Origin of the sequence: Dakarella massiliensis (assembly GCF_001182045.1) — a bacterium.
Classification (GTDB): Bacteria; Pseudomonadota; Gammaproteobacteria; order Burkholderiales; family Burkholderiaceae_F; genus Mesosutterella; species Mesosutterella massiliensis.
On record NZ_CVTY01000004.1, the window covers coordinates 1 to 57,553 of the forward strand.

Genomic DNA, 57,553 nt, shown 5'->3' on the forward strand with positions numbered 1-57,553 from the left:
CGTGCCGGGTAAAAGGCGGCAGGGTTATAGGATCAAGCGACTAAGTGCATGTGGTGGATGCCTTGGCGATCACAGGCGATGAAGGACGCGGCAGTCTGCGAAAAGCCCCGGGGAGCTGACAACGAGCTTTGATCCGGGGGTCTCCGAATGAGGGAACTCCAAGCTTTAGCTTGATCCATGCGTGAATACATAGCGTATGGAGGCGAACGCGGCGAACTGAAACATCTCAGTAGCTGCAGGAAAAGAAATCAACCGAGATTCCGGAAGTAGCGGCGAGCGAAACCGGAACAGCCTGAATTCGATATTGAGAAAAACACTGGAAGAGTCTGGAAAGGCTCGCCATAGTGGGTGATAGCCCCGTACGGGACGTTTATCTCAAGGTACTGAGGATTCGAAAAGTAGGTCGGGGCACGTGAAACCCTGGCTGAACATGGGGGGACCATCCTCCAAGGCTAAATACTCGTGATCGACCGATAGCGTACTAGTACTGTGAAGGAAAGGTTAAAAGAACCCCGGGAGGGGAGTGAAATAGATTCTGAAACCGCATGCATACAAACAGTAGGAGCCCTTCGGGGTGACTGCGTACCTTTTGCATAATGGGTCAGCGACTTATGTTATGTGGCAAGCCTAACCGACTAGGGGAGGCGCAGCGAAAGCGAGTCCGAACAGGGCGATTCAGTCGCATGGCATAGACCCGAAACCAGATGAGCTAACCATGGCCAGGCTGAAGGTGTGGTAACACACACTGGAGGGCCGAACCTACTGGTGTTGCAAAACCAGAGGATGAGCTGTGGTTAGGGGTGAAAGGCTTAACAAATCTGGAGATAGCTGGTTCTCCCCGAAAACTATTGAGGTAGTGCCTTGTATATGAGCTTCTGGGGGTAGAGCACTGTTATAGCTAGGGGGACATGGCGTCTTACCAAACTATGGCAAACTCCGAATACCAGAAAGCTTCGTACAGGAGACAGAGCACCGGGTGCTAACGTCCGGACTCAAAAGGGAATCAACCCAGACCGCCAGCTAAGGTCCCTAATATCAGCTAAGTGGAAAACGAAGTGGAAAGGCTAAAACAGTCAGGAAGTTGGCTTAGAAGCAGCCATCCTTCAAAGAAAGCGTAATAGCTCACTGATCGAGTCCTTCCGCGCGGAAGATGTAACGGGGCTAAGTTGATAACCGAAGCTGCGGATTCATACTTTTAGTGTGAGTGGTAGGGGAGCGTTCTGTAAGCCTGCGAAGGTGGATCGTAAGGTCTGCTGGAGGTATCAGAAGTGCGAATGCTGACATGAGTAACGATAAAGCGGGTGAAAAGCCCGCTCGCCGCAAACCCAAGGTTTCCTGCTCTACGTTAATCGGAGCAGGGTGAGTCGGTTCCTAAGGCCAGGCTGAGAAGCGTAGCTGATGGAAATCAGGTTAATATTCCTGAACCGGCGTTGAATGCGATGGGGTGACGGAGCAGCCAGAGTGGACCGGGTGTTGGATGTCCCGGCTTCCGAGCGATGGGTGCCTGCAGGCAAATCCGCAGGCGTATACCCAGGACGAAGGATCGGGTCTTCTTTTGAAGACGAAGCCACTGGAAGCGCTTCCAGGAAAAACCTCTAAGCTTCAGTTCAACGGCGACCGTACCGTAAACCGACACAGGTGGGTGAGCTGAATATGCTCAGGCGCTTGAGAGAACTCGGGAGAAGGAACTCGGCAAATTGACACCGTAACTTCGGAAGAAGGTGTGCCTTTGTAGCTTGATGGGAGAGAAACCCAAAGGGCGAAGAGGTCTCAGAGAATCGGTGGCTGTAACTGTTTACTAAAAACACAGCGCTCTGCAAAGATGAAAGTCGACGTATAGGGCGTGATGCCTGCCCGGTGCTGGAAGATTAATTGATGGGGTGCAAGCTCCTGATCGAAGTCCCAGTAAACGGCGGCCGTAACTATAACGGTCCTAAGGTAGCGAAATTCCTTGTCGGGCAAGTTCCGACCTGCACGAATGGCATAATAATGGCCACACTGTCTCCTCCCGAGACTCAGTGAAATTGAAATGTTTGTGATGATGCAATCTCCCCGCGGCTAGACGGAAAGACCCCATGAACCTTAACTGTAGCTTTGCATTGGACTTTGAACCGATCTGTGTAGGATAGGCGGGAGGCTTTGAAGAATGGACGCCAGTTCATTCGGAGCCGTCGTTGAAATACCGCCCTGATTTGTTTGAGGTTCTAACCTGGGCCAGTAATCCTGGCTGGGGACCGTGCATGGTGGGCAGTTTGACTGGGGCGGTCTCCTCCTAAAGGGTAACGGAGGAGTGCGAAGGTACGCTAATCACGGTCGGAAATCGTGAGGATACTGCAATGGGAAAAGCGTGCCTGACTGCGAGACAGACAAGTCGAGCAGATGCGAAAGCAGGTCATAGTGATCCGGTGGCTTCTGCATGGAAGGGCCATCGCTCAACGGATAAAAGGTACTCTGGGGATAACAGGCTGATACCGCCCAAGAGTTCATATCGACGGCGGTGTTTGGCACCTCGATGTCGGCTCATCTCATCCTGGGGCTGTAGCCGGTCCCAAGGGTATGGCTGTTCGCCATTTAAAGAGGTACGTGAGCTGGGTTTAAAACGTCGTGAGACAGTTTGGTCCCTATCTACCGCGGGCGCTGGAAGATTGACAGGGGCTGCTCCTAGTACGAGAGGACCGGAGTGGACGCACCTCTGGTGTATCGGTTGTGACGCCAGTCGCATTGCCGAGTAGCTATGTGCGGAAGAGATAACCGCTGAAAGCATCTAAGCGGGAAACTTGCCTGAAGATTAGTCTTCCCGGAGGCTTGACCTCCCTGAAGGGTCGTCCGAGACCAGGACGTTGATAGGCCAGGTGTGGAAGCGCTGTGAGGCGTGAAGCTAACTGGTACTAATTGCCCGTGCGGCTTGATCCTATAACCGTGCTGCTTAGTTAAATGACAGCAAAGGTTTTGAAAGGAAGCTTGCAAAAAGAAAGAAGTGTGTGAATGTGGAAAAGCAAGCCATGTGATTTCATTCCTTCCCAAAGAATTCGCTTCAGAAGTCCTAAAAAACTTTGAAAGCAAAGCCTTTGCCTGACGGCCATAGCAGAGTGGCCCCACCCCTTCCCATTCCGAACAGGACGGTGAAACGCTCTCGCGCCAATGATAGTCGGTTGTATTTCCGGTGAAAGTAGGTCACTGTCAGGCTCCCCTTTCAAGACCCTCGAAAGTTTTTCTTTCGAGGGTTTTGTTTTATGCGCGCCTGGAAAACCAGATAAAAAGAGGCAGGAGCTGACGCTCCCGCCTCTTTTTTATTTGTTTCTTGTTAGATATTTATATATTTTCTGAACCTAACCTATTTTCCGGGATGTTGATGAGATCTTTTTTCTAAGCAAAGTTACCTACGTTTTAGCTTTTAAATCAGAATAATCACACTAAAAATAGCGCATAAAGGCTATCAGAACGGCATTTTCTGGATAGAAATATAAAATATATATATTCCAACATTGATTCCGTTGGAGAGGATTTTGGTTACCAGCAGACAGCCTGTCTTCCCTGAGAACTGGCAGAGGAAGAAATAAAACAGGATCTGCCGGATTTCCTTCTTATATTGGAACCACCATCATGCAGCTGTTAGCAAAATTAAGTCTTTTCTTCAATAAGACATTTGCGCTTTGGGTCATTGTTGTTGGCGCACTTGCCTATGCCTTCCCGTCCACCTTTAAGCCGTTGGGTGCTTATATTGCCCCGCTGCTTGGTGTTGTCATGTTCGGTATGGGTCTGACTCTTACGGCCTCTGACTTCCGCGAAGTTGTTCGCCAGCCCCGTGATGTGCTTATCGGCATTCTGTCCCAGTTCCTCATTATGCCGATCGTTGCCTACCTGCTCTGCCTTGTGATGCATCTGCCGCCTGAGATTGCGGTCGGCGTCATTCTGGTTGGCTGCTGCCCCGGCGGTACCGCTTCCAACGTGATGACGTTCCTCGCCCGTGGTGATCTTACGCTCTCTGTGACGATCACTTCCTGCACTACGCTTCTCGCCCCGGTTGTGACACCGTTCCTGATCTGGGTGTTCGCTAAGCAGTGGGTTGATATTTCCCCGGTTGCTATGTTTATCAGCATTGTCAAAATCGTGCTTCTCCCGATTGCTCTCGGTGTTGTGGTTCACACGGTATTTGGCAAGAAGGTGGAGGGCTTCGCCGCCGCTATGCCGCTTATCTCAGTTGTTGCCATCGCTCTGATTGTGGCTGCCGTCGTTGCCGCGACCGCGAATAAGCTTCTTGCTGTCGGCCCGCTCGTTTTTCTGGTTGTCGTGCTTCATAACGGTTTTGGCTATCTCTTCGGTTACTGGACCGCGAAGCTTCTTGGTCTCAACCTCGCCAAACGGAAGTGCCTCGCTATTGAAGTGGGTATGCAGAATTCAGGCCTTGGTGTCGCTCTTGCTACCACCCACTTCGCTGCTATGCCGATGGCTGCCGTGCCGTCCGCGGTGTTCTCCTTCTGGCACAACGTTTCCGGACCGATTCTTGCCACGGTCTTCCATCGTTGGCACGAAGAGGGTGAAAAGGAAACCTTCCTCGATAAAATTGAGAAGCAGAGAGCCGGCTGATCCCGCCTATAAACTATGAAAAAAGCTGACCCGATTAAGGGTCAGCTTTTTTTCTGCTCAAAGTTAGCTTTTTCAGTGGTATCTGTACGCTGTGTGGTCTATTATTAGCAATCCAATTCAAGCAAATGAAACGCGGTTTTCATTGCCATAAAAATTTCTAAATAAACTTTTGGATCTTCCCAATGGATTTTGACTTCTCACTCGTGATGTCATCTCTGCCGCTACTCCTGCAGGGCGCGCTAGTGACATTGAAGATTACGGCCCTTTCCGTCGGCCTGGGGTTGATTTTCGGCTTGCTCGCCGGCGTCGCGTCACTCACGCCGTACTGGTGGGTGAGGATCCCCGCTCGCTGCTACGTGGATTTCATCCGCGGCACTCCGCTTCTGATTCAGATCTTCCTGATTTATTTTGCGCTGCCGGTCATTCTCAATACCCGAGTTGACCCGTTTGTTGCGGCGGTGGCTGCCTGCTCTATCAATTCCGGTGCCTATGTGGCGGAAATCTTCCGTGCCGGTATTCAGTCCGTGGACCGCGGTCAGACTGAAGCTGGTCGCTCGCTCGGTCTCACCTGGTTCCAGACCATGCGCGAGATCGTTATTCCGCAGGCTTTCAAGCGGATCATTCCCCCGCTTGGCAACGAATTCATTGCCATGCTGAAGGACAGCTCCCTGGTGTCCGTGATCGGTTTCGAAGAACTGACCCGTTCCGGTCAGCTGATTATTGCTCAGACCTACGGCTCGTTTGAAATCTGGACCAGCGTCGCCATTATTTATCTTGCGATGACGCTTACGATTTCTCAGTTTGTTGCCTTCCTTGAACGGAAATTCAGAACAGATGAACGATAAGAAAACCATGATTGAGATTAAGGACCTTCACAAGCGGTACGGTGATATCGAGGTCCTCCACGGCATCAACCTGACCGTGGCTCCGAAAGAAGTGGTCGTTGTGATTGGCCCGTCGGGTTCCGGCAAATCGACCATGCTGCGCTGCATCAACTACCTGGAGGAAGCTTCCTCAGGCGAAATCTGGGTGGATGGCGAGAAGATTGAGCCGAAGACGAATCTCAACCGGATCCGCGCTGAAGTCGGCATGGTGTTCCAGCACTTCAACCTGTTTGAGAATAAGACTGTTCTTCAGAACATCATGCTCGCTCCGATGCGGGTCCGCGGCGAAAGCCGTGAAGTGGCTGAAAAGAAGGCGCTTGAACTTCTTGATATGGTGGGTCTGAAGGATAAGGCGAACGTTTATCCGAAGAACCTTTCCGGCGGTCAGCAGCAGCGTGTCGCTATCGCCCGTTCTCTCGCGATGAACCCCAAAGTCATGCTGTTTGACGAGCCCACGTCTGCCCTTGACCCGGAAATGGTGAAGGAAGTGCTTGACGTCATGAAGAAGCTCGCAAATGACGGCATGACGATGATCGTCGTGACGCATGAGATGGGTTTTGCCCGTGAAGTCGGCGACCGCCTGATCTTTATGGCCGACGGTCAGATTGTTGAACAGGGAGTTCCGGAGGAAGTCTTCGCGAACCCGCAGCATAACCGTACGAAGCAGTTCTTCTCGAAGATTCTGTAAGGCGGTCGGGTCTCAGCTCTTCTGAGTCCCATCAGCCGGAGCCAGATCCGGAGCGATGCAGAGTCTGTGATACAGTGTCACGGCTCTTCCTACCAGCTCCGGGACGGCTTCGGCTTTTTCTTTCTTTTCCAGGTACTCTATGGACCGCATCAGGCGCTTCTGTCCGTTCTCACGGATCAGAAGATAGCCTTCTGAAGGTCCAGGCTCCGAAATGGCTCGGATGACCGCCAGGTCCCCTTTTGAAATGCCATCGGATTCAAGCTCGCTGTCCGTCACCTCGAAGACTTCCTGAACATCAGAAGAACCCACGTGGAGCCGGTTGTCCTGGAGCTCAAGAGAAACAGTTTTTGGACCGAGTTTTTTTTCCGCCTTGGGAAGGGAGGATTTTGGAGCCGACGCAACCTCCAGACGGATGCCGCGCGCCTGGTGCGGCACGGTAGAAATCAGTCCTTTCCGTTCAAGTGCCCTGAGATGGCTTTCCGCCGCGTTCGGGGATGAAAAACCGAAATGGTCCGCGATTTCCTTCCGTGACGGGGGGACTCCGGATGTGGAAATCTGATCGCGGATGAATTTGAAGACGGCAAACTGTTTCGGTGTGAGTCGCTTCTTTCTTCCGTTGGTTGCAGGCATCCGCGTCTCCATCGCCTTCAGGCGCATTTTCAGCCCGGCCGGCGGCCGGGGGGTCGTGTTAAACTCAGTGCCGGTCTGATGTCTCAGGGCCGGGGAAATGCCTCCGGCTTCTGCCCTTTGCGTTGGGAAAGACACCGGATCCGAAAATATTAATCGATTAATCGCTTTTTAATAGACGTTTTAGAGAAGATGCCGCTAGAAAATCCTCTGGTGATCTTGGAGGGTGCGCTTTTAACCGCCGGCCGTCCGCTGACTGTCCGCGAGATGCGGCTCCTTTTTTCGAATGCCTACAGCCGGAGCGACATTCTGAAGTGGCTGGAGGAGATTCAGCAGAAATGGTCCGGCCTCGCGGTGCACCTCACCGAGGTGGCCGGTGGATGGCGTTTTTCCGGCAGCTCAGAGCTTGAACCTTACCTGAGACGCCTCACAACGGAAAAGCCGCCCCGCTACTCGCGCAGCTTTCTAGAGACACTCGCGATTATTGCCTATAAACAGCCAGTGACACGAGGTGATATTGAAGATATCCGCGGAGTCACGGTGAACTCCAACATCATGAAGCAGCTCCAGGACCGGGACTGGATCGAATGCGTGGGGCACCGCGATACTCCTGGCCGGCCGGCACTTTGGGCGACGACCGCGAAATTTCTGGAAGACTTCACACTGGAGTCCCTCAGAGCGCTTCCGGTTGTTCCGGAAAGCACCGAAGTGCAGCCCCGCCTGCCCGGTTTCGAAGATCTCTCAAAGAACGGCGCGGGGGCTGATTCCGCGGCCGAAGCGAATCCCGAACCGGTCCGGGAGTCTGAGCCGGAAGCATCTGATGAACCTTTAGAAACGGAAGAGCAGAAAAATGACGAATCCTGAAGAAAAGCCCGGCATGCCGGAAGTGACCTCCGGGTCGGAGCTCGAGGCTGAACGCACGCTTTCCGCGATGAAGGCCAAGGCAAGCGGTAAGTCTGAAAAGCTTCAGAAGGTGCTCGCCGATCTGGGACTCGGATCGCGGCGCGCCATGGAGACCGTTATTGATGACGGCCGTGTGGAGGTGAATGGGAAAACTGCCTATCTCGGACTGCGCGTGTTTCCAGAGGATGAGATCCGCGTGGATGGGAAAAAGGTCTCGCGGGATGACGCGGAGGAAGATCTGCCGCGCGTGCTCCTTTATAACAAGCCTGAGGGTGAAATTGTTTCAATGAAGGATCCCGAAGGCCGTCCGAGCGTCTTTGATCATCTGCCCCCGATCGATAAAGGGCGCTGGATTGTGGTCGGACGCCTCGACTTCAATACGGAGGGACTGCTGATCTTTACATCGAGCGGTCAGCTCGCGAACCTTCTCATGCATCCCAGAAACGCGATCGAGCGTGAATATATGGTGCGTGTGACAGGCGAACTCACAGACGAGATGGGAGAGCGCCTGGTAACCGGTGTGATGCTGGACGATGGTCCGGCCCGTTTTGCTCATATTTCCGATCAGGGCGGCACGGGACTCAATCACTGGTATCTCGTGCGTCTTTCCGAAGGCCGGAACCGTGAAGTGCGCCGCATGTTTGAAGCGGTCGGTCTTGTGGTGAGCCGGCTGATCCGGGTGCGGTTCGGTGACCTCGAGCTGCCGCGCGGTCTGAGGCGCGGTGAAAAGTCTGAAATGAGCCGGGAATCCGTGCAGGAGTGGCTCCTTCACCTGAAGCTTGCGCAGCAGAAGGCGGCTGAGAAAGGAGAATTTTCCCGCGGTCACGGCAGAAAGTCCGCGCAGCGAAGAGACCGCCGGTCACAGGCCCCGAAGAGAGAAAACCGCGAGGGTGCATCAGGCCGTACAGGAGCCCGCCGCCCAAGGGCCCATGGAAGCGGTACCCGCCTTTAATTTTGCGGGATTTTCCTAGCAATGAGAGAAAAAAATAGGTTATAATTCAAAAATTAAATCGCAGGACTGCTGTTTGGTCCTGCGTCTCGGTTTCATATATCCGGTTTCGTTTTTTCAGATTCCGGAATGCCCGACATGAATTCGGGCGGATGAAAATGGGCGCTGAGCCCATTTTTTTTTGAACATTTTTAATTGTCAGTTAGTTATCTAACGAAGAACATATAAAGAGTACATGACTGCCAGAACAATGGATTTGAGCGAGGCAATTGCCCATACCGTCGAAGGAATGGGATATGAATTTGTTGAACTGGAACGCCTTCCTGGCTCTATGCTCCGCGTCACGATTGACACGGAACAGGAGGGGGGCATTTCGGTCAACGACTGCGAGGCCGTCAGCAATCAGCTGACCGCTCTTTTCGCCGCGGAAGATGTGGATTACAAGCGGCTCGAAGTCACGAGCCCGGGTGTTGAAAGACCTCTGAAGAAAGCAAAGGACTGGATCCGTTTCGCGGGTTCTCTGGCTCACGTGGAACTCTTCGCCCCGATGTTTGCCGAAGGTTTTCCTGAAGCGGGGCGCCGCAAGCTTGACGGCCGGATTCTTTCGGTTTCAGGCGAGCCGGGCAGCGAACAGATTCAATTTGAATTCACGGGCGAGAAGCCTTTCCGCACGCCGTCTCAGGCGTTCCGCGGCCGGCTGGAGGCCCGCAAGGGCGGACGTTCTCATGAGCAGGCAGCCCCCATTACGGTGGAATTCCCCCTCTCCGAAGTAGAACACGCGCACTTGATTGCAGAACTTGATTTTAAAGGTGGACGTAAATGAATAAAGCGATGAGCGGCAAAGATCTTCTTGATATGGTCGAGGTTCTTGCCCACGAGAAGAGCGTTGACATCGATGTCGTGTTTGGCGTTGTGGAAGTGGCTCTCGCCACGGCAATCAAGCGCTCGACTTTCCCGGGCGAGGATGCGGATGTGGTGGCGCATATCGACCGCGAAACGGGTGACTATTCCGCTGAGCGCCGCTGGCTGATTGTTCCTGACGAACAGGGCCTGCAGGAGCCTGACCGTGAGGAAATGTTCAGCGATATTCATGACGACTATCCTGATCTCGCCGAGGGCGATTACATCGTCCGTCCGGTGACCCCGGCTCACTCTGATGCCCGCCGTTTTGCTCAGGACGCGAAGCAGGTTATCCTGCAGCGTCTCCGCGATGCCGAGCGTGCTCAGATCGTGAAGGAATTCCTTGACCGCGGCGAGTCGATCGTGAGCGGGCAGGTGAAGCGTATGGACAAGGGCGACGCGATCGTTGAGCTCGGCCGCCTTGATGCCCGTCTCCCGCGTGACCAGATGATCTCGCGCGAAAATATTCATCCTGGGGACCGTGTGAAGGCTTACGTGCTGCGCGTTGAAGACAGCCAGCGCGGCAAGCAGGTCATTCTTTCCCGCACGAGCCCGGACTTCCTGAAGAAGCTGTTCGAGCTTGAAGTTCCCGAAATCGAAGAGGGTCTCCTCGAGATCAAGAGCGTTGCCCGCGACCCCGGCCTTCGTGCCAAGGTGGCTGTGCTCGCTCACGACTCCCGCATTGACCCGATCGGAACCTGCGTTGGTATCCATGGCAGCCGCGTGAACGCGGTGACGGCCGAACTCTCCAACGAGCACATCGATATCGTGCTCTGGAATGAGGATCCGGCTCTCTACGTGCTTGAGGCTCTGAAGCCGGCTGAAGTTCAGTCCATTGTTCTGAACGAGGACGACAAGAGCGCTGATGTGGTGGTTCCGGAAGAGAAGCTCGCCGTGGCGATCGGTAGCCGCGGTCAGAATGTGCGTCTCGCCTCTGAGCTGACTGGCTGGCAGATCAATATCATGACGGCTGATCAGGCTGACGAGAAGCACAAGACCGAAACCGACGCCAGCCGCCGCGAGTTCATGGAACAGCTTGATCTTGATGAAGATGCCGCTGATGCTCTGATCGATGCAGGCCTTGCCTCCATCGAAGACGTTGCCTACATCCCCGAGAAGGAGCTGCTCGAAATCGGCGCGTTTGATGAGGACACCGTCAAGGAGCTTCGTTCCCGCGCCCGTTCAGTGCTGACGCGCCGCGCCATCAAGCGTGAAGAGAATCTCCGCCTCGCCGATAAGAGCCTGCTGGAGCTTCCGGGGCTTGACGGCGATAAGGTGAGCGCTCTTGTGACCGCTGGCGTCAGAAACGTTAATGATTTGGCTGATTTGGCCACTGACGAATTGGTTGAAAAGACTGGCTTTGATGAGAAAACGGCCGCCGATCTGATTATTGCAGCTCGCGCAGTGGTTTATCCGTAGGCTGAAAGAGATTAGGGGAAAAAATATTTATGGCAAATAAAACAGTTTTCGAATTCGCCCAGGAATTGAAGGTAGCAGCCAAGACCCTGCTCGCTCAGCTGAAGGCAGCCGGTGTGAGCAAGAACTCTGAAACCGACGAGCTTTCCGAAGGCGATAAGACGAAGCTGCTTGAATCGCTCCGCCTAGAGCGCGCGAATGAGGAAAGCAGCGAGGCGCCGAAAAAGCCCCGCAGAATTACGGTTACCCGCAAGGAAAAGTCCGTAATCAAGAAGGCTGACTCCACGGGCCGCACCCGCACCGTTCAGGTGGAAGTGCGCCGCCGCCGTGTGTTTGTGAAGAATCCGGCAGCGGAAGCTGCCCGGGACGCTGAGATCCAGAAGGAACTTGCGGCCCGCAATGCTGAGGACAAAGCCCGCGCCGACCGTGAGGCCGCTGAGCAGGCTTCCCGCCAGGCTGAAGAGGCCGCCCGCGCCGCTGAAGAAAGCGCGAAGAAGGCAGCTGAAGAAGCCGCCCGCAAGGAAGCCGAGGCCCGTGAGGCGGCTGAGGCTGAAAAGCGCCGTGCCGCTGAAGAGGCTGAACGCCGCGCCGCTGAGGAAAAGGCCCGCGCAGCAGCTGAGCATGAAAAGTCCCAGCGTGAGCAGAAGAACGCCTCGCGTGCCCGCCGTCAGGCTGAGGAACGCGCCCGCGCCGAGCGTGACGCGGCTGCAATCCGCGCCTCTCGCGCCATGCAGGCCAAGGCTGCTGCTGAAAAGGCCGCCAAGGTGGATCCGGCTGAAGCTGCCCGCCGTGAGGCTGCCGCTCTGAATGCTGCCCGCGCAAAGCAGCGTGAAGAGGAAGAAAAGCGCCGCGCCGCTGCCCGTGCGAAGGCTGAGGCTGAGGCCGCTGCTATCCGCGAAATGCTGAACCGTCCGAGGAACGCCCCGAAGCCGAAGCCCGCAGAGGAAGCGAAGCCTGAGACGAAGGCTGAAGAATCGAAGCCCGCGAAGACCGCTGCCAAGAAGACCGAACAGAAGCGCCCGGCCCATATGCGTCCGGCTGCCGCTCCGAAGGCTTCCGGTGACGGCGCTTCCGCCCGCCCCGCGAAGAAGACCCGCAAGGCCGGCGAACACCGCGATGACGAAGGCCGTCATCGTCAGATCAAGACCCGCGGCATGGATGATGATGGTTCCTCCTGGCGCAGCGGCCGCGGCCGCCGTCAGGACCGTCATCATGGCGGCAACTCCTCGCAGAATCAGTCGAATGAACCGATCGTGCGCGAAGTGGAAGTTCCTGAGACCATTTCGGTCGCAGATCTCGCCCGCAAGATGGCCGTGAAGGCGACGGAAGTGATCAAGCAGCTGATGAAGGATGGCCAGATGGTCACCATCAACCAGATGCTCGATCAGGACACCGCGATGATCGTTGTTGAGGAAATGGGCCACAAGCCGGTCGTCGCCAAGGCTGACGATCCTGAAGCCTTCCTCGGCGAAATCGGTGACAAGAATGAATACCCCGCGGTTCCGCGTCCCCCGGTCGTTACGATCATGGGCCACGTCGACCACGGCAAGACCTCCCTCCTCGACTACATCCGCCGCACCCGTGTGGCGGCCGGCGAAGCGGGCGGCATTACGCAGCACATCGGCGCTTACCACGTGAAGACGCCGCGCGGCATCATCACCTTCCTCGATACCCCGGGCCATGAGGCGTTTACCGCCATGCGTGCCCGCGGTGCCCAGGTGACGGATATCGTGATTCTGGTGGTTGCCGCCGATGACGGCGTCATGCCCCAGACGAAGGAAGCTATCGCCCACGCCCGTTCTGCCGGCGTGCCGATCGTTGTCGCCATCAATAAGTGCGATAAGCCCGGCGCCCATCCGGAAGTGGTGAAGCAGGAGCTCGTGCAGAATGAGGTGATTCCGGAAGAGTACGGCGGTGACGCTCCGTTCGTGAATGTGTCCGCGAAGACCGGCCTCGGTATTGATGAGCTGCTGGAAAACGTGCTGCTTCAGGCTGAAATGCTGGAACTCAAGGCTCCGGATCAGGGTCTGGCCCGCGGTGTCGTGCTGGAATCCCGACTCGACCGCGGCCGCGGCCCGGTGGCCTCTGTCCTCGTGCAGTCCGGCCGTCTTAACCGCGGCGACGTGGTGCTCGCCGGTGCTCAGTTCGGTCGTGTCCGAGCGATGGTTGGCGAGAACGGCAAGCCCGTGAAAGATGCCGGTCCGTCGATCCCGGTGGAAATTCAGGGTCTCTCCGGTATTCCGCAGGCCGGTGACGAATTCTTCGTCCTGCCGGATGAACGCAAGGCCCGTGAAATCGCTCTCTTCCGCCAGGGCAAGTACCGTGACGTGAAGCTCGCGAAGGCTCAGGCCGCCAGCCTGCAGAACATCTTCAAGGATAATGACGGCAAGCAGAAGACTCTGCCCCTCATTGTCAAGGCTGACCTTCAGGGTTCCCAGGAAGCTATCGTCCAGGCCTTCCAGAAGCTGTCGACCGACGAAGTCCGCGTTCAGATCGTTCACTCCGCGGTGGGCGGTATTTCTGAAACCGACGTCAACCTCGCCATTGCTGCCGGCGCCATCATCGTCGGGTTCAATGTCCGAGCCGATGCCGGTGCGAGAAAGCTTGCCGAGCATGAAGGCGTTGAGATCCGTTACTACGACATCATTTACGATGCCGTGAACGAGATCAAGGCTGCCATGGGCGGTATGCTTGCCCCGGTGAAGAAGGAAACGAACCTTGGCCTCGCCGAAGTCCGTCAGGTTATTCACGTGCCGAAGGTTGGCAACATCGCCGGCTGCCGTGTGGTGGAAGGTGTTATCCGCCGCAACGCGAATATCCGCCTGCTGCGCGACAACGTGGTGATCTGGACCGGCGAACTCGCCTCTCTGAAGCACTTCAAGGATGACGTCCGCGAGATGAATGCCGGTCAGGAATGCGGTATCTCGCTGAAGGGCTACGAGGACATCAAGGAAGGCGATCAGCTGGAAGTGTTCGAGGTGACGGAAGTCGCCCGTACGCTCTAAGCAGCGGAACGCATGCCGCCTCTCCCCGGATCAGTCCGGGGGCAGGTGGCATTCTGATTTTTTGAATTTTGAATTGAGGTAGAGATAACGTGAGAAAGGCTAAGCCCGGGCGCTCGACCAGAATTGCCGATCAGATTGCGCGTGATATCGCCGAACTGATCCCGAAAGAGGTGCGTGATCCTCGGGTTGGTTTTGTCACTGTGACCGGCTGCGAAATCACGCCGGACTATGCGCACGCGAATATTTATTTCACGGTGATCGGTTCTGAACCGGAAGCCTGCCGCGAAGGACTTAACGCCGCGGCCGGCATGCTCCGCAGCCTGATTTTCAGGCAGCTGCGCATCCACACGGTTCCGACGCTTCATTTCGTGTATGACACGAGTGTGGACCGCGGCTTCGCGATGGATAAGCTGATCGCAGAAGCGCAGGATCAGAATCCGGGGAAGTAACGTGCCAAGAGGTCATCATGGCGACCGCGTGAACGGCGTACTCCTCCTGAATAAGGGGGAAGGCGCAAGCTCTAACCGTGAACTGCAGACGGCCCGCCGCCTGCTGAACGCGGCGAAGGCCGGGCACTGCGGAACGCTCGATCCGATGGCGACCGGACTCCTGCCGCTCGCTTTCGGTGAGGCAACGAAGTTCTCCGCCGATCTGCTGCACGCTGACAAGGCTTACAGAGCCGTGGCAACGCTTGGTGTGGAAACGGATACCGGAGACCGTACGGGGACTGTGCTGAAAACGCACGAAGTCTCTGTAACGCTTGATGAGGTGAAGGCCGCTGCAGCGAAGCTTACCGGTCCGATCAAACAGATCCCGCCGATGTATTCGGCTCTGAAGCGTGACGGGGTTGCGCTATACCGACTCGCCCGGCAGGGTGAAACGGTGGAAAGAGAGCCGAGACTGGTTACAATCTACCGTTTCGACATTCTGTCGCTTGATGGAAATACGGTGGAAATGGAGTGCGTGGTTTCCAAAGGAACCTACATCCGCACTCTGATTGAAGATCTTGGACACCTCCTCGGATGCGGCGCGACGATGTCGGCGCTCTGCCGGACCCGCGTTGGAGATCTGGATCTGAAGGATGCAATTACTCTGGAGACACTGGAGCGGGAACCCGATGCGATAAAACGCCGGGCGATGCTCCGTCCGCCAGATGAGCTGATCCAGAGCCTCGCGCCCGTCGAACTGGCGGCTGCTGAGACTGAGAGGTTTAAGAACGGACAGAGGCTTGCGCTTCACCTCGCGGAACGCGGGAGAGTGCGGGTTTATGGACCGGGAAAGGAATTGCTGGGGACCGCTACGGTGAATGAACGCGGCGTGCTTGCTCCGGAAAGATTAATAGCTACTGATTAAAGAGACTAAGAGAAATGACAAGAGCCATTCGCAATATTGCGATTATTGCCCACGTTGACCACGGTAAGACGACCCTGGTGGACGGCCTTCTGAAGTGTGCCGGCACCTTCCGTGAAAACCAGGAAGTTGAACAGCGCGTGATGGACAGCAACGCGATCGAAAAGGAACGCGGCATCACGATTCTCGCGAAGAACTGCGCCGTTGAATGGAAGGGCGTTCACATCAACATCATCGATACCCCCGGGCACGCCGACTTCGGCGGTGAAGTGGAGCGTGTGCTCTCCATGGTGGACGGTGTGCTGCTGCTCGTTGACGCGGTCGACGGCCCGATGCCTCAGACCCGCTTCGTGACTCGCAAGGCACTCGCCCAGGGCCTGAAGCCGATCGTGATCGTGAACAAGGTTGACCGTCCGGGTGCCCGCCCTGAGTGGGTTGTGAACCAGACGTTTGATCTGTTCGATAAGCTCGGCGCGACCGAGGAACAGCTCGACTTCCCGGTAATCTACGCCTCCGCTCTTAACGGCTACGCCGGCCTCACTGACGACGTTGAAGAGCTGAAGAAGATCGGCAACCTCGACGCCATTCTCGACACCGTGCTTGAAAAGGTTCCGGTCCGTGAAGACGATCCGAACGGCAACCTGATTCTTCAGATCTGCTCGCTCGACTACTCGAGCTACGTCGGCAAGATCGGTATCGGCCGCGTGCACCGCGGCACCCTGACCGCCGGTCAGAATGTCTGCTTCATGGACGGTCCGGAAGATACGCCGAAGCGCGGCAAGATCAATCAGATTCTTCAGTTCGAAGGTCTTGAACGCAAGGAAACGCCCTCCGCTCAGGCCGGCGACATCGTTCTCGTCACGGGTATCGAAGATCTGAACATCGGCACGACCATCACGAGCACGGATCACCCGGAAGCGCTCCCGATGCTGCACGTCGATGAGCCGACCCTCAAGATGGAATTCATGGTGAACACGTCGCCTCTCGCCGGCAAGGAAGGCAAGTTCGTGACGAGCCGTCAGATCCGTGAGCGTCTCGCCCGCGAGCTGAAGTCGAACGTCGCCATGCGCGTTGAGAACACGAAGGATGAGAAGGTGTTCCTCGTGTCCGGCCGCGGTGAACTGCATCTCACGGTTCTTCTTGAGAATATGCGCCGCGAGGGATTCGAAATTGCCGTGTCCCGTCCGCGCGTGATTATCAAGGAAGAGAACGGCGTCAAGATGGAACCGTATGAGCTCCTGACGGTTGACGTTGAAGAAGAACATCAGGGTTCCGTGATGGAAGAGCTCGGCCGCCGCAAGGGCGAACTCACCGACATGGAGCCGGACGGCAAGGGCCGTGTGCGCCTTGAGTACCGTATCCCGGCCCGCGGCCTGATCGGTTTCCAGAGCCTCTTCATGACGATGTGCCGCGGCACCGGCATCATGAGCCACGTGTTTGACGACTACGCCCCGATCAAGCAGGGCAGCGTCGGCGAACGCCGCTCCGGCGCCATCATCTCCGGTGAAGACGGCAATGCCGTGGCCTACGCTCTCTGGTACATCCAGGAACGCGGCCGTCTCTTCGTGAGCCCGGGCGACGCTGTGTACGAAGGCATGATCATCGGCGAGCATTCGCGTGAAAACGACATTGTCGTGAACGCGATCCGTACGAAGCACCTCACGAACGTGCGTGCTTCCGGCTCTGATGAAGCGATCCGCCTTGTGCCTCCGACCCAGCTCACGCTGGAAAGCGCTGTGGAATTCATCAATGACGACGAACTCGTGGAAATCACCCCGAAGTCGATCCGTCTTCGCAAGCGCTATCTGAAGGAATTCGAACGCAAGCGCGCTGCCCGTGCGGCCCAGGCTGAGTTCGGTGATCCGGACGTTTCCGAGGAATAATTCCTTCGGAATCGCTTCAGAAAGTGAAGAAATCGAAGCATACCGCCTCTTCCCTCTGCCCCTGCGGCAGCGGGAAGACGTATGAGGACTGCTGCGGCAGGTATCACGCCGGGACTCCGGCGCCGGATGCCCGGAGCTTGATGGCAAGCCGCTACAGCGCCTATGCGCTGGGACTGGAAAAGTATGTTCGGGATACGTGGTGCGAGGAAAAGTGCCCTGCGGACCTGGATCTGAAAACCAATCCCATTACCTGGCTCGGGCTTGAAATCCGCTCGTTCCGGGAAACGGGACCTGACACCGCGGAGGTTGAATACGTGGCGCGCGGCCGCTCGGGAGGCGCCGGAGCTTTCAGGCTTCACGAGCTGTCGAGGTTCGTAAAGCGGGAAGGCCGATGGCTTTATCTCGACGGCGACTGCTTCGAGAAGTAGGTTTGGGGAAGGGCGGCAGATTAAAAAATGCCGCCCTTTTTTTCAATCGGCGGGAGCTCTCCCGCCGGTGTTATCAGGACGGAAAAAGATAATGGCACTTCAGACAGAGCTGAAGCCTGAGGACTGGCGTTTCTGCGTTGCGCCGATGATTGACTGGACAGATGAGTGGTGCCGGCACTTTCACAGGCTCCTCTCTAGGCGCGCGAGACTCTATACCGAGATGATCGCGTCGCCTGCGCTGGTGCATGGGAACCGAACGCGCCTCCTCGGGTATGAGAAAGGCGTAAATCCTGTCGCACTGCAGCTTGGCGGATCCAATCCGGCTGAGCTCGCCCAGTGCGCGAAATGGGGGGAAGAGGCCGGGTTTGATGAGATCAACCTGAACTGCGGCTGCCCCTCTCCCCGCGTGCAGTCCGGAGACTTCGGCGTGGTCCTGATGCTTTCCCCGCAGAAGGTTGCGGACTGTCTCAAAGCTATGCAGGACAGCGTGTCGGTTCCGGTGACTGTGAAGCACCGGATCGGCGTGGATGATCAGACATCCTACGGCTTTGTCCGTGACTTTGTCGGCACGGTTCATGAGGCCGGCACCCGGGTCTTCATCGTGCACGCGAGAGCCGCGTGGCTGAAGGGGCTGTCCCCGAAAGAGAACCGCGATATTCCGCCGCTTGACCGTGAGCTTGCGGCGCGGCTGAAGGCGGATTTCCCGGACAGTATCTTTGTCGTGAACGGCGGGATCAAGACGCTCAGCGAATGTCAGACTGAACTTAACCGGTTTGATGGCGTGATGCTCGGGCGTGAGGCGTACAACAACCCCTGGCTTCTCACGGAGGTTGATCATGCGCTGTATGGCGATCCGGAGAGCACACTCTCGCGCGATGAGGTGGTGGAGCAGATGGCGGACTATGTGGATCTCGTGCAGGAGCGTGAACCGCTTGCCGCGAGAACTGCGGTGAATCATCTCATGGGGCTCGCGCTGGGACTTCCGGGGGGCGCCCGTCACTGGAGACGGCTCCTCACGGATCCGGCGCTCTGGAAAACGAAGAAAGCGGGTGAGATTGTGCGTCTGGCGTGGAAGGAAGTGAAGCCGGAGGCCGGTCTGGAAGATTAGCCTCGCATATCTCTTTCCCGGTGACAGAAAACATGAAGCCCTCAGGTTCCATTGCGGAGCCTGAGGGCTTTTTTACGAGGAGTGCTGCCAGGAGGAGGAAGTTACTTCTGAGCCTGCTGACGGACAGAGGCGAGCGCTTCACGCACAGCCTTGGCCGCGACACCGTTGAAGCGGTACTGGAAGTCCGTGATCGGCTTATCGGCCTTCACGAAGTATCCCGGAACGACAGTGGTCGACTTGCCGCGGTGGATTTCCACAAGGGCGAGTGACACGGCGTCGCGTGACAGCTCAAAGATGCCCGTATCAGGCGCCTTCACCGTGGACGGGAAGGAGAAGGCGATACCCTTCGTGCCGTCAACCGTCTTGATGCTGTAGGAGCCGCGGGTTTCCGGAGTCTTAGAGGTGCTCTGGCAGAAGACCGTGCCGGTCTTCACAGAGTAAAGGCTCACTTCGCCGTTAGTCGGAATGGCGGATGCGCCCTCTGCCGGGATCGCGACCTTTTCCTGATAACGCTGCTTCACGCGCTTGCCGCGCTTATTCTTCACGTAGCGGGTCTTCGTCACGACCTTGAACTGGGTCGGAGCTGCGGCACCGGCAGTCGGGTCAAAGACGACGCCGTAGGCCTTGAACCCTACGCGCGGGAGGTAGCTGAGGCAGTAAGGAATATCGCGGCTGAACGTGCGGACGAACCCTTCGACGTTCCCGGCACCCGTAAAGGCATCAGGCTTCAGCACGACGTACTGATCCTGCGTCATGGCGATCTGAGGCATATAGACCACGGAGCCCTTCGGAAAACGGGCGGAGATCACGCCGGCAGCCGGAGTCGGATAGTTTGTGCGGGACCGGAGATAGTGATAGATGTACTGACCGGACACATCAAACGCGTAGAGCTTCAGACGCATCGCGACCGGGTTCTTTGAGTTATCCGAGTAAAGCTTCACCGAACCGTCGGGTTCTGAGGTGAGATAGCTCGGGAATTCAGCGGAAACGGAGTTCCCGGAGCGGACGATCGAATTCACGTTCGTGCCCCAGGCAAACCCGTGAGCTTTCTGTCCCTTCGGATAAGTCTCTTTCACGGTGTAGGTGGTGTCATTCTTCTTCTGATCGATGCGGAAGTTCGACTCCTCGCGGTCATTGAAGTAGTACACTCCTTCACCCTCGAACGCCTGCAGTGTGGTGAGACCGAGCGGCTTCGCCCCCTTAATGGAAGGAACCTGTGTGAGCATGAAACCATATGTGCCGTCGTCAAAGCGGTTGACGCTTTCGGCCACGACCGAAGAAGATTCCTGAGCGGAAGGGGCGGATGCCGTCTTCTGACCGGTTGTCTGGCAGCCGGCAAGGGTCAGCGCGCAGACCGCGGCAGCAGAGGCCGCGAGACTGAAGCGTTTGGTGAAATGACGGATATTTTCCATGATCAGTGCGACAAACTTTCCTAAGAGAGGATCTCCCGGGCAGGGGATGCCAGAGAGTGTTCCGCGTACAGCGCGGGATATTTTTCTATGATACCGAACCGGGGGTGAAAGGGCCGTTACATTCTGTTAAGGTCAGGGGAGTTCCTTAGACGGCAGTTTGCCTGAGTCCGTCCCGAAAACAATGCGGCCTGCCAGGCATACTGCCGGCAGGCCGCATAGCGGAACTCCGCGTCCGGTGTCTGAATTACTTCAGAGCGTCGAACACACGGGCCGTGATCTCATCAATCGTGCCGAGACCGGAAATCGCGCGGTACTGCGGAGCCGTCTTGTCGCCGGACTTCGCGAGGTCGCCGTAGAACTTAACGAGCGCTTCGGTCTGATTGTGATAAACCTCGAGACGGTGACGGACAACGTCTTCTTTGTCGTCATCACGCTGGATCAGCGGATCGCCCGTCACGTCGTCCTTGCCCTCAACCTTCGGGGGGTTGTAGACGATGTGGTAGGTGCGGCCGGAGACCGGGTCAACACGGCGGCCGCTGATGCGGCGCACGATCTCATCATCAGGCACGGAGATTTCGAGCACGAAGTCGATCGGAATACCGGTCTTCTTCAGGGCTTCAGCCTGCGGAATCGTACGGGGGAAGCCGTCGAGCAGGAAACCGTTCTTGCAGTCAGGCTGCGCGAGACGTTCTTCCATGAGCCCGAGGATAATGTCGTCGCTCACCAGAGCGCCCGATTCCATGACGGACTTTGCCTTGAGGCCGAGCGGGGTTCCCGCCGTCACAGCCGCGCGAAGCATGTCGCCGGTGGAAATCTGGGGGATCGCGAAGCGTTCCTTGATGAAGGCAGCCTGGGTGCCCTTTCCGGCGCCGGGAGGTCCGATCAGAATAAGACGCATATTTTTATCTCCAAAACAAGTTCTGCGGACGGATCGGGTACCGTCCGCTTGGGCTTTTAAGTCCGTTATTTTAAGCGCCGGTGAGTCTCCGAGCAATCCTGCATAGCCCTGAGAAACAGGGGGCGGAAATCAGAGCGGGAGATTGCCCCGGGCATACACCTCGCGGACCCGTTCGAGGTCAGACTCGGTATCCACGCCGGCCGGTAGTTCCTGCTCAAGCACGAGGACCGCGATCCGCTCGCCGTTCCAGAGTGCTCGCAGCTGCTCAAGACTTTCCGTCTGCTCAATCGGAGCGGGCGGGAGCTCGGAAAACGCCCGGAGGAATCGCGCGCGGTAAGCGTATAGCCCGATGTGGTGAAGCGCCCGGAAACGTTCGGGGAGTTCATACGGAGGACCGGCGCGGAACGCGTCACGGGGCCAGGGGGTCGGGGCCCGTGTGAAGGTCATTGCCTCGCCGAGAGCGTTCAGCTCAACCTTCACAACGTTCGGATTCAGAAAATCCTCGACTGTGGCAATCGGGTGAGCTGCGGTCGCGATGGCGCAGCCAGGTTTCTGCGCGAGGAGACTCGCCACGTGGTCAACGACAGACGGCGGGATGAGTGGTTCGTCACCCTGAATGTTCACGACGATCTCATCCTCTTCAAAGTGCAGCTTCTGGCAGACTTCCGCAATCCGGTCCGTTCCGGTCGGATGGGATTCCTGCGTGAGGACGGCTTCAACGCCTTCGCGCTCACACGCGTCAACGATCTTCGGGTGATCAGTCGCCACGACAATCCGGGAGGCTCCGGTGAGCTTCGCCCGTTCCGCGACGCGCACGATCATGGGTTTCCCCGCGATATCCATCAGAGGCTTGCCGGGAAGCCGGGTCGACTTCATCCGGGCGGGGATCACAATGTTGTAAGTCATATCTCTTTCAGCTTTTTCAGAGCCGGGCGGCGGAGGCCTCGGCCTTTTTCTCTTTCAGCCGGAGCTCCTCAAGCTCTTCCTCTGTCATTTCACGCGCGTCATGCGCGATCATGTCAGGAATGCCGTCCCGGACGGCAAAAGCGAGGCCGCAGGCTGTGCAGAGGAATTCCTCTGACTCTGCGTTCCAGCCGAGCCTGCCCTTGCAGACCGGGCAGACGAGATTCTCAGTGACGTTAGGATTCATGAGTGGCTCCATTGGCGGATGGATTCGGATGACGGGCTTCCCGCGCCTTCTGATCAATGAAGTCGAGCAGGTAGTCTTCGAGGGCGATATCGTACCCCACAGTCCAGATCCGGGAGTCGGAAGCGATTCCGGGCACCTGGCGGCACTTCACGGCATCCTTTTCCGTAATGAGGATACAGTCAGCCGCGATGTCAGCAAAGGGGTTCGCGCGGAAATCATAATGATCTCCCAGCTCAACGCACGGATTGCAGGCAATGCCGCGGCCGCGGAGCATGGCAAAGAACCTTCCCGGGACAGCGATGCCGGCGGCGGCCGCGAAGGATTTTCCTTCGAACCTCTCCGCGAGATCATCAATCGGGAGCGTTTCACCGGTCGCGAGATTGCGGCATTCACCAAGATACGGGCTGGAGGCAAAACGCGGGGTTCTCGTGTCGAGAATCTCATCCGTCGTATTCAGAATAATCGCGTCCACCCGGTCAAGCCTTGACGGCGGCTCGCGGAGGGGACCGGCGGGGAGCACCCAGCCGTTTCCGATACCGTGGGCTCCTACCACGCAGAGTTCAACATCGCGGTGCAGCGAGTAGTGCTGCAGACCGTCATCGGAAATGATGATGTCAGTGTCCGGGAAAGACTTGAGAAGCAGACGCCCGGCAGCGACCCGGTCGCGGCCGACAGCCACGGGAGCCGCGGTCTTGCGGGCGATAAGCAGCGGTTCGTCGCCGGACGAGGCTGCGCGCGAGTCAGGCGTCACGAGCTGCACAGCGTCGGATTTTCTTCCATATCCCCGGCTGATGATGCCGGGTTTCCAGCCGCGTTTCATGAGACCGCGGGCGATGGCAATCGTAACCGGGGTTTTCCCCGTGCCGCCGACATAGATGTTCCCGACGATCACGACAGGAACCGGCAGACGCTCAGGCGTCGCGTGCTTCTCACGGTAGCGTGAGACAGCGAGAAATGCGAGAGAAAGCGGGGAGAAAACCAGAGAAAAAAGACCTTTTTTCGACCACTGGCTGTGAAGCCAGTTTTCCAGCGTTGCGCGGGCGCGCGAAGCCGGTTTCATTTCAGGTTTGGGAGACTGCTGTGAGTTACCTGATCGGGGACGATCTGAATCCATTGCCGTTCTGGAAGAAAGAATATGCGGCGCCTCGAGCGGAGATGCCGGGGGAGGTTCGCAGGTGTGATTAGTCATGCATGCAATGATAATGGATCGGGGATTGACGTGCGAAGGGGGCATCACGGGTTCCGGTGAAATCTGTGGATAACTCCGGGGAAAAATGACTAACTTTCTGAATGTTTGTATAAAAAACGGCCTGTGGATAATCTGAATTTTTTAAAAATATAAGTAAAATCAAATAGATCAGTATTTATTACCTGAGTCATATCAGACAAACCGAAGAATACTTCCGGTCAAAGACCGCGTTCAGCGAAGACCGCGCGGATCTGGCAGAGCAGGCGCTGCGGCCCTATCTCTATGAAAAATAGCTTTTTTTGGTGATATCTCCCGAAAACACGGTTTTAAAATGTGTGTATATCCATAAAAATACAAAATAATCAATTGGTTGATTTCTTTATCACGGTTCTGGTGAACAGCGATGTTGACTGCTCCGGGAAAACTCATGCAAGATGATGAAAAATAAGAATAAAAAAATATTGATTAAAATTTAATCAGCCTGAAGATCCCCAGAAACAGGGGATCTGTAAAAACCGCAGATTCTCTTTCCCGGGCCTATAAGAGAATTTATCCCCCCTATTCGAAATCCACAGGGGGAATCGATATTCCCTGAGCCATGATGAATGCCGTTATCAGAATTAAAAATAAATAAAAAACAAAAAAATAAGCAGCCTTTTATCAGTAAAGTATCAAATGATGATCTTCAGCTTCATAAAAGGGAACTGGAAAATCCTGTGGATAAGTGTGTGAACAATTGTGGAGAAATCCCCTAAGTAGCTGAAGATACGTCACTTTTCAAAATCACGGAATTTCGGCAAAATAAAAATTTAATTGTTTAAAATCATGTTGTTATAGGTTATATACGGTGTTTCCGGAAAGCCCGCGGGGTGAACGGGGGTTGACAAAAAGGGAAAAACGTAAAACTGTGCAGAAACCGGGGAGGGTGGAATCCGGAATCGGAAGATCCGCTTCGGCCTTTTTTAAAACCGGCTTATCATCACTCTCACAGTGGACTGAAGAGAACAGAAAGAGGACGGATATCCAATGAAGGATGATTTCGACACGTATTCGCTTTTCGGCGGTGACGCCGCGGGCGGGGCAGCTCCCCGGGAACCCGCGAAGCGTTCCAGCCTGAGAGCCGTGCGGCCCGCATCCACCCGTTCCCGCTACCGCTCGGATGTGCTCTCAGGTGACGCGTACGGATTCCGGGCTCCGGAACCTGTACGGGAAACCCGTGCCGCGGTGATTTCGGTCTCCGATATCTGCCGCGGTATCCAGAATTCGCTCCGGGCAGCCTTTCCTCCCGCCTGGGTTGAAGGGGAGATCGCAAGCCTCATGGTGGCTTCAAGCGGTCACTGCTACTTTGATCTGAAGGACCGCGAGGCTCAGATTTCCTGCGTCATGTACCGGTCCCAGTATCAGTCTGTGGGTTTTGAGCCGAAGGTCGGTGACAAGATTGAGGTCTATGCGGAACCCTCTCTATATATGAAGAGAGGACGGCTGCAGCTGACGGTGAACCGGATCCGGAAGTCCGGTCTTGGGGCGCTGTACGAAGAGTTTCTGCGCCTGAAGGCGAAGCTTGAGAGAGAGGGGCTTTTCAGCCCGGAACTGAAGCGCGCGGTGCCCTCTGTCCCTCGGACAGCGGCTATCGTGACAAGCCTTAAGGCAGCCGGTCTCAGGGATGTCATCCAGACCTTCGAAAAGCGTGCTCCTTATGTTGCGCTTGAAATCTATCCCGCATCAGTCCAGGGCCCCGGCGCCGCGGCAGAGATCGCGGAAGCGCTCCGGAGGGCTGGGGAATCCGAAAAGGCAGAAGTGATTCTGCTTGTCCGCGGCGGCGGCTCTTTTGAAGATCTCGCCTGCTTTAATGATGAGCGGGTGGCGAGAGCCATCAGAATGTCCCCGATTCCCGTGATCACCGGGATCGGGCACGAGTCCGATACGACAATCGCGGATCTCGCATCTGACCTTAGAGCCGCGACACCGACCGCGGCCGCGGAGCATGCGGCAGCTGCGGAGTCAGACCTGATGCAGCGGCTCGGGAGTCTCGTTAACCGTCTGAAGCGGGCAGAAGAGGGCGTGTTGCGGGAAGCCTCGCAGCGGCTCGATATGGCGGAAACGCGGCTGGGGACACCGGAAGAGCTTCTTCGGGGCGGCCGGGCCGCGCTGCAGCTTGCGGAAGAAAAAATCAGGCAATCGCCTCTCCTTCTGATTCAGGGCGGCCGTTCGAAGCTTTTCGAAGCGGCCCCTAAGCTTCGCCGTCGGCTCGAGACGGTTCTCGGCCGGGCAGAGCTTCAGACAATAGTCATGCGTAACTTCCTTGAAGATCGGCTGAAGAAGCTGCTTCAGGATGAAACAAAGCGTCTACGGAATTCAGAATCGGTGATTGTCTCTCACAGACCGAAGCTTGACGCCGAGGGGAGAAGGCTGGATGCTGCCGCGTCAGGCCTGAGAGGAGGGCTTTCAGAGACGCTGAAGAGGGCGGAGGAAACGCTCACGAGGGCAACGCTTTTCTTCTCTGGAGCTGATCCGGGAGTAAGCCGTGAAAGCGCGAGGCTCGGGCTTCTTGCTCAGCGTCTCGTGACCGCTAAACCGGCATTCAGAGAGCCGGGGAAAGATCTGGTGACCCTGCAGACGAGACTCGCCGCTGCGGCAGCCTCAGGGCTTGATGAACGCCGGACCGCGCTTCGGTTTGAAGAATCCAAAATGAAGTCTCTCGAAGTGAGCCGCGTGCTGGAGAGAGGATTCGCGCTGCTTTACCGTGACGCAGGCATTGTGCGGAGCGTGAAGTCGCTGAAAAAAGGGGAGTCGGTGACCGCGGTGCTGCCCGACGGTGAGGCGTCCCTCATGGTTTCAGAGGTCCGTCCGAAGCAGTCCTGAGGGGCTGGGGATCAAGGCCGGCGGGTCACGCTGAGCGTGTCACCGGGGGAAATTCCCCGGGCTCTGAACCAGCCGTCATTCATTTCAAGCGCGTAGCGCGCGGGGTTCAGCGCGCAGTGAATTTCCGTGGACCAGGGCGTCATTGAAGCAATCGAGATCAGGCGGAATTTTTCGTCAAAGAAAGCGACAGAAAGCGGGAGCGGCGTGTCTTTCATCCACATGCACCATGAACCGCTTGTCGGAAAAACGAAAAACATGCCCTGGTTTTCAGGCATTGCCTGAACCCCCATCAGACCATGCTGTAGCTCATCCTTTGTCTCGGCGACTGCGACCGAAGCGCTGTGACCGCGGATCTCAATCGACGCGGTGCCGGAGGCGTTAGCCGCGGCAGCAGCGGCTGCGAAAAGGGCGGGAGCAAGAATCCGGAGCAGTTTCTTCATGGCAATAAAAAACCCGCTGTTCCCCCCACAGGGAGGAAACAACGGGGTTTCGGCGTGAAGCAGTTATTACTCAGCCGGCATGATGTTAGCGGCCTGCTTGCCCTTCGGGCCATCGACCACGTCAAACGTCACGCGCTGCCCTTCTTTCAGGGACTTGAAGCCGTCCATCTTAATCGCAGAGAAATGAGCGAAGAGGTCTTCTCCCTTTTCATCCGGGGTAATGAAGCCGTAACCCTTGGCGTCATTGAACCACTTCACAATACCGGTAGCCATTTGTAAATCTCCATCTGATACAGATTCTGCCTGATGAGCCACAATAGAGGGCCTGATAGGACAGGCAGAAGAACCACCCTGCGGAAAAGCCCGAAGGGGTCGAGCAGCGAGCGTGATACAAGTTCTGCTCGATCAAGCTTACCGCACACTTCAGACAATACGCCATATTCCCAAAACTTGCATACCTCACAAGGGATTTAACTGATAAAAAGGTGGGTTTCGTCAATAAAAATATGAGTTTTCACTCAGACCCGTGATGTGAAGCCTCACTGCCCCCCGTTTTTTTTTGCAAAATGGAATTACTTAATTGGAACTTAACCCGGAATGACGCGGCAGAAAATTGATAGATGCAGCGGTACGTGCCTCGCGGTGAAGGAACACAGAGCCTGTGCTCTTCCCCCGATGTGGCGCGTTGTGCTGCTGAATGATGACTACACAACGATGGACTTCGTAGTCTTCGTGCTTCGCAAGCTCTTCGGAAAGACGTGCGAGGAAGCGGAAAAGCTCATGCTTGAGGTCCACCAGACCGGCCGCGGCATTGCAGGCGTTTATGTGAAAGATGTGGCGGAAAGTCTGGCAGCGAGAGCAATGCACCTCGCGAAAGACAACGGCTTCCCTTTCCGGTGCTTGGTTGAACGGCAGGAATAACTATGATCGACAGACAGCTGGAAAAGAATTTTCAGAACACCTTCGTCACGGCGACAACGGTCCGCAGTCAGCTGATTACGGTCGAGGCGCTGCTGCTCGAGCTGCTCTCGAATGACCGTGTCAGCCGCGTACTTGCCTACTTTGGCTGCTCCAAGACGCAGCTGAAGAGGAATCTCGAGGAATTCATTGATACGAAGGTGCCGAAGCTCGCGACGCTGAAAGAGGACCCGCAGCCGTCTGTCGGGTTCCAGCGTGTGATCGAGCGGGCGCTGGTGCATGTGCAGCAGTCCGGCCGCAAGGATCAGGATCTGCATGGCGAAGACGTGCTCGTCTCGATTTTTGATGAGCCTGACAGCTGGGCTGTCGCATACCTGACCGAGCAGGGACTCGACAAGCTGAGCCTTGTGGAATATCTCACCGATCTTCATCGGGATGACTATTCGGAGAGTTTCGCAGAGCCCGCGGGACCCGCCGGTGACGAGGCTCCCGAAGGAGGCACTGCAGGTGCTGCCATTCTGGAAGCCTTTACGGTGAATCTGAACGAGAAGGCGAAAGAGGGCAAGCTTGATCCCCTGATCGGGCGCGAGGAAGAGATGACCCGCGTGATCCAGGTGCTCTGCCGCCGCAGAAAGAATAATCCGCTGCTGGTCGGTGAGCCGGGTGTCGGCAAGACCGCGATCGCGGAAGGAGTCGCGAGCCGCATTGTTTCCGGGAAAGTGCCCGATATTCTGAAGAAGCGGGTCATCCGGTCTCTTTCCATGGGACGCCTCGTGGCCGGTACAAAGTACCGCGGTGACTTCGAGGACCGCATGAAGCGGCTCGTGGATGCTGTCAGAGAAAGCCCGGAGACCGTGCTCTTCATTGACGAAATCCATACGGTGATCGGCGCGGGTTCCACCTCTGGCGGCCAGACGCTCGACGCTGCGGATCTTCTGAAACCCGCCCTTGCGAACGGTGAGCTTTCCTGTATCGGCGCGACGACCTATGAGGAATTCCGCCGCATTTTCGAGAAAGACCGCGCTCTGGCCCGCCGCTTCCAGAAGATTGACGTCCCGGCACCGACCGCGGATGAATCAGTTCAGATTCTGAAGGGGCTCCGTGCGAAGTTTGAGGAGCATCACGGCATCAAGTACACCGATAAGGCTATTGAGGCCGCGGTAACGCTTTCTGAGCGCTATATGAGTGATAAGAGGCTTCCGGATAAGGCGATCGATATGATCGATGAGGCGGGTGCCGCACAGCGGCTCCTGCCGGCTGAATCCCGGAAGGGTGTGATCGACGAGCGGGAGATCGAGGAAACCATCGCGAAGATGACGAAGATCCCGGTGGCGACGCTCACCCAGGGCGATGAAGAAAAGCTTTATCACCTGCCGGAAGATCTGAAAAAGCGGATTTTCGGTCAGGACGAAGCGGTGGACGCGGTGGTGTCTGCGATCCGTCTCTCCCGGGCGGGCTTTGATAAGTCAGACCGCCCGGTCGGATCCTTCCTCTTCACGGGTCCCACCGGTGTCGGCAAGACTGAGCTCGCGAAGCAGCTTGCTGAGTCGCTCGGCGTCAGCCTGATCCGGTTTGATATGAGCGAATACTCGGAAGCCCATACGGTGAGCCGCCTGATTGGCGCGCCTCCGGGGTATGTCGGTTTCTCTCAGGGCGGGCAACTGACGGAGCAGGTGACTGCTCACCCTTACTGCGTGCTGCTGCTTGACGAAATCGAGAAGGCCCATCCGGATATTCTGAACGTGCTTCTGCAGGTGATGGATAACGGGACGCTGACCGATAACAGCGGCCGCAAGGCGGACTTCCGGAACGTGATTCTCATCATGACGTCGAATGCCGGCGCCCGGATGATCTCGCGTAACGTGATCGGTTTCGGTGAGACGAAGTCTGAGGGGGATGATACGGCGGAGATCAAGAAGTACTTCTCGCCTGAATTCCGGAACCGCCTCGACGCGATTATCCGCTTCAAGCCGCTTGCTCACGCCCTGATCCTCAAGATCACGGATAAGTTCCTGAAGAATGTGACCGAAAGCCTCAGGAAGCGGAATGTGGAACCGGTCTTTACGTCGACTCTGCGGAACTACCTCGCGGAGCATGGCTTTGATCCCCAGATGGGAGCCCGTCCGATGCGCCGTCTGATCCAGGACATCGTGGAGCGGCCTCTCGCTGAGGCAGTGCTCTTCGGACCGCTGAAAAACGGCGGCAAGGTGACTGTCGGCTTTAACCGCGGAAAGGTTCAGCTGAAGTTCCCCGGAAGCGAGGCCCAGGGGTCGAAGAAGCAGGAAGCGCTTCCCGCCTGATTCGGTTTCAGACGCCGGACAGAAAGACGCCCTCAGAGGAGAGAAAACTCCCTGAGGGCGTTTCTGTTGCCGGAACCGTTGTCTTATCGGGTACCGGTAGAGCCGAAGCCATTCGTGCCGCGGTCTGTCTCTCCGAACTCATCCACGAGTTCAAATTCAGGCTGGGCAACCGGAACAATCACGAGCTGCGCGATGCGGTCAAAGGGATTGATTGTGAAGGCATCCTTCCCGCGGTTCCAGACGGAGATCATGAGTTCTCCCTGATAGTCAGAGTCAATGAGACCGACGAGATTGCCGAGCACAATGCCGTGCTTATGGCCGAGTCCCGAGCGGGGAAGAATGAGAGCGGCGTAGCCGGGATCCGCGATGTGCACCGCAAGCCCCGTGTGGACGAGGGTGGTCTCACCGGGATTCACAGTGAGGGGGAAATCAAGAAGCGCTTTGAGGTCGACTCCGGCAGAGCCTGCCGTTGCGGTTTTCGGAAGATGTTCTTTCGCCCGGGGGTCGAGCACTTTGAGAGCAATACGAAGCATGTTTACTTTTTACGGCCGTTCGCCGCGAGATTGAAAGTGAAAAGAGTGAGGATGATGCCGACCACGGTGAGCCACGGTGTCTCAAGAATGATGCCGAGCACAATGAGTCCGAAGCTTACGAAGGAAATGAGCCCCGAAAAAGCCCGCGCCGCGTTGCGGGCGTTCGCTTCGCGCGCCCGGCGCCTGAGACGTTCGGACGGGGTTTCTCCCGAGGGGCCTGGATCCATGGCGGACGGCGAGGAGGACGGCGGCTCAGGGATCGGTGAAGGAACCGGAATGCCGATTTTCGCGAGTTCCGCCATCACGGACCGTTCCCGCTCTTCGGCCGCCTCTGCTGTCGACTCCGGAGTTCCCGGGGGAACAGGATTTGTCGCGGCCGGTGAACTCGCGGCGGTCTTCAGGGGATCAAGATTCCTGATTTTTCCAGCCTGTAGCTTTTCAATATAGGCAACATAGTCGCCGTCAGCCGGTTCAAGCCCGAAAGGATCTTTCATCTTTTTCCCCCCTGCAGAATGCGGATATGATCCGTACCCATCCATCCTACAACACTAGACAAGGAGAGAGGCGAGTCGGTCAAGGATAGCCTCTGCCACACGGGATTTCGGGCCGGGGCCAAGCGGTTCGGCGCCGGCCGCGGTTACGAAAACCGCGTCGTTATCATCCGATCCGAGCGCCTGGGATGCGTTATTCGCGACGATGAGATCAGCCGCTTTCGCCCTGAGTTTCTTACTGGCGTAGGAAATGATGTTCTCAGTTTCAGCAGCAAATCCGATAACCACGGCCGGGCGTCCGGCTCCGAGATGCCCGACTTCGGAAAGAATGTCAGGATTCTCCGTGAGGCGGAGCGTGACGGCTTTTCCGTCTTTCTTGATCTTCTGATCCGAGACCTGCTCGGGACGCCAGTCAGAGACGGCGGCCACACTGATGAAAGCGTCTGTGTCCGGGGTGTGCTTCAGCACCTCTTCCCGCATGGCGGAGGCCGAGTCAACGGAAATCCGGGTAACACCGAAAGGTGCAGAAATGGATACCGGCCCCGAGATCAGCGTGACCGCGGCGCCACGCAGCGCGGCTTCGCGCGCGATGGCGTAGCCCTGACGGCCGCTTGAGCGGTTTGTGATGCCACGCACCGGGTCGATCGCCTCATAGGTGGGACCCGCGGTAATCAGAATGCGGCGTCCCGCAAGCGGTTTTCCGTGAAGAAAAAGTTCGGCCCGCGACACGATTTCCTCAGGCTCCAGCATCCGGCCGGCCCCTGTGTCACCACAGGCAAGGCTTCCGGCGGCCGGCCCCCAGACTTCGATTCCATCCCGCTTCAGTGTTTCGATATTCCGGAGATTCGCCGGATTTTCCCACATGCGGGTGTTCATCGCGGGAGCAAAGGCAATCGGAGCACGGCGTGCGCAGATGAGCGTCGAGACCGCGTTATCAGCGATGCCGCGGGCGGCCTTCGCGATCGTGTTTGCCGTGGCGGGAGCGACAATAATGAGATCGGCGCCGTCAGAAAGACGGATATGAGGCATAACGCCTGAACGGGTGTCCCATTCGCTTGTGACGACAGGATGCCCGGAAAGCGCCTCAAAGGTGAGTGGCGTCACGAATTTCGCCGCGTTTTCCGTCATGACGACCCGGACGTCGGCCCCCCGCTTCATGAGGAGCCGAACGAGTTCGCAGCTCTTATAGACCGCGATGCCGCCCGTCACGGCGAGAAGAATGGTTTTACCCGCGAGGGTCAGTTCCTGCTGCAATCCTTTTCCCCCTTGCAGACGCGGCGTACCGCGTTACTTGTTGCGTTCAACGGTGTAGTTGATGATGAGTTCAAGCGCGTCGCGGTAACGGCTTTCCGGAATGGCCTTCAGCGCTTCGATGCCGCGGGCCGCTTCCTCACGGGTCGTTTCGCGGGCCGCTTCAAGCGCTCCGGTGTCGCGGACGATCGCGCTGATGCGGTCAAAGTCGCCGTGTCCCTTGCGGATAGCCTCTTCGATCAGAGCCCGGTCCGAGTCAGAGGCACGCTGCATCGCGTAGATCAGCGGGAGCGTCACTTTGCCTTCCTCGAGGTCCGCGCCGAGATTCTTGCCAGTTGTGGCGGCGTCGCCCGCGTAGTCAAGGATGTCATCCACAATCTGGAAGGCGTACCCGAGACGCAGTGCGTAGTCGCAGAGCGCCTTTTCCTGTTCCTCGGGCGGATTCGCGATCGAGCAGGCGATCTGAGCCGCGCACTTGAAGAGGCAGGCGGTCTTCCGTTCGATCACTTCGTAGTAACGCTCCTTCGAGAGCGAAGGATCATGCGCATTATCCATCTGAAGCACTTCGCCTTCAGAGAGCCGGTTCGCGGCCGCGGCGATTTCTGCCATGGCACGCAGGTTCCCCGTGCTCACCATCATCTGGAAGGCGCGCGTGTAAAGGAAGTCGCCGACCAGAACCGCGGTGGGGTTGTCCCACTTTTCGTTTGCCGTCGGACGGCCGCGGCGCATCGGGGAATCATCCACCACGTCGTCATGCATTAGTGTGGCGGTGTGGAGAATTTCAATCACGGCGCCGAGGAACACGTCCTGATCGCCCTTATAGCCAAGCGCTTTCGAAATAAGCAGCACGAGCGCCGGACGCATCCGCTTGCCGCCGGAGCTCGTAATGTAGTCAGCCACTTCGGCAACACGATGGATGCCGCTGCCGAGTGACGTGTGGATCATGGCGTCCACGCGCTTCATATCGTCAGCAATGGGGTTCATGGCGGCCTTTACGCCGGCCTTGGCGATGAGGTTCTTCAGCATGATGGAACTCATTATACGGAGTCAGAAAGATTTTTCGGTGCCCTGAGGCATGAAAGACCCTCCGGAACCATTCAGTTCCGGAGGGCTGTGAATGCCTGGCTTTGGAAAGTTCCTGAGACCTACTTCTTCTTCAGCTCGATCAGGATGAAAAAGATCACGCCCAGCACAATGGCGGAGTCCGCGATGTTGAAGGCCGGCCAGTGGATATCACCGATATGAAGGTCGATGAAGTCCGTGACAGAGCCGAGCATCAGGCGGTCAATCAGGTTGCCGATCGCGCCGCCGAGCACGAGCGCCGCAGCGGCCGGAGCCAGCTTTTCAGCTGAATGCTTCCAGATGACCGCGGCCATCGCGGCTGAGACACCGATGGCCACCGCTGAGAAGAGCAGCTTCTGCCAGCCGCCTGCATCCGCGAGGAACGAGAAGGCAGAGCCCGTGTTCCTCAGGAGGACGAGGTTGAAGAACCCCGTCACCTGAATCCAGGAGGCGGCAAGAACGTCGTTTGCCCAGGCCTTGGAGGCCTGGTCAGCGAGGATCACGAGGAGGGCAAGCGCGAACCAGAGGATCGCGCCTGCCTTAGAGCGGGACACAGATGCCATCCCGGGTCCTCAGGCCTTCGCCCGCAGTTCGCCATTCCCGAAGAGATTCGAGACACAGCGCGGGCAGAGGTCAGCGTAGCCTTCAACAGAGCCGACATCAGACTCGTAGTGCCAGCAGCGGGCGCACTTCTCACCGGCGGTCTTGCGGGCGGTGCAGGCAGTGGCTTCACCGTCAGCGCCCTTCACGAGAGAGGCGGCGCTCGTCACGGTGACGAACTTCAGCTCGTCGCCCAGAGTGGCAAGAGCGTCGTACGTGTCGCCGGAGGCGCGGATTTCAACTTCAGCCTGGAGCGAAGAACCGACTTCGCCCTGAGAGCGGATGTCTTCCACGGCCTTCTGAGCGATGCTGCGGGCTTCGCGGATCAGAGCCCAGCGTTTGAGGAGAGCCTCGGCGCCGTCGATCTCGGGGAGCTTGTGGTGCGTTTCCGTGAAGATCGTGCCGTCCTTATTCGGGCTGAAGACCGCAAAGGCCTCTTCGGCCGTGAAGGTCAGAACCGGGGCCATCAGGCGGAGATACGTTGCCGTGATGTGCCAAAGCGCGGTCTGGGCCGAACGGCGCGGGTGGCTGTCAGCCTTCGTCGTGTACAGACGATCCTTCAGGATGTCGAGGTAGAAGCTGCCGAGATCCTCGGAAGCGAAAGCGTGCAGCTGGGAGACGAGCGTATGGAAGTCATACTGGTCACCGAGCTTGATCACTTCAGCCTGGAGCTCAGCCGTGCGGGCAATGGCCCAGCGGTCGATATCCAGCATGTCCTTCACGTCAACGGCGTCCTTCTCAATCGAGAAGTCGCTCGTATTCGCGAGCAGGAAGCGAAGCGTGTTGCGGATACGGCGGTAAGAGTCGACAACGCCCTTCAGAATAGTCTGACCGAGGCGCATTTCGCCCGTGTAGTCGGTCGATGCCACCCAGAGGCGGAGGATTTCAGCGCCGTACTTGTCGGAGATTTCCTGCGGGCGGACGATGTTGCCCTTCGACTTCGACATCTTTTCGCCGTTCTCATCCACCGTGAAGCCGTGCGTGAGGAGGGCGTTATACGGCGGGCGGCCGTCAATCATCGAGGCGGTAAGCAGCGAGCTGTGGAACCAGCCGCGGTGCTGATCGGAGCCTTCGAGGTAGAGGTCTGCCGGGAAGCCGAGATCTTCCTTATGGCTGCCGCGCATCACGGTGTAATGCGTGGTGCCGGAGTCAAACCACACGTCGAGCGTGTTGTTCGTCTTCTCGTAAAGCTTCGCCTCTTCTTCAGGCATGAAGTCAGACGCCTTGGCGGTGGTCCAGACTTCGATGCCGCCCTTCTCAACCTTCTTCGCGACCTCTTCCATGATTTCAAGAGTGCGCGGATGAAGTTCCCCGGTGTCCTTCTTCAGGAAGAAGGGCATCGGAACACCCCAGATGCGCTGACGCGACAGGCACCAGTCGGGGCGGTTCGCGATCATCGCGTGGAGCCGGTTGTAGCCCCAGGGCGGATAGAAGGTCGTCGCGTCAACGCCGCGGAGAGCGACTTCACGGAGCGGTTCAGGTTCCGGGGCGCCTTCAGGCTGCAGGACGCCGCGCGTGTCGCTGTTCGCCTTATCCATGCGCACAAACCACTGGGTGGTCGCGCGGTAGATCAGCGGCGTCTTGTGGCGCCAGCAGTGCATGTAGCTGTGGGTGACGGAGCTTTCGTTCAGAAGGTTGCCGGCGAGACGCAGCGTGTCGAGAATCTTGCGGTTCGCCTTCCAGATGTTCATGCCGCCGAAAAGCGGGAGGCTCTCAGCGTACGTGCCGTCGCCCTGCACCGGGTTCAGGATCTCGTCATTTGTCATCCCGTAGCGCTTGCAGGAGTTAAAGTCGTCGACACCGTAAGCCGGAGCGGAGTGAACAATGCCGGTACCGGCAGAGGCGTCCACGTAGTCCGCGAGGAGCACGGGGGAGAAGCGGCTGTAGCCCTTATCCATCTCAGCGAGCGGATGGCGGAAGCGGATGCCTTCGAGCGCCGAGCCCTTCACAGTGGCGAGCGGCGTGCCCGTCATGCCGTAACGCTCCAGAGCGGAGGCGGCAAGCGTCTCACCGAGAATCAGGAGGCGGCTGCCGGTATCGATCAGCTGATAGCTGAGTTCGGGGTGAACGTTCAGGGCCTGGTTCGCGGGAATGGTCCACGGGGTCGTGGTCCAGATCACGATCGCGCAGGGCTTCGTGATGGCGACACCGAAAGCCTTCTCAGCCTTGGCGTGGTCCTCATCAGAAAGCGGGAAGGCAACGTCAAGAGTCGGCCCCTTGATGTCCTTATATTCCACCTCAGCCTCAGCGAGCGCACTCTGGCAGTCGAAGCACCAGTTCACGGGCTTCAGGCCGCGGTACACGTAGCCCTTCTTCATGATTTCCGCGAGGGTGCGGATTTCGCTCGCTTCCGTGTCGTGACGGAGCGTGAGGTAAGGATTGCCCCAGTCGGCGAGAACGCCGAGGCGCTTGAAGTCCTTCATCTGACGCTTCACCTGCTCGTGCGCGTAGGCGCGGCACTTGGCCTGACGTTCTTCAGGCGGCAGGTTCTTGCCATACTGCTTCTCGATCTGGATTTCGATCGGCATGCCGTGGCAGTCCCAGCCCGGGACGTACGGTACGTCGTAGCCTTCGATCAGCTTCGTCTTATTGATGATGTCCTTCAGGATCTTGTTCACCGCGTGGCCAAGGTGAATGTCCCCGTTCGCATACGGGGGGCCGTCATGCAGCAGGAACTTCTTCGCGCCCTGACGGGCACGGCGCACGACGTGGTAAATGTCCTTCCTCTCCCACTCGTCGATCCAGGCCGGCTCACGCTTGGCGAGGCCGCCGCGCATTGGGAACGGCGTGTCTGGAAGGTTGAGAGGATACTTCTTGGTGTCTTCAGTTGTTTTGGCCATATTGCTTTAATCTCCGGCCCCCTCGGGCTCTTCGGATGGATTAAGTTTTGGTTGTATTAAGAATTTCGCGGTCGCTTCAACCTTTAAGCGACAGGGGCTCCCCTGGCTTCATCAGGAAGCCCGAAGATGCGGCGCGCGCGGATCGCGTCGTTATGGATCGCGGCAATGAGTTCATCAAGGCCGGAAAAGCGTTTGTTGTCCCGAAGTTTTTCCACGAACCGCACGCGGATCAGCTTGCCATAGGCGTCACCCGCCCAGTCGAGCAGGTTCGTTTCACAGGTGAACTGCAGGTTGCCACCGATAGAGGGGCGGTTGCCAAGGCTCGTGACGCCGGGCAGCTCCTTTCCGGGGACGATGCCGGAAACCATCACGGCAAAGACGCCAGTGAGCGCGGGCTGCGCGTGGCATCCCGGAGGAACCGGGCGGAGGTTGAGTGTCGGAAAGCCCAGTGTGTGACCGAGATGCTCGCCGTGCACAACGCGGCCTGACATGCAGTAAGGGCGGCCGAGCAGGCGCTCGGCTTCTTTCAGGTCGCCGGCAGCGAGCGCGGCGCGGAGCCGGGTGGACGAGATATTCTCGTTATCCTTCACGATCAGATCTTTGGCGGAAACATCGATGCCATACTTCGCGCCGATCCGCACGAGGTCATCAGGGCCTGCTTTTCCGTCCTGACCGAAGGTGAAATTGCTCCCAACCGTGACAAAAGAGGCGTGAAGCCGGTCAACGAGAATCTCTTTCACAAACTGCTCGGCGCTGAGGCTCGCCATGCGGCCTGAAAAGTGGGCGAAGAACAGTTTCTCGATACCGCAGGATGCGATGGCGTCCGCCTTGTCCCGCAGCGTGGAAATACGGCACGGCGCTTTCTCCGGAGCGAAGAACTCCTTCGAGTGCGGTTCAAAGGTAAGCGCACAGGGGATTTCGCCGTGGGAAGCAGCGTGTCTGCAGAGGCTTCTGAGAAGCGCCTGGTGTCCGAGGTGGACGCCGTCGAAATTTCCAATCGCGACAGCGGCACGGACTTCACCAGGCAGATAGGGGATGCCGCGGTAGACCTGCATGTGAGTGAATTAAGAAAATCGGGGTAACAGAGAAAGTCCATTATAAGAATAAGGATGCTCAGTTGGGGGATGGCGGGACTTACCATAGGGGGAGTCATGACTTTTCAGGCCGCTTGTTCTGTAAAATAGCGGGATTATGAAAAATATCGTCATCCTTATTTCCGGACGCGGCTCGAACTTCGAGGCCATTCTCGAAGCCTCCCGCGCCGAACAGTGGGAGAGCGCGGTTCCTGCCCGGATCGCCGCCGTGATCTCTAACCGTCCGCTCGCGAAGGGTCTTGAAACGGCCAGACGCGAGGGAATCGACGCGATTGCTGTGGATCACACGCTCTACCCCGACCGCGAGTCCTTCGAAGAGGAACTGGGGCGGGTCGTTGACCGCTATAACCCCGATCTCATCGTGCTGGCGGGCTTCATGCGCATTCTCACGGAAAAGTTCGTGAAGCCGCGCGAAGGCCGTATTCTCAATATTCATCCCGCGCTTCTGCCGCTTTTCAAGGGGCTGAATACCCATGAGCGCGCGCTGGAAGCCGGGGTCCGGGTGCATGGTTCCACCGTTCACTTTGTGTCAGCGGCGCTTGATGGCGGCGCGATCATCGGCCAGGCCGTGGTGCCCGTGCTGCCGAGCGATACGCCCGACACGCTTGCCGCGCGCGGTCTGAAGCTTGAGCACGTGATCTACCCGAAGGTCTGCCGCGCAGTCCTCGAGGATCGTGTGAAGCTGGTGGACGGAAAGGCTGTGATGGATGACGAAACCGCCCGGTCGCTCGCTGTTTTCTCAAACGAGCTCTAACTCTTGATTACTCTTCGGGCGTGAGAGAGCCGGTGTGCTGCCCTCCGCCCAGATGAAGGCCCCGTGAAAGCGGGGCTTTATTTACTATGCCGAAAAAAGAACAGCGGAAGCGTTTCAGCCGTCCCGCTTCCTCCTCTTCCCGCCGCCCGCAGCGGCAGTCTGAAAGACGGGTCCGCGAACAGGATCCGAACACGATCCCGTCCTACCTCGTGAATCACCTTGCGCAGGCGCTGCGCATGGTGCTGAAGCTGGACGGTCCGGCAGATGTCCTGCTTTCTGTCTACTTCAAGCGTAACCATGAGCTCGGTTCCCGGGACCGCGGTTTTGTCGCTGAAGCGGTGTACGCCGCGCTCCGTCACCTCGCCGGTATCCGCTGGAGAATGGCTCCCGCGGTGCCTGAGCGGTCCCCGAGGCTTGCCGCTCTTGTGACGCTTGCGTCGCTCTACGGGATGGAAGCGCTTGACAGCCGCGATGTCGGAAACGACCGTAAGGCACTCGAAGCGATTCTCGATAAAAAGGACTCTGATGCGGATCCTGCGACCCGCGCTGAACTCCCCCAGTGGCTTTATGAACGAGTCCGCAGCCAGTATCCGGATCACGACCTCTTCTTCAAGGAAATCGCGACCTGCGCTCCGCTCGATATCCGCGTGAACCTTCTGAAGGGGAAGCGTGATGAGGTGCTCGAGCAGCTGAAGGACGAAGGGAAGAAAGTGGTGGCGACACCGATCTCTCCTGATGGCATCCGCTTCCTGGATAAACCTGGCATCACGCACTGGCCGCTCTATCAGGATGGCGTGATTGATGTTCAGGACGAAGGCAGTCAGCTGATCGCGCGGCTCGTCGCGCCGAAGCGCCGCGAGATGGTGTGTGATTTCTGCGCCGGTGCCGGCGGCAAGACGCTTGCGATCGGCGCTCTCATGCGTTCCGGTGGCAGCCTTTATGCCTTCGACGTGAACGAGAAGAGGCTCCAGGGTATGGTGCCGCGTCTCCGCCGCTCGGGTCTCACGAATGTGCATCCGATCGCGATCCGCGATGAACACGATAAGCGCCTCGGCCGTCTTCTCCGGAAGTTTGACCGCGTGCTGATTGACGCCCCCTGCACCGGCACGGGTACGCTTCGCCGGAATCCGGATCTTCGCTGGCGCCTGTCTGAGGATGAGCTGCACCGGATCAATGAGATCCAGAAGTCGGTGCTTGAATCCGCGTCCCGCCTGGTGAAGGCCGGCGGCCGCCTTGTCTACGCGACGTGCTCCGTGCTGAAGGAAGAGAATCAGGCTGTGGTGGAGGCGTTCCTTGCCGTGCATCCTGAGTTCCACCTGCTGAATGCCTCAGAGGTGCTTGAGGGACAGGGGGTCAAGGTTCCCTCTGAAGTGAAAGACCGCTTTGGCCCTTGGTTTGTGATGCTGCCTCAGGTGACGGGAACGGATGGATTCTTCGGCGCTGTGCTTGAGCGCGATCCTGATGCTCCCCGCCGCAGAAAGCCTGCGCCGGAAGCCGAAGCGCCGTCCGAAGAAACGGAAAGCGCGAAGGCTGAGGCGGCAGAAACCGCTGCGCCGTCTTCTGAAGAACCGAAAACGGAATAAAGCGGAAGGAGGTGAGCGCTCCTGGGGCGCTTACCTCCAGCTGATAAAAGAAGAGCCGGCAGGAAATTCCTGCCGGCTCTTCTTTTCTGTCCTTTCAGGCAATAAAAAAGCTGAATCCGAAGATTCAGCTTCATAAAGGAATGAACCTCAATTACTTGAGCTTCGTTTCCTTGTAAACCACATGCTTACGGGCTACCGGATCATACTTGTTGAATTCCAGTTTGCCAGTCGTCGTGCGCTTGTTCTTGGTGGTCGTGTAGAAGTGACCCGTACCAGCAGTCGACTCCAGCTTGATCTTTTCGCGAGCTCCCTTTGCCATGGTGAACCTCCTAATTAAATTTCACCGCGGGCGCGGAGATCCGCTAAAACCGCATCAATACCAACCTTGTCAACCGTACGCAGACCTGCTGTCGTCAAACGCAGGCGGACCCAACGGTTCTCGCTCTCGACCCAAAAACGGCGGTACTGCAGGTTGGGCATGAAGCGACGCTTAGTTTTGTTGTTCGCGTGCGAGACGGTATGGCCGACCATCGGCGCCTTGCCGGTGACTTGACACACTCGTGCCATCGCTATCTCCAGTTAAAATTATCAAAAAACGCCGGGTGCTGACGTAACAGGGCATCTCGCACGCACTGGCGCTGTGAAAACAATTATTCTACGTCAAAAATTTAGTTTTCGCCAATCAAAAGGAAAAAATTACAAATACTTCTCGCTCTTCACCTGAAAATGAAGGCTTGCAGTGTTTCCCAAAAAGGCGAAAATTTTTGGCGCAGTCGTGCATTATACGTAAGTCGCGGAAATCTGTGTAGGAAACCGTCTCGCTTTTTTTCTGATACCGCCTGGAGGCCAGCTTGTCCGAACCGAATACCAAGAGAACCCCTCTGAAAATCTATCTCGCCCAGCCCCGCGGGTTCTGCGCGGGTGTTGACCGGGCTATCGCGATTGTTGAGCGGGCGCTGCTCGTTTACGGCCGCCCGATCTATGTGCGGCATGAGATTGTCCATAACCGGACCGTGGTGGAAAACCTGAGAAGCCGCGGAGCGATCTTTATTGATGATCTCTCTGAAGTGCCGGACGGCGCGACGCTTGTCTTCTCAGCGCACGGTGTCCCAAAGTCAGTGGAAGAGGAGGCCGCTAGACGCGGTTTCCGCGTGTTTGACGCCACGTGTCCCCTTGTCACCAAGGTGCACCGTGAGGTCGCCCGGATGCGGGATGCCGGCTATACGGTCGTGATGATCGGGCATAAGGGGCACCCTGAAGTTGAAGGGACCGTAGGACAGGTTGAGGATGGCATTCTCGTTGTGGAGGATGAGGCGGACGTTGAAGCGCTTCAGGTACCGGATCCTGAGAAGGTCGCTTATGTGACCCAGACCACGCTTTCTCTCGATGACTCGCAGCACCTTGCGGAGACGCTGAAGAAGCGCTTCCCGCATATCGTGCAGCCGAAGAAAGCGGATATCTGCTACGCCACGCAGAACCGCCAGGATGCCGTGAAAGAGCTCGCGCAGCACGTGGATATCGTGCTGGTGATCGGAAGCTCCACGAGTTCCAACTCAAACCGCCTCAGAGAAGTGGCGGAACGCTATCACGTGCCGGCGTACCTCGTTGATACAGCGGAAGACGTGGATCCTGCCTGGCTCAGCGGCCGTCACCGTGTCGGTGTGACAGCCGGAGCGTCGGCCCCGGAGCCGCTTGTGGCCGAACTCGTTGAACGGCTGAAGGGACTCGCCGAAACAGAAATTGTGCCCCTTGAAGGCGTCAAGGAGAATATGGCGTTCCCGCTCCCGAAGGGGCTATGGCAGAAGGATGTGGACGCGGCGCTCGCAGCGAAGGGCCGAACAGAATGACGGAAGCCGGGTATCGGGAGAAAATCCTGTGGCGCCGCGCGGCGTTTGTGCTCCGGTCCGATGCGGCGGGCGGTCTCCTTTCAATCAGCGCTCTGCGAAGGGAAGCGGCTGATGACATTCAGAACGCGCTCCCGCCGCGGGGAAGCCGGGCGGCGGACGCTGCTGAAGCTCTTCGGATCTACCTGGACGAGCCTGAGACTCTGGCCCCCGAAAAATGGCTTTCGGAACCCGTGATTCTTTCGCTTCCCGACGCTGTTCAGGAAGCGCTCCGCGCAGTATCCCGGATTCCCTTCAGTGAAACCGCTGCGGCGGGAGATCTGGGGATTCCGGCGGCATCCGTAATGGATGCTGTGGCGCTTAACCCGCTTTTCCCGCTGATTCCCACCTACCGGCTTGAAGATGTCGCCACAGAAGCGGGACCGCGCCATAATGACGGACTCTGGATCTGCGGGGATCTTCGGGAACTTGAGAAATCGTCCCCTGTCCGCTGGTGGTACTAGTGGGAAAGGCGCTTCGGGTTTCCGCCCCGGCCTGAAATAACACGCAAGCAGGAAGGAAAAGATGGCAAAAGAGAAGCATGTGAGCGCGACGCCCGCAACCGACTGGCTTAAGGCGCACAAAGTCAATTTCAAGCTCCATACGTACGACTTCGTTCCGCACGGCGGTACAACCCAGGGTGCCAAGGAACTGGGAATCGATAATCACGTGATGATCAAGACGCTCATCATGGAGGACGAAAACGCCGAGCCGCTCGTGATTCTGATGCATGGTGACTGCGAGGTTTCCACGAAGAATCTTGCGCGCCAGGTGGGAAGAAAACACATTGCTCCATGCACGCCAGAACAGGCACAGAGAAATTCGGGCTATTTTGTCGGCGGTACGAGTCCCTTTGGAACCCGAAAGAGAATGCCGATCTATGTGCAGAGAACGGTGTCTGAGCTACCGGTGATTTATATCAATGGCGGCCGGCGCGGCGTTGTGGCCGAGATGGCGGGCAGTGTGCTGGTGGATGTGCTAGGCGCTACGCCTGTGGACGTGGCGAATCCGAAGGATGAATAGTTTTCTGAGGATCGAAAAAAGAATGGGGAAGGCGAAAAGCCTTCCCCATTTTCTTTGAGACATACGATTGCCGATCAAGCAGTCTGATCTGGGTGCGCCGCTTCGGTCAGAGTCCATCGGGGTTTGGCAGAGAATGACCAGCGCTTCCGGCACGCGTCAAGTTCTTCAGGCGTCATCGCCTGGAGCCGCTTAAGGCCTGCGATAGCGATCATGGCGCCGTTATCCGTACAGAGGGAAAGGGGCGGGAAGAAGATCTTTCCGTGACGCTTTTCCACTTCCTGAGTCAAGCGGGCGCGAAGCTGTTTATTGGCGCTCACGCCGCCGGCGACGACGAGAGAGTTGAGTCGGGTCTTCTTAAGCGCGCGAACAGCCTTGGCGGCAAGCACGTCAGTGACGGCATCCACAAACGCTCGGGCCACGTTGGCGCGGAACTGAGGATCCTCAGGGTTTGGAGCCTTTGTGACAGCATTCAGCACAGCGGTCTTAAGACCGGAGAAACTCATATTGAGATCCGGCGAATGCATCATGGGGCGAGGAAGCTCGATCGCGCCTGACACGCCCTTTTCAGCAAGAGCGGAGACCCCGGGGCCGCCCGGGTAGCACATGCCGAGAAGCTGAGCGGTTTTATCAAACGCCTCACCGGCGGCGTCATCCAGCGTTTCACCAAGGAGTTCGTAGCTTCCGAACTTCTGCACACGCATGAACTGCGTATGGCCGCCGGACACCAGCAGAGCGACAAAGGGGAAACGGGGAGCGGGATCCGCGAGAAGAGAGGCCAGGAGGTGTCCCTCGAGGTGATGAACGCCGATCACCGGGATGCCGAGCGCATAGCCGATCGCGTGAGCGACCGAAATACCAACGAGCAACGCACCCGCAAGACCAGGGCCCTCGGTCACGGCGATAGCGCCAAGGTCAGCGCGGGTCTTTCCAGCCTCTTCCAGCACTTCATCAGTCAGTGCTAGAACGCGGCGGATATGGTCGCGGCTGGCAAGTTCAGGCACAACACCGCCATAGGCGCGGTGCATGTCGATCTGCGTATGGATGCGATGGGCAAGCAGCCCCTTCTCCGAATCGATGAGGGCGGTGCCCGTTTCATCGCAGGAGGATTCAATACCAAGAATTAGCATGACGCTTATTTTAGTGAAGAGTTGGTGAGCTAATTTACCTCAGACGGCGAGAGACCGGGCTGAGAGAACAGAGGGGCAGCCGTGAGACTTCTGAAATGAAGGAAAGCCCTATTCACTATACAAACGTTTCTATTTATGAGATAATCCAAGACTTGCTGTTTCTATTCAAACTTTTTGCTGAATTGCGAAACAGTGTTTTTAACTTTTTGGGAAAACACACTTCCCTTTTTTAATCAAGGTTTTACTCAATGCCTACCATTCGCGTTAAAGAAAACGAACCCTTTGAAGTTGCCCTTCGCCGCTTCAAGCGCACCATCGAAAAGTCTGGCCTCCTCACCGAGCTCCGTGCCCGTGAGTTCTACGAGAAGCCGACCGCTGAGCGCAAGCGCAAGAAGGCTGCCGCCATCAAGCGTCACTACAAGCGTCTGCGCAGCATGATGCTGCCGAAGAAGCTGTACTAATTCTTTTTTAGTGATGATGACAGGCTCATTCACGTGAGCCGCCAGCTGTTGTTTCAGGTCAAATAAAGATGACTCTTAGAGAACAGATCCAGTCCGATATGAAAGATGCCATGCGTGCGCATGACGCTGCAAAGCTGAACGCAATCCGCATGCTTTGGTCCTCGGTGAAGCAGAAAGAGGTTGATGAGCGCATTACGGCTGATGACTCCGTCATCACCGCCATCATTGCGAAGGCAGTGAAGGAGCGCCACGACTCGATCGAGCAGTACCGCAAGGGCGGACGTGAAGATCTGGCAGCCAAGGAGCAGGGTGAGATTGATGTTTTCACCGCTTATCTCCCGAAGCCGCTCTCAGAAGAAGAAATCAATCAGGTGATTGATGAAGCTATCGCGAACGCCGGCGTTTCCGGTATGGCCGCGATGGGCAAAGTGATGGGCCTCGTCAAGCCCAAGCTCACGGGGCGCGCAGATATGAGCAAGGTCTCTGCTGCGATCCGCGCGAAGCTGCTCCAGAAATAACAAGAAGAATTTGGCGGGCCGCGGTTCGCGGCCCTCAATCATCCATTAACGCATTGAGTTGCTCCGGGTAAAGGAGGTGTTTCCACCCGTGAGCGAGAAAAAAGAACGCCCGGAGACCATAGGTTCATCCGGGCGTTTCGTTTTTTTGTAATCTGTGTACTGTAATCAGACCTTAGCCGAATTTTCAAAGGATCCGTGATGATTCCTGAGTCGTTTATCAAAGACCTCCTGGATCGGGTGGATATTGTCGATGTCGTTTCCCCGTATGTGAGCCTGAAGAAGAAGGGGATCAACTGGTTTGGACTTTGTCCTTTCCACCATGAGAAAACAGGATCCTTTTCCGTTAACCAGAATAAGCAGTTCTTCAAGTGTTTCGGCTGCGGAGCGCATGGCAACGCTGTGGGCTTTCTTATGCAGTACAAAGGCATCACCTACCCGGAGGCGATCCGGGAACTTGCTCAGAGCGTGGGGCTTCCCGTGCCGGAAGAGCGAGGTGAAAGAAAGCGCCGTGAAAGAAGCGAGTCGCTTTCCGATCTGATGCTGAAGGCGCAGAACTTCTATATTGCGGAACTCGCGAAGTCCCAGATTGGGCTCTCTTACCTGAAAGAGCGGCAGATCAGTGAGGCAACGCGGCAGAAATTCGGTCTCGGCTATTCGCCGGATAACTGGCAGGCGCTCGAAGCGGTTTTTGGCGAGAAATACAGCTCAAAAGCGCTGGAGGACTGCGGCCTTGCGATCACGAAAGACGGTCACCGCTATGACCGTTTCCGCGGCCGTGTGATGTTCCCGATCCGTAATCCGAGAGGGCAGGTGATTGGTTTTGGCGCTCGGGTGATTGGAAAAGGAGAACCGAAGTATCTGAACAGTCCGGAAACCGATATCTTCAAGAAAGGTCAGGAAGTCTATGGTCTGTGGGAGGGACGGGAAGCGATCCGCAAGGCTGGCCGCGCCATTGTGTGCGAAGGCTATATGGACGTGATTCAGCTCTCTCAGGCTGGGTTTGGCGAAGCCGTGGCGGCACTTGGCACGGCAATCGGTGAAGCGCACATCAGGAAGCTTTTTAAGATCGTGCCCCAGATTATCTTCTCCTTTGATGGTGATGATGCCGGGCGCCATGCGGCGCGGCGGGCTCTCGAGCAGGCACTCCCTGTAATTACGGATACGCAGGAAGCGAGATTTATTCTCCTCCCTCCTGAGCATGATCCGGACAGTCTGATCAAAGCAGAGGGGCCCGAAGCGTATGAGCGCGAAATCCAGCACTCTTTTCCGCTTTCAACGTTCTTTATCGATTCACTGAAAGCCGGAAAGTCGATGGGAACCCCTGAAGGACGTTCTCAGTTCCTCGCGGAAGCAAAGCCGCTTCTTCTCTCTATGAAAGAAGCGCCGATGCTGCGTCAGCAGCTGATTGGCAGTATTGGTCTTGTTGTCCGGATGGAGCCCGCGGAAATCTGCAGTCTTATTGGCATTCCTTTTGCCGCTGCGGTAAAGAGCGCCCCGGCAGAGCGTCGGCGGAATTTCTTCCCGGTGAGAGGGCGTGGTGCAGGCAGTACGGGCCGTTCTATGGCAGGAGGCGCTCTTCCGGTTCTGGATCTTCGGGATCGTATGCTTCGCTCGTTTTTCGCCTGGCCCAGTCTCTTCAAAGAGTTCCAGAGCGATATTGAAGAGCATATGACCGGGAGTCATCTGGCCGGAGATCAGAAGATTCTTGAAGCCTGGCGCGCGGCCATGGGGGGTGAGGACCAGGAGGAGAGAGGTTCGGTCGATTCTCTCACTACCGGTACTCTGGTCCAGCTTCTGGCCGGCAGCCAGTACAGTGATGAGTACAGCAAGATTGCTTCAGAGGAGATGTCCGTCGGAACGCCGAAGGATGTCGCGCGGCGGGAAATCCGCACCGCTTTTCTGAAAATAGCGCTGGATGAGGTGAGATTCCGACTGGATGAGGTAGCTTCCGCGGAGGTGTTTGATGCAGAGCTTTATCACGGTCTGCAGACCCGCCTGAAGCAGCTGGGGACTGCGCTCAAACAGGCCGCAGCGGAAGACGTTCCGCTGCCGGGTCAGGGTTAATACTCGAGATTTCGAGACTTGTCAAGTGGTCTGTGCTATCATTTTGATCAACTAGGCCCGCAGAAAGGCAACACTGTTTGCACTTTTGTACGGGGGCGCCCAGGAGACACATACTAGTCGGAGGCGTCAGTAACACATTGACTTTCCAGATAGATCCTGTGCCGCAGGGAAACCGATGAGAGGAATCCGGCTCTTGCCGGATCAGTGTTTCCCATTATCACAGAGGCCAGATATCTGGATTCAGGGTATTGATGTGACTGTTGCAGGAATACCCGCCGCTAAAAGCTGCAGTGCCGGAATGGCTCTCACCGCGGGAACCCGTGTGGCTGCGCTTGCCTTGAAAAAACATTGGAACAGAAATGGCAACTAACAAAAAGTCGTCTAAAACCACTCAGAAAGGCAAAGCGGCTCAGGCTGCGCAGCCTGAAGTCGTCTACCTGATTCCCGAAGCCGAACTGAAACAGATGAAGCCTGAAGGAAAAGCGCCGGAAGCGGCTGCTGATGAGTGGGTGTTCCTCATTTCCGAAGAAGAGTTCAAGGCGGCTTCTGCCGAAGCCGCTGGTGACGCTCAGCCATCAGAAACTGAGAAGAAGGCCGCTGCTCCCAAAAAGGCAAAGACAAAGACCAAGGCGAAATCCAAGGCCGCGAAGAAATCCGGAAAGGCTGATGACACTGACAGTTCGGATGACGATGTCGTCGGTGTCGACAGCGATGACGAGAATTCGGATGATGATGAGGCTGTGAGAATTGCCGAAGAGGCGCTCACCAAGCAGCCTAAGCGCCGCCGCGGCCGCGGTGCTTCCAAGCTCGCCCGCGAAAAGGCGATGAAGGAAGCTATCGCGAAGTCCTATCACGCGAAGGAAGAAGGCGCGGAAGAGCGTCAGACCAAATGGCGCGCTCTGATCAAGCTTGGCCGTGACCGCGGGTATCTCACGTACGCTGAACTGAATGACTATCTGCCTGAGACCATGGTGGAGCAGGACGATATCGATCAGGTGGTGGCCACACTCTCTGACCTGAATATTCAGGTCTTTGACCAGGCACCGGACGCAGAATCGATGCTCCTGAACGATAACGCCGTCACGGATTCGGACAGTGATGATGAAGCCGATGCCGCCCTCTCCTCAATGGACGGAGAATTCGGCCGCACGACGGATCCGGTCCGCATGTACATGCGCGAAATGGGTTCTGTCGAACTGCTCACGCGTGAAGGTGAAATCGCCATTGCCCGTCGTATTGAAGACGGTCTCGGGCACATGGTGACTGCCATTTCCACAAGTCCGACGACGATCCGCGAGATTCTAGCTGATGCCAAACGTATCCGCGAAGGCACGCTCTCGATTGACGAAGTCGTTGACGGCATCAACGACCCTGAGAACGAGAAGAAGGACGACTTCGCTGATATCGGCGCTTCCGGCATGACCGCGGGGCAGCTTGAAGAACTGAAGGAACGCGTTCTGAAGATTTTTGACCGCGTCGGCAAGCAGTTTGAAGAGATTAAGGCGATTTATGAGCGTGATCGTTCCCGCTCTCCGGCTTTTATTGAGAAGCAGGAAGAGATCCGCAAGGAACTTTCTCAGGTCCGATTCACGGCAAAGGCTGTTGACCGTCTCTGCGGGACGCTTCGTAAGACGATTGAGCAGATCCGTAATATCGAGAAAGAGATCAAGGGACTGGCTGTTGACCGCTCTGGCATTGACCTCAATTTCTTCCTCTCTGACTTCATGAAGCATGAGACGGATCTCAACTGGGGCAAGCGCCTGCTGGAATCCGGCAAGCCTTTCGTTCCGGTGTTCCGCCGCAATCTTCCGGCAATTGAGCAGCTGCAGCAGCGCCTGATTGATATGGAAGTGGAAGCGCTGCTTCCGATCCAGGATCTCCGCGACATCTATAAGCAGATGGCGACCGGTGAGGCCAAGGCCCGGAACGCGAAGAAGGAGATGACGGAAGCGAACCTTCGACTCGTGATCTCTATTGCTAAGAAGTACACGAACCGCGGTCTGCAGTTCCTCGATCTGATCCAGGAAGGCAACGTCGGTCTCATGAAAGCGGTCGATAAGTTTGAATACCGCCGCGGCTATAAGTTCTCGACCTATGCCACCTGGTGGATCCGTCAGGCGATCACCCGTTCTATTGCGGACCAGGCACGCACCATCCGTATTCCGGTTCACATGATCGAAACCATCAATAAGATGAACCGCATCACGCGTCAGGTGCTTCAGGAAACGGGTCAGGAACCGGATCCCTCGGAACTCGCCGAAAAAATGCAGATTCCTGAGGATAAGATTCGCCGGATTCTGAAGATCGCGAAGGAACCGATCTCAATGGAAACGCCGATCGGAGATGACGAGGATTCGCATCTTGGGGACTTCCTCGAGGATACTGAGACTGAAGCGCCGGCGGAAGCCGCTCAGAATGAAAATCTCGAAGAGGCCATCAAGCAGGTTCTTGACAGTCTGACCCCGCGCGAAGCGAAGGTGCTTCGTATGCGTTTTGGTATCGAGATGTCGAGTGATCACACGCTCGAAGAAGTTGGTAAGCAGTTCGATGTGACCCGCGAACGGATCCGCCAGATTGAAGCAAAGGCTCTCCGCAAGCTGCGCCACCCCTCACGCTCCGATAAACTGAAGAGTTTCATCGACGGAGAGGATAAGAAGTAGCACGTCGCCTACTCAGGCGGAATTCCCCGGAAAGCGGGGTGAAAGCAGGGCATTCATTTTTATTCTATTTTGTCAATCAGGATAGAAACGGGTCGGATACGGTCGCAGAGAATCCGCTCTTAGTTTATGCTGTCACTCCCTTTCGACAATTACAGCTCCTGAGTTGTGCAGGAGCAGAAAAATTTCATTTTTACGCTGCCCCGTGAGCCGGCTAAGCCGGATCTCCGGCGCTGCGGCGTGAATTTTCCGCCTCCAGGCGGAATAAAAATGCTGGATGTTTCAATTGGCTACGCTACAAGATAAAACTGAAGAGACGAAGGCCGCCGAACCCGCGGCGTCTGAGACGCTTTCTGCGGCTGCTGCGGCGCCTAAGCCGCCCGTGGTGGTGATCCGGCGCAGAAGACGGCGCATTGTGAATCCCGAGGCTGAAGCGGCTGTTCAGGCTGCTGTGGCTTCTGCGGTGCAGCCTGCCGACAAGGCTGAGGCAAAGCCCGCGAAGAAGCGCAAGACCGCGACGAAAACGGCTGCCGCTAAAACTGCCAAGACGGGGGGCAAGAGGCCCGGCCGTCCGAAGAAGGCTGCCGCTAAAGTCTCTGACGATGATTCTGATTCCGATGATGGAATTCTTGATCCGGAAAGCCTGATGGAGGGAGATGATGACTCCTCTGGAGAGGATCTGCCGGATGAGGAAATCGATCTCGAGGCGGTAGAGAGAAGCGCCAAGAAGAGCTCCCGGGAAGCCCCGTCTGAAGAAGTGACGAAGGGATACAAGGCGCTCGTGAAGCTTGGCCGCCAGAGAGGCTGGATCTCTGTTGAGGACATCAACGATCTGCTGCCTGAAAGCGCTGTGTCGACTGAGGAGCAGGTTTCGGATATTTCCGAACAGATTGCCATTCTGGGTATTCAGGTGTTTGAACAGGCCCCGGACAGCGATGACATCATTCTCGCCTCCGTGACCTCTGATAGCCGTGACGACATCGATGAAGACGATGCCGCGGAAATGCTGTCTCCTGAAGAGAGCGCCGGTCTGTCCCGCGATCCGCTTCGCGCGTATCTGCGCGGTGTCGGCACGCATAAGCTGCTGACACGTGAAGAGGAAATTGAAGTAGCGAAGCAGATTGAGTCCTACACTCAGAAACTGGTCTCGGTTCTTGCCGGCTTCCCCTTCGTGATGGACAGCCTGCTTAAGATCCGTGATCAGCTGCAGTCCGGTGAGCTGACGATCGATAACGTCGCTGATGGCTTTAATGAACCCGAAGGGACAGAAGAAGTCGCGGAGGGCGATTCCTCTAACGGTGATATCGGCGCGGCCGGCATGACGACTGAGCAGCTTTCCGATATGAAGGACCGTGTGGTGTCGATCATCACCGAGTGTGAAGATCACTACAAGCTCGTGAAGGAGTATTTCCCGGATCCCGAACAGCACGCGGCCTATAGCCGTGAACGGCGCGCTGTGGTGAAGGGACTCTCCCAGATCCGCTTCTCTGGCAAGATTGTGTCTTCGCTGTCCGATCAGGTGACGGAGCATGTATCCGGCGTGAATAAACTTCTCTCCCGGATGCGCGCCCTTGCGGTTGATGACTGCGGCATTCCGATTGATAAGTTCCTGAAGGACTTTGATCACCGTGCGACGGATCCTGATTGGTTCCCGTCCATCGTGCGTCAGGGCGTTTCCTACTCCAAGCGTGTTGAGCGCCAGGAAGCGGTCCTGATGGCGATGCAGGAAGGGCTTCGGAATGAAGAAAAGGCCTCCTGCATCACTATTCCCGAGCAGCGTGAGCTCGCCAAATCCGTGAAGATCGCTCAGAGCAACCTGTCGGCTGCGAAGAGCAAGATGATCGAAGCAAACCTCCGGCTCGTGATTTCGATTGCTAAATCCTATGTGAACCGCGGTCTTGCGATGACTGACCTGATTCAGGAAGGTAACCTCGGCCTCATGAAGGCGGTTGATAAGTTCGAATACCGCCGCGGCTACAAGTTCTCCACCTATGCAACCTGGTGGGTGAAGCAGTCGGTAACGCGCGCTGTGGCGGATTACGGTGCGACGATCCGTGTTCCGGTTCATATGACCGAGTCCTACAACAAGCTTCGCCGAATCAAGCAGCGTTATCTTCAGACGCATGACGGCAAGGCACCGAGCGACTCCGAGCTTGCAAAGCTTGGCGATATGCCGCTCTCCAAGGTGCATCTGCTGATGAACGCGATGCGCGGTGTCGAATCTATCGACGCGCCGATCGGCGATGACGATGATGCGACGAAGCTCGATTTCGTCCGCGGTGAGGATGATGCGGATCCGCAGCGCCGTTATATGGAGACCGCGATGGGCGATGAAATCGTTCGCTCTCTCGATGATCTCACGGTACGCGAGGCTTCTGTTATCCGTCTCCGTTACGGTATCGGATCTAATCGGGATCACACGCTTGAAGAGGTTGGCAAGGCACTTGGCCTTACCCGCGAGCGTGTCCGCCAGATTGAATCCGCGGCCCTCAGGAAGCTGCGCAGCAATGCCGCGAAGGCCCGCCTGAAGGACTACAAGGACTTCGAGGAATAAGCGCACCGCCGCTTGATTTTCTGTACAATAGCTTTCTTTGTGATCTCCCCGGCCCATCAGGGCTCGCGGGAGACCATCGGGCCAGTAGCTCAGTTGGTTAGAGCAGGGGACTCATAATCCCTTGGTCGTTGGTTCAAGTCCAACCTGGCCTACCATCGTCACGTTTTTTGCATCGGGAAGCCTCAGCGCAGGCTTCTAATTTTGTCAGTGAATGTTCCGGTTCCGATGCAGCGAAGATTCCCACTCCATACTCGCGAGGCAGTACCGTTCTTTTGACTATGACAGAATCGCAGGATTTTTCATCTTTCCAGCTTGATCCCCGGATCCTTGATGCTATCAAGGCAATGGGCTATGTGAGCCCGACCCCGATTCAGGCGAAGGCCATTCCTCTCGTGCTTGCCGGACGGGACGTCATGGGCGCCGCTCAGACGGGTACGGGAAAGACTGCAGGCTACGGCCTGCCGATGCTGCAGCGGATTCTCCCGAAAGCGAATACGAGCGCGTCTCCTGCGAGACACCCCGTCCGGGCTCTGATTCTTGCCCCGACCCGAGAACTCGCGGATCAGGTGAATGAAAATCTCGTTGCTTATGCGGCGAAGACTGGACTTCGGGTCGGCGTGGTGTACGGCGGTGTTGATATCCGTCCGCAGAGCGATATGCTTCGCCGTGGAATTGAGGTGCTGACAGCTACCCCGGGACGTCTGCTCGATCACATCGAACAGAAAGCCGTGAATCTCTCCCAGGTTGAGATCGTCGTGCTCGATGAAGCTGACCGTATGCTCGATATGGGATTCCTGCCGGATATCTCCCGGATTCTCAATCTGATTCCGAAGTCAGTTCAGAGCCTCATGTTCTCGGCGACGTTCTCGCCTGAAATCAAGAAACTTGCGAGCCAGTTTCTGAAGGATCCGCAGCTGGTTGAAGTTGCCCGCCAGAACGCCACGGCGGATACGATCACACAGGAACTCTACGAAGTGAAGGGTGAGAGCAAGGTTCAGGCCCTGACCGAGCTCCTGCGCCATCACGGTGACGATAACGGTCCGATGCGCCAGGTGCTTGTCTTTGTGAACGCCAAGCTGACCTGCCGCCGTCTGACCCGTCTCCTGGTCAACGCTGGCATTCCTGCTGACTCCATTCACGGTGATAAGACTCAGGATGAGCGACTGAAGGCTCTTGAAAACTTCAAGAACGGCACGACGCATGTTCTTGTCGCTACCGATGTGGCGGCCCGTGGCCTTGATATCGCGGAACTTCCCTTCGTGATCAACTTTGATGTGCCTTTCGCGGCGGAAGACTATGTGCATCGTATTGGCCGTACAGGCCGAGCCGGCGCCAAGGGTCTTGCCATTTCTCTCGCTTCGGGTGAGAACGATGAGAAGCTCGTTGAGGCGATTGAGAAGCTGACGAAGCAGAAGTTTGCGAGAAAGCCTCTAGAGCTGACTCGCGAAGATCGCCGCCGTTCGTCCTCTGACCGCGGTCAGAGACGCGGCCACGAGACGCATGCATACCGCTATACACCGCCACCTGCCCCTCATGATCCGCTTTTCGATCATCCCTATATCGAAAAGACCAGTGCTGTGTCTTCATCTCCGAAGAAAGAAGAGCAGCATGCGGCCCGGGCGCTTACCGGATATCGGAATACTTCGTCTCGTCGTCCAGTCTGCGCACTTCTCGGGGGCGGCTTCCGAAAGAAGCGGAATCCGAATCCGTAATCTGTCAGAGAGGATTCAGGATTATTGCAATTAATTCTGGATCCGCTAAAATTAAAGTGTCATTACGAGTTGCGGTTTAATTACGCCGCACGCCAACCTGCCTACCCGGGTAAGGTGGTGGCTCTCAGAGCATTGAGAGAATGAGGTCTCCTCGAGCGGAGGCAATAGAGCGGGAAAGACAAGAGCTCCTCACGTAATGCATGAGGAGCTTTTTTTATGCAGCAACCAGGGTGCGCGGCTCGAGGCATCCTGGCCGCCGGGTGATCTCCCGGGCCATCAGGAAGATGGCGGATAGGTCGGGTTGGATTTGTTCCATATTGCCGGACCCGGCATGGTGCCAAAACCGGATAAAAAGGAGCCCAAAATGGCAAACCGTCTTACGATCAAAGGTCAGGTCACGATCCCGAAAGAAGTCCGGGATTTTCTTCATCTCACTAACGGCGATTCCGCTGTCGAATTCGTTATTTCTCCTGACGGCTCGGTCAGTCTTCGAAAAGCGGAGGCAGAAGCCGCAGTGTCGTCTTCAGACCGTTCCCGCTCGAAGAACGGCCGGCGTGTCGGTGTCGATGTGCTTAGTCTTTTGTCAGGAGTCTGCATCTGAAGGGCGCAGCTGATGGTCAAAAAAATAATTGCCTGATTTTATGTAGTTTTTAAATTCTTTCTCTAGGGTTTTGCCGGGTTAAATACTGATATCGGTCAAACTACGTACGTGTTTGAACGACGGATAATACCCAACATAACTGGAAAACTACTTCTTTTGAAGGTAGTCAATAAAAAGGAGAAAGAAAGATGACACAGCTCTCCCGTCGTACGATCCTGAAGGCCGGCATGGCTGGATTCGCCGCTTCGGCATTCCCGGGACTCGCCTTTGCTAAGGCAAAGAAGGAAGACAAAAAGGCCGCGAAGTCTGCTGCCGCTTATGACGCTATCGTGCTCGGCGCCGGTGCTGCCGGTCTGATTGCCGCTATTACCGCTGTGGATTCCGGCGCGAAGCGTGTCGCTATCCTGGAGCAGATGGATCGCCCGAACGGCAACGCCATTTACGCTCTGGGCAATATCTGCGGCTGGGGCTCCAAGCGTCAGATCCGTCAGGGCATCAAGGATACGGCCGAGGATTTCTATAAGGCCATGATGGTCACCTCCAACTGGAGAGCTGATCCCGCCCTGACCCGTACCTATACGAACGATATTCCCTCCGGTCTCGACTGGCTCGAAGAGAACATCGGCATTGAATTCGGCAAGGTGAAGAAGGCCCCGTATCCCCGTGAATGGCGTATTAACCCGATTCTCGGCAAGGGCATTACCGGCGGCTCCCAGATGGTACAGATGCTCGTCGCTGCCGCTAAGAAACGCGGCGTCGTTTTCCTCTGGCAGCATCGCGCGGACAAACTGATCACGGACGATCGTGAGCGCGTGATCGGCGTCGAAGCTGTTGCTCCGGATGGCCGCAAGAAGTTCTTCACGAAGGGCGGTGTCACGATCGCAACGGGCGGCTTCTCCGCGAATCCTGAAATGGTCGATAAGTACATCGGCGGCTGGGCTTCCCGTCTGGCCATCCGCGGTTCTCTCTCTACCACGGGCGCGAATATTTCTCTCGCGCTCCCGCTGAACGCGAAGTTCGTGAACATGGATCAGTTCCATGCGGGTCCGATCATTGCTGAAACGCATGTGAATCCGAATGAAGTTCTGAACTCCGGCTATGGCATCATCGTTGACCTCCGCGGCAAGCGCTTCGTTGATGAAGTGAACACCTACGTGATCAAAGCTAAGGCCTGCGCGCAGAACACGATCGAGAACAAGGCCTGGGCCATTGTTGACGCCGACTGCAAGGTGATCGGCAACATGACTCACCGCTTTGAGCTGCTGAACACCAAGTACTACAAGGCTGATTCGATCGAAGCCCTGGCTAAAGACATCAACATTGATCCGGCCGTGCTGAAGAAGGACGTTGACGACTACAACAACGCACTGAAGAATGGCACGCTTAAGCGGATGAATCCGCCCTGCTCCTATCGTCAGCCGCATCCGATCGCGAAGGCGCCGTTCTTCGCCATTCCGTATGAAGGCGGTATGACGGCTACGTTCGGCGGTCCGCTGATCAACACGAAGGCTGAAGTGCAGACCCTTGAAGGCCACAGCATTCCTGGTCTCTACGCAGCCGGCAATGCCGCTGGCGGCCTCTTCTTCCGCGACTACATCGGCGGTGCCCAGCTTGGCGGCTCTACGGTCTTCGGCCGTATTGCCGGCCGTGAGATGGCTGCCCGTGCCAAAGCGGCTAAGTAATGCCCGGACGTAAAGACAAACAGGAATAGAGGAGAATTTGATATGACTAAAGCTTTAGCTGTCCTGGCTGCCGTTGCTTTCGGCCTCAGCCTTTCCATGTCGGCCGGCGCTGCTGATAAGACCCTTGCTGAAATTCACGGTTCGGCCTGGCCGAAGAGCGTGAATGGGTACGTCGTGAAGGAGCAGTGCAAGGCCTGCCACGGTGACTACTCGAAGCTCGCCAAGATGACGGAAAATCTTGATCCGAATCCGCATCACAGCCACCTCGGTGACGTGAACTGCACGGATTGCCACAAGGCTGATAAGGCGAAGCCGCAGCTCGTCTGCAACCAGTGCCACAAGTTCACGATCCGTGAAAAGAAGGCTGCTGCCAAGTAATCCTTGGCTTTAAATAAAAACACAGATGCCGGCAGGTCTCCGCGGCATCTGTCATGTGAGGCTTGAGGCGTCCTGCTTCAGGCCTCTTCTTTTAGGCCGGCATGGATGAATTCCTCTGAATGCGGCAGGGGATCGCGGCCGAAGACCACTTTTTCAGTCCCCGCGGCAATCGCTTCATCGTAATAGGCACATTTGTAGTTGACGACATCGAGTGTTTCTTCAAGCGCTTTGATCCGGCTTTCGATTTCTTTCTTCTGCTGCCTGAAGAGCTCGCGGCGCTTTTCAAGCGTCGCATCTCCCTCCCGCACCCATTCCGTAAAGAGCCGGATCTGATCAATTGAGAGGCCGGTCTTTTTGAGGCATTGAATGATCTGAATAGACCCCAGATCGAGATCTGAGAACATCCGATAGCCTGAAGCTCCCCGGCTGAGGAAGGGGAGAAGACCGGCTTTATCGTAGAAACGGAGCGTCGAGGACGGAATTCCCGTCATCTTTGAAACTTGCTGAATCGTGTATTCCACAGATAGTCCCTCCGGCTATTGACTTTAAAGTTGACTTTAACGTTAATCTTATCTCACCCAAGGAAATCAGTGGAAGAACGAAGGGTAGGAAAAGTGACCCTCATCCACTGCAAAAATGAATGGGAGATAGGAATAATGAAGATGATGATGTCGAAAAGGCTCCTCGCAAAAGTGGCTTTGACGGGAGTCGGTGCGGCACTTGCGACACGCGCCGCGCTGGCGCTGGACCGCGCTCCTCTGAAGGACTCAGTTGCGGTGCCGGAAACG

Annotated in this window: 50 protein-coding genes, 1 tRNA gene, 2 rRNA genes and 1 riboswitch (1 of these 54 cut by a window edge); of the genes, 34 read left to right on the forward strand and 19 right to left on the reverse strand. The window is 56.9% G+C overall.

Translation table 11 applies throughout. The annotated features are described in order from the left end of the window. Positions 1–30 precede the first annotated feature (30 nt). The 5 genes from BN1936_RS00190 to BN1936_RS00210 all read left to right on the forward strand — a co-directional run bounded on the left by BN1936_RS00190 (position 31) and on the right by BN1936_RS00210 (position 6,159). Positions 31–2,913: ribosomal RNA gene (locus BN1936_RS00190) — 23S ribosomal RNA — on the forward strand. A gap of 158 nt (positions 2,914–3,071) precedes the next feature. Then, a 5S ribosomal RNA gene (gene rrf / locus BN1936_RS00195) occupies positions 3,072–3,186 on the forward strand. 417 nt (positions 3,187–3,603) lie between these two features. Beyond that, on the forward strand, positions 3,604–4,587 hold the full coding sequence (locus tag BN1936_RS00200; protein WP_022442989.1) for a bile acid:sodium symporter family protein: 984 nt from the start codon (positions 3,604–3,606) through the stop codon (positions 4,585–4,587). A 182-nt stretch (positions 4,588–4,769) separates the two neighbouring features. Continuing rightward, on the forward strand, positions 4,770–5,432 hold the full coding sequence (locus tag BN1936_RS00205; RefSeq protein WP_022442990.1) for an amino acid ABC transporter permease: 663 nt from the start codon (positions 4,770–4,772) through the stop codon (positions 5,430–5,432). A gap of 7 nt (positions 5,433–5,439) precedes the next feature. Continuing rightward, positions 5,440–6,159 (forward strand): amino acid ABC transporter ATP-binding protein, encoded by a 720-nt coding sequence (locus BN1936_RS00210; protein ID WP_049686468.1) that lies wholly within the window; start codon positions 5,440–5,442, stop codon positions 6,157–6,159. A 12-nt stretch (positions 6,160–6,171) separates the two neighbouring features. Here the strand turns inward: BN1936_RS00210 and BN1936_RS11135 are convergent, their stop codons facing one another. Then, positions 6,172–6,789, reverse strand: coding sequence for a LexA family protein (locus BN1936_RS11135; protein WP_082164421.1), 618 nt, complete (start codon positions 6,787–6,789; stop codon positions 6,172–6,174). A gap of 210 nt (positions 6,790–6,999) precedes the next feature. On the opposite strand from BN1936_RS11135, the gene scpB reads away from it, so the two are divergent. The 10 genes from scpB (at position 7,000) to dusA (ending at position 18,728) form a co-directional block, all read left to right on the forward strand. After that, a complete protein-coding gene (gene scpB / locus BN1936_RS00220; protein WP_157274767.1) occupies positions 7,000–7,650 on the forward strand; it encodes an SMC-Scp complex subunit ScpB in 651 nt (216 codons plus the stop codon). After that, positions 7,637–8,641 carry a 23S rRNA pseudouridine(2605) synthase RluB gene (gene rluB, locus BN1936_RS00225; protein ID WP_022442994.1) on the forward strand — a complete coding sequence of 335 codons (1,005 nt, stop codon included), beginning with the start codon at positions 7,637–7,639 and terminating at the stop codon, positions 8,639–8,641. The genes scpB and rluB overlap by 14 nt, the downstream gene beginning before the upstream one ends. 232 nt (positions 8,642–8,873) lie before the next feature. Further along, positions 8,874–9,461, forward strand: a complete 588-nt coding sequence (rimP, locus tag BN1936_RS00230; RefSeq protein WP_174703614.1) for a ribosome maturation factor RimP — start codon at positions 8,874–8,876, stop codon at positions 9,459–9,461. Beyond that, the gene (gene nusA / locus BN1936_RS00235) at positions 9,458–10,957 is read left to right on the forward strand and encodes a transcription termination factor NusA (RefSeq protein ID WP_232422041.1); all 1,500 of its coding nucleotides are present in this window, start codon (positions 9,458–9,460) and stop codon (positions 10,955–10,957) included. Before rimP ends, nusA begins: the two co-directional genes overlap by 4 nt. Before the next feature lie 29 nt (positions 10,958–10,986). Next, positions 10,987–13,959 (forward strand): translation initiation factor IF-2, encoded by a 2,973-nt coding sequence (infB, locus tag BN1936_RS00240; protein ID WP_049686377.1) that lies wholly within the window; start codon positions 10,987–10,989, stop codon positions 13,957–13,959. Between the two features lie 89 nt (positions 13,960–14,048). After that, on the forward strand, positions 14,049–14,408 hold the full coding sequence (gene rbfA, locus BN1936_RS00245; protein WP_049686378.1) for a 30S ribosome-binding factor RbfA: 360 nt from the start codon (positions 14,049–14,051) through the stop codon (positions 14,406–14,408). Position 14,409: 1 nt separating this feature from the next. Beyond that, entirely contained in the window at positions 14,410–15,312 is a 903-nt protein-coding gene (truB, locus tag BN1936_RS00250) for a tRNA pseudouridine(55) synthase TruB (protein ID WP_022443460.1), read from the forward strand. Positions 15,313–15,326: 14 nt separating this feature from the next. Further along, complete coding sequence (gene typA / locus BN1936_RS00255) at positions 15,327–17,192, forward strand: translational GTPase TypA (protein ID WP_022443461.1); 1,866 nt, start codon at positions 15,327–15,329, stop codon at positions 17,190–17,192. Positions 17,193–17,215: 23 nt separating this feature from the next. Next, positions 17,216–17,620, forward strand: coding sequence for a YchJ family protein (locus tag BN1936_RS00260; protein ID WP_049686380.1), 405 nt, complete (start codon positions 17,216–17,218; stop codon positions 17,618–17,620). A 91-nt stretch (positions 17,621–17,711) separates the two neighbouring features. Continuing rightward, a complete protein-coding gene (dusA, locus tag BN1936_RS00265) occupies positions 17,712–18,728 on the forward strand; it encodes a tRNA dihydrouridine(20/20a) synthase DusA (protein WP_022443462.1) in 1,017 nt (338 codons plus the stop codon). A 101-nt stretch (positions 18,729–18,829) separates the two neighbouring features. Here the strand turns inward: dusA and BN1936_RS00270 are convergent, their stop codons facing one another. The 5 genes from BN1936_RS00270 to lpxK form a co-directional block, all read right to left on the reverse strand. After that, complete coding sequence (locus BN1936_RS00270) at positions 18,830–20,140, reverse strand: hypothetical protein (RefSeq protein WP_022443463.1); 1,311 nt, start codon at positions 20,138–20,140, stop codon at positions 18,830–18,832. 244 nt (positions 20,141–20,384) lie between these two features. Beyond that, entirely contained in the window at positions 20,385–21,038 is a 654-nt protein-coding gene (gene adk, locus BN1936_RS00275; protein WP_049686381.1) for an adenylate kinase, read from the reverse strand. A gap of 129 nt (positions 21,039–21,167) precedes the next feature. Next, complete coding sequence (gene kdsB, locus BN1936_RS00280) at positions 21,168–21,944, reverse strand: 3-deoxy-manno-octulosonate cytidylyltransferase (RefSeq protein ID WP_022443465.1); 777 nt, start codon at positions 21,942–21,944, stop codon at positions 21,168–21,170. Between the two features lie 16 nt (positions 21,945–21,960). After that, positions 21,961–22,188: a Trm112 family protein gene (locus BN1936_RS00285; RefSeq protein WP_022443466.1), complete on the reverse strand. Its 228-nt coding sequence runs from the start codon at positions 22,186–22,188 to the stop codon at positions 21,961–21,963. After that, a complete protein-coding gene (gene lpxK, locus BN1936_RS00290) occupies positions 22,178–23,248 on the reverse strand; it encodes a tetraacyldisaccharide 4'-kinase (RefSeq protein WP_049686383.1) in 1,071 nt (356 codons plus the stop codon). The genes BN1936_RS00285 and lpxK overlap by 11 nt, the downstream gene beginning before the upstream one ends. Positions 23,249–24,403: 1,155 nt before the next feature. Between lpxK and xseA the strand changes: the two genes are divergently transcribed. Continuing rightward, positions 24,404–26,239, forward strand: a complete 1,836-nt coding sequence (gene xseA, locus BN1936_RS11140; protein WP_053101762.1) for an exodeoxyribonuclease VII large subunit — start codon at positions 24,404–24,406, stop codon at positions 26,237–26,239. Between the two features lie 11 nt (positions 26,240–26,250). On the opposite strand, the gene BN1936_RS00300 is transcribed toward xseA, so the two are convergent. Further along, a complete protein-coding gene (locus tag BN1936_RS00300) occupies positions 26,251–26,679 on the reverse strand; it encodes a DUF192 domain-containing protein (RefSeq protein WP_049686384.1) in 429 nt (142 codons plus the stop codon). A 66-nt stretch (positions 26,680–26,745) separates the two neighbouring features. Then, positions 26,746–26,952 (reverse strand): cold shock domain-containing protein CspD, encoded by a 207-nt coding sequence (cspD, locus tag BN1936_RS00305; RefSeq protein WP_022443469.1) that lies wholly within the window; start codon positions 26,950–26,952, stop codon positions 26,746–26,748. A 402-nt stretch (positions 26,953–27,354) separates the two neighbouring features. On the opposite strand from cspD, the gene BN1936_RS00310 reads away from it, so the two are divergent. Further along, positions 27,355–27,600 (forward strand): ATP-dependent Clp protease adaptor ClpS, encoded by a 246-nt coding sequence (locus BN1936_RS00310; protein ID WP_049686385.1) that lies wholly within the window; start codon positions 27,355–27,357, stop codon positions 27,598–27,600. A 2-nt stretch (positions 27,601–27,602) separates the two neighbouring features. After that, a complete protein-coding gene (clpA, locus tag BN1936_RS00315; RefSeq protein WP_049686386.1) occupies positions 27,603–29,897 on the forward strand; it encodes an ATP-dependent Clp protease ATP-binding subunit ClpA in 2,295 nt (764 codons plus the stop codon). Between the two features lie 83 nt (positions 29,898–29,980). Here clpA and dut read toward each other — a convergent pair whose 3' ends face one another. The 7 genes from dut to BN1936_RS00350 form a co-directional block, all read right to left on the reverse strand. After that, positions 29,981–30,430: a dUTP diphosphatase gene (gene dut, locus BN1936_RS00320; protein WP_022443473.1), complete on the reverse strand. Its 450-nt coding sequence runs from the start codon at positions 30,428–30,430 to the stop codon at positions 29,981–29,983. Positions 30,431–30,432: 2 nt separating this feature from the next. Next, entirely contained in the window at positions 30,433–30,924 is a 492-nt protein-coding gene (locus BN1936_RS00325) for a hypothetical protein (protein WP_022443474.1), read from the reverse strand. Positions 30,925–30,978: 54 nt separating this feature from the next. Continuing rightward, positions 30,979–32,175, reverse strand: a complete 1,197-nt coding sequence (coaBC, locus tag BN1936_RS00330) for a bifunctional phosphopantothenoylcysteine decarboxylase/phosphopantothenate--cysteine ligase CoaBC (RefSeq protein WP_022443475.1) — start codon at positions 32,173–32,175, stop codon at positions 30,979–30,981. 33 nt (positions 32,176–32,208) lie between these two features. Then, entirely contained in the window at positions 32,209–33,210 is a 1,002-nt protein-coding gene (locus BN1936_RS00335; RefSeq protein WP_232422042.1) for a polyprenyl synthetase family protein, read from the reverse strand. Positions 33,211–33,317: 107 nt separating this feature from the next. Then, positions 33,318–33,797, reverse strand: coding sequence for a signal peptidase II (gene lspA, locus BN1936_RS00340; protein ID WP_049686387.1), 480 nt, complete (start codon positions 33,795–33,797; stop codon positions 33,318–33,320). 9 nt (positions 33,798–33,806) lie between these two features. Continuing rightward, on the reverse strand, positions 33,807–36,674 hold the full coding sequence (ileS, locus tag BN1936_RS00345) for an isoleucine--tRNA ligase (RefSeq protein ID WP_049686388.1): 2,868 nt from the start codon (positions 36,672–36,674) through the stop codon (positions 33,807–33,809). Positions 36,675–36,757: 83 nt separating this feature from the next. After that, positions 36,758–37,729: a bifunctional riboflavin kinase/FAD synthetase gene (locus BN1936_RS00350; RefSeq protein ID WP_022444104.1), complete on the reverse strand. Its 972-nt coding sequence runs from the start codon at positions 37,727–37,729 to the stop codon at positions 36,758–36,760. Between the two features lie 136 nt (positions 37,730–37,865). Here BN1936_RS00350 and purN point away from each other — a divergent pair, with 136 nt between their 5' ends. Together purN and BN1936_RS00360 are read left to right on the forward strand one after the other, a co-directional pair. Next, positions 37,866–38,522, forward strand: a complete 657-nt coding sequence (gene purN, locus BN1936_RS00355; protein ID WP_022444105.1) for a phosphoribosylglycinamide formyltransferase — start codon at positions 37,866–37,868, stop codon at positions 38,520–38,522. A gap of 86 nt (positions 38,523–38,608) precedes the next feature. Beyond that, positions 38,609–40,105, forward strand: a complete 1,497-nt coding sequence (locus tag BN1936_RS00360) for an RsmB/NOP family class I SAM-dependent RNA methyltransferase (protein WP_022444106.1) — start codon at positions 38,609–38,611, stop codon at positions 40,103–40,105. Positions 40,106–40,256: 151 nt separating this feature from the next. On the opposite strand, the gene rpmG is transcribed toward BN1936_RS00360, so the two are convergent. Further along, positions 40,257–40,424, reverse strand: a complete 168-nt coding sequence (gene rpmG / locus BN1936_RS00365) for a 50S ribosomal protein L33 (RefSeq protein WP_022444107.1) — start codon at positions 40,422–40,424, stop codon at positions 40,257–40,259. 14 nt (positions 40,425–40,438) lie between these two features. Next, the gene (gene rpmB, locus BN1936_RS00370) at positions 40,439–40,672 is read right to left on the reverse strand and encodes a 50S ribosomal protein L28 (protein ID WP_022444108.1); all 234 of its coding nucleotides are present in this window, start codon (positions 40,670–40,672) and stop codon (positions 40,439–40,441) included. A gap of 314 nt (positions 40,673–40,986) precedes the next feature. On the opposite strand from rpmB, the gene ispH reads away from it, so the two are divergent. From ispH to BN1936_RS00385, 3 genes are all read left to right on the forward strand, one after another. Continuing rightward, positions 40,987–41,952: a 4-hydroxy-3-methylbut-2-enyl diphosphate reductase gene (gene ispH, locus BN1936_RS00375; protein ID WP_049686476.1), complete on the forward strand. Its 966-nt coding sequence runs from the start codon at positions 40,987–40,989 to the stop codon at positions 41,950–41,952. Further along, positions 41,949–42,452 (forward strand): hypothetical protein, encoded by a 504-nt coding sequence (locus BN1936_RS00380; RefSeq protein WP_022444110.1) that lies wholly within the window; start codon positions 41,949–41,951, stop codon positions 42,450–42,452. The genes ispH and BN1936_RS00380 overlap by 4 nt, the downstream gene beginning before the upstream one ends. Positions 42,453–42,513: 61 nt before the next feature. After that, complete coding sequence (locus tag BN1936_RS00385; protein ID WP_022444111.1) at positions 42,514–43,011, forward strand: aminoacyl-tRNA deacylase; 498 nt, start codon at positions 42,514–42,516, stop codon at positions 43,009–43,011. 74 nt (positions 43,012–43,085) lie between these two features. Here BN1936_RS00385 and tsaD read toward each other — a convergent pair whose 3' ends face one another. Further along, the gene (gene tsaD, locus BN1936_RS00390; RefSeq protein WP_022444112.1) at positions 43,086–44,138 is read right to left on the reverse strand and encodes a tRNA (adenosine(37)-N6)-threonylcarbamoyltransferase complex transferase subunit TsaD; all 1,053 of its coding nucleotides are present in this window, start codon (positions 44,136–44,138) and stop codon (positions 43,086–43,088) included. A 248-nt stretch (positions 44,139–44,386) separates the two neighbouring features. Between tsaD and rpsU the strand changes: the two genes are divergently transcribed. From rpsU to BN1936_RS00440, 10 genes are all read left to right on the forward strand, one after another. Next, positions 44,387–44,599, forward strand: coding sequence for a 30S ribosomal protein S21 (gene rpsU, locus BN1936_RS00395; RefSeq protein ID WP_008811706.1), 213 nt, complete (start codon positions 44,387–44,389; stop codon positions 44,597–44,599). A gap of 68 nt (positions 44,600–44,667) precedes the next feature. Further along, entirely contained in the window at positions 44,668–45,117 is a 450-nt protein-coding gene (locus BN1936_RS00400; protein WP_022444113.1) for a GatB/YqeY domain-containing protein, read from the forward strand. A gap of 198 nt (positions 45,118–45,315) precedes the next feature. Further along, on the forward strand, positions 45,316–47,181 hold the full coding sequence (gene dnaG, locus BN1936_RS00405) for a DNA primase (protein ID WP_053101765.1): 1,866 nt from the start codon (positions 45,316–45,318) through the stop codon (positions 47,179–47,181). Positions 47,182–47,540: 359 nt separating this feature from the next. Further along, on the forward strand, positions 47,541–49,841 hold the full coding sequence (gene rpoD / locus BN1936_RS00410) for an RNA polymerase sigma factor RpoD (protein WP_053101767.1): 2,301 nt from the start codon (positions 47,541–47,543) through the stop codon (positions 49,839–49,841). A gap of 283 nt (positions 49,842–50,124) precedes the next feature. After that, complete coding sequence (locus BN1936_RS00415) at positions 50,125–52,392, forward strand: sigma-70 family RNA polymerase sigma factor (RefSeq protein WP_232422043.1); 2,268 nt, start codon at positions 50,125–50,127, stop codon at positions 52,390–52,392. A gap of 78 nt (positions 52,393–52,470) precedes the next feature. Beyond that, positions 52,471–52,547, forward strand: a tRNA-Ile gene (locus tag BN1936_RS00420). A 123-nt stretch (positions 52,548–52,670) separates the two neighbouring features. Then, the gene (locus BN1936_RS00425; RefSeq protein ID WP_022443313.1) at positions 52,671–54,104 is read left to right on the forward strand and encodes a DEAD/DEAH box helicase; all 1,434 of its coding nucleotides are present in this window, start codon (positions 52,671–52,673) and stop codon (positions 54,102–54,104) included. Between the two features lie 54 nt (positions 54,105–54,158). Continuing rightward, a riboswitch (SAM-I-IV-variant riboswitch) is annotated at positions 54,159–54,283 on the forward strand. Positions 54,284–54,468: 185 nt separating this feature from the next. Further along, on the forward strand, positions 54,469–54,705 hold the full coding sequence (locus BN1936_RS11240) for an AbrB/MazE/SpoVT family DNA-binding domain-containing protein (RefSeq protein WP_022443312.1): 237 nt from the start codon (positions 54,469–54,471) through the stop codon (positions 54,703–54,705). Positions 54,706–54,893: 188 nt separating this feature from the next. After that, entirely contained in the window at positions 54,894–56,387 is a 1,494-nt protein-coding gene (locus BN1936_RS00435; RefSeq protein WP_049686389.1) for an FAD-dependent oxidoreductase, read from the forward strand. Between the two features lie 42 nt (positions 56,388–56,429). After that, complete coding sequence (locus tag BN1936_RS00440) at positions 56,430–56,765, forward strand: cytochrome c3 family protein (protein ID WP_022443309.1); 336 nt, start codon at positions 56,430–56,432, stop codon at positions 56,763–56,765. A gap of 77 nt (positions 56,766–56,842) precedes the next feature. Here the strand turns inward: BN1936_RS00440 and BN1936_RS00445 are convergent, their stop codons facing one another. Continuing rightward, positions 56,843–57,286, reverse strand: coding sequence for a MerR family transcriptional regulator (locus tag BN1936_RS00445; RefSeq protein WP_022443308.1), 444 nt, complete (start codon positions 57,284–57,286; stop codon positions 56,843–56,845). A gap of 135 nt (positions 57,287–57,421) precedes the next feature. Between BN1936_RS00445 and BN1936_RS00450 the strand changes: the two genes are divergently transcribed. Next, positions 57,422–57,553 carry the 5' portion of an alpha/beta hydrolase gene (locus BN1936_RS00450; RefSeq protein ID WP_232422044.1) on the forward strand. 990 nt of this gene lie beyond the right edge of the window, so only the first 132 of its 1,122 coding nucleotides appear in the window; its start codon is at positions 57,422–57,424; its stop codon lies off the right edge, out of view.

Coding starts and splice junctions, on each gene's coding strand:
- BN1936_RS00200 (WP_022442989.1), top strand. CDS start 3,604: ATGCAGCTGTTAGCAAAATTAAGTCTTTTCTTCAATAAGACATTTGCG.
- BN1936_RS00205 (WP_022442990.1), top strand. CDS start 4,770: ATGGATTTTGACTTCTCACTCGTGATGTCATCTCTGCCGCTACTCCTG.
- BN1936_RS00210 (WP_049686468.1), top strand. CDS start 5,440: ATGATTGAGATTAAGGACCTTCACAAGCGGTACGGTGATATCGAGGTC.
- BN1936_RS11135 (WP_082164421.1), bottom strand. CDS start 6,789: ATGCCTGCAACCAACGGAAGAAAGAAGCGACTCACACCGAAACAGTTT.
- rluB (WP_022442994.1), top strand. CDS start 7,637: ATGACGAATCCTGAAGAAAAGCCCGGCATGCCGGAAGTGACCTCCGGG.
- rimP (WP_174703614.1), top strand. CDS start 8,874: ATGACTGCCAGAACAATGGATTTGAGCGAGGCAATTGCCCATACCGTC.
- nusA (WP_232422041.1), top strand. CDS start 9,458: ATGAATAAAGCGATGAGCGGCAAAGATCTTCTTGATATGGTCGAGGTT.
- infB (WP_049686377.1), top strand. CDS start 10,987: ATGGCAAATAAAACAGTTTTCGAATTCGCCCAGGAATTGAAGGTAGCA.
- typA (WP_022443461.1), top strand. CDS start 15,327: ATGACAAGAGCCATTCGCAATATTGCGATTATTGCCCACGTTGACCAC.
- dusA (WP_022443462.1), top strand. CDS start 17,712: ATGGCACTTCAGACAGAGCTGAAGCCTGAGGACTGGCGTTTCTGCGTT.
- BN1936_RS00270 (WP_022443463.1), bottom strand. CDS start 20,140: ATGGAAAATATCCGTCATTTCACCAAACGCTTCAGTCTCGCGGCCTCT.
- adk (WP_049686381.1), bottom strand. CDS start 21,038: ATGCGTCTTATTCTGATCGGACCTCCCGGCGCCGGAAAGGGCACCCAG.
- kdsB (WP_022443465.1), bottom strand. CDS start 21,944: ATGACTTACAACATTGTGATCCCCGCCCGGATGAAGTCGACCCGGCTT.
- BN1936_RS00285 (WP_022443466.1), bottom strand. CDS start 22,188: ATGAATCCTAACGTCACTGAGAATCTCGTCTGCCCGGTCTGCAAGGGC.
- lpxK (WP_049686383.1), bottom strand. CDS start 23,248: ATGAAACCGGCTTCGCGCGCCCGCGCAACGCTGGAAAACTGGCTTCAC.
- xseA (WP_053101762.1), top strand. CDS start 24,404: ATGAAGGATGATTTCGACACGTATTCGCTTTTCGGCGGTGACGCCGCG.
- BN1936_RS00300 (WP_049686384.1), bottom strand. CDS start 26,679: ATGAAGAAACTGCTCCGGATTCTTGCTCCCGCCCTTTTCGCAGCCGCT.
- cspD (WP_022443469.1), bottom strand. CDS start 26,952: ATGGCTACCGGTATTGTGAAGTGGTTCAATGACGCCAAGGGTTACGGC.
- BN1936_RS00310 (WP_049686385.1), top strand. CDS start 27,355: ATGTGGCGCGTTGTGCTGCTGAATGATGACTACACAACGATGGACTTC.
- clpA (WP_049686386.1), top strand. CDS start 27,603: ATGATCGACAGACAGCTGGAAAAGAATTTTCAGAACACCTTCGTCACG.
- dut (WP_022443473.1), bottom strand. CDS start 30,430: ATGCTTCGTATTGCTCTCAAAGTGCTCGACCCCCGGGCGAAAGAACAT.
- BN1936_RS00325 (WP_022443474.1), bottom strand. CDS start 30,924: ATGAAAGATCCTTTCGGGCTTGAACCGGCTGACGGCGACTATGTTGCC.
- BN1936_RS00335 (WP_232422042.1), bottom strand. CDS start 33,210: ATGAGTTCCATCATGCTGAAGAACCTCATCGCCAAGGCCGGCGTAAAG.
- lspA (WP_049686387.1), bottom strand. CDS start 33,797: ATGGCATCTGTGTCCCGCTCTAAGGCAGGCGCGATCCTCTGGTTCGCG.
- ileS (WP_049686388.1), bottom strand. CDS start 36,674: ATGGCCAAAACAACTGAAGACACCAAGAAGTATCCTCTCAACCTTCCA.
- BN1936_RS00350 (WP_022444104.1), bottom strand. CDS start 37,729: ATGCAGGTCTACCGCGGCATCCCCTATCTGCCTGGTGAAGTCCGTGCC.
- purN (WP_022444105.1), top strand. CDS start 37,866: ATGAAAAATATCGTCATCCTTATTTCCGGACGCGGCTCGAACTTCGAG.
- BN1936_RS00360 (WP_022444106.1), top strand. CDS start 38,609: ATGCCGAAAAAAGAACAGCGGAAGCGTTTCAGCCGTCCCGCTTCCTCC.
- rpmG (WP_022444107.1), bottom strand. CDS start 40,424: ATGGCAAAGGGAGCTCGCGAAAAGATCAAGCTGGAGTCGACTGCTGGT.
- rpmB (WP_022444108.1), bottom strand. CDS start 40,672: ATGGCACGAGTGTGTCAAGTCACCGGCAAGGCGCCGATGGTCGGCCAT.
- BN1936_RS00380 (WP_022444110.1), top strand. CDS start 41,949: ATGACGGAAGCCGGGTATCGGGAGAAAATCCTGTGGCGCCGCGCGGCG.
- BN1936_RS00385 (WP_022444111.1), top strand. CDS start 42,514: ATGGCAAAAGAGAAGCATGTGAGCGCGACGCCCGCAACCGACTGGCTT.
- tsaD (WP_022444112.1), bottom strand. CDS start 44,138: ATGCTAATTCTTGGTATTGAATCCTCCTGCGATGAAACGGGCACCGCC.
- rpsU (WP_008811706.1), top strand. CDS start 44,387: ATGCCTACCATTCGCGTTAAAGAAAACGAACCCTTTGAAGTTGCCCTT.
- BN1936_RS00400 (WP_022444113.1), top strand. CDS start 44,668: ATGACTCTTAGAGAACAGATCCAGTCCGATATGAAAGATGCCATGCGT.
- dnaG (WP_053101765.1), top strand. CDS start 45,316: ATGATTCCTGAGTCGTTTATCAAAGACCTCCTGGATCGGGTGGATATT.
- rpoD (WP_053101767.1), top strand. CDS start 47,541: ATGGCAACTAACAAAAAGTCGTCTAAAACCACTCAGAAAGGCAAAGCG.
- BN1936_RS00425 (WP_022443313.1), top strand. CDS start 52,671: ATGACAGAATCGCAGGATTTTTCATCTTTCCAGCTTGATCCCCGGATC.
- BN1936_RS11240 (WP_022443312.1), top strand. CDS start 54,469: ATGGCAAACCGTCTTACGATCAAAGGTCAGGTCACGATCCCGAAAGAA.
- BN1936_RS00435 (WP_049686389.1), top strand. CDS start 54,894: ATGACACAGCTCTCCCGTCGTACGATCCTGAAGGCCGGCATGGCTGGA.
- BN1936_RS00440 (WP_022443309.1), top strand. CDS start 56,430: ATGACTAAAGCTTTAGCTGTCCTGGCTGCCGTTGCTTTCGGCCTCAGC.